Consider the following 57,671-nt stretch of genomic DNA (forward strand, 5'->3'; position numbering starts at 1 on the left):
CGCCCGTGCCGACGAGCACGACCTCGGCGTCCTCCCACGCCGCGATGCGCCGCTCGGCGAGCACGAGGGCGAGCCGCACGAGCGACTGGCCGGCGGCGCGCACGCCCGTCCGCTCGCGCACGGCCCGGGAGGTCCGCGTCGCCGTCTGGAAGACGCGCTCGAGCCGATCGGTCATGGTGCGCGCGGTGCGGGCCGCGGTGTGGGCCCGGCGCACCTGCCCGGCGATCTCCTCCTCGCCGAGCGCGGCGGACTCGAGGCCGCTCGCGACCGCGAACAGGTGCTCCGCCGCGGCGACGTCGGTCGCGATGCGCGCCGAGCCGGCGAGTTCTTCGGGGGCGAGCTCGGCCGCCGCCGCGAGCCGGGCGATCGCCGCCTCAGCGAATTCCGGGGTCTCGCGCCCGGCGTCGAGGTAGAGTTCGAAGCGGTTGCAGGTGGCCAACACGACGGAGCCGGGGCAGAACTCAGCGAACTCGGAGGTGATCTCCTCCTCGCGGCGGGCGACGGCCTCGCGGAGGGGGAGGGATGAGCCCCGGTGGTCCAGGGAAAGGCTGAGCAGCATGGGCGGCTTCCTGTTCGGCGTGCGGCGGCCCGACGGGGCCGGAAAGCATCGTAACGGACACATCTGATCTTTCACATCAGATGTGTGAGGTACGATCACGTCTGATGAACGCGCAGCCTGCCCCCGCCGAGCCGATGACCGCCCTTCCCGCCGAGCACCCGCTCGTCACGGGCCGTACCGCCGACGCACCCCTCGTGCGCGCGCTCCGCGGCGACCGCCCCGAGCGCACGCCCGTCTGGTTCATGCGCCAGGCCGGCCGCTCGCTCCCCGAGTACCGCGCGATCCGCGCGAACACCCGCATGCTCGACGCCTGCCTCGACCCCGAGCTCGCGAGCGAGATCACGCTCCAGCCGGTGCGCCGCCACGGCGTCGACGGCGCGGTGTTCTTCAGCGACATCGTCGTCCCGCTCCTCCTCGCGGGCGTCGATGTCGACCTCGTCGCCGGGCGGGGGCCGGTCTTCGCCCAGCCCGTTCGCACGGCGGCGGACGTGGCGCGCTGCCGGGCGGAGTTCACCCCCGAGCGGCTGCGCGCCGCCCTCGGCCCCGTCACCGCGGCCGTGCAGCGCACCGTCGCCGAGCTCGGCGAAACGCCGCTCATCGGCTTCGCCGGCGCCCCCTTCACGCTCGCGGCCTACCTCGTCGAGGGCGGCCCCTCGCGCGATCACCTCCGGGCCCGCACGCTGATGCACGCCGATCCCGAGACGTGGCGCGAGCTGCTCGAGTGGACGGCCGAGCTGAGCGGCGAGTTCCTCGCGGCGCAGGTCGCTGCGGGCGCGAGCGCCGTGCAGCTCTTCGACTCCTGGGCCGGCTCCCTCGGGGTGGCCGACTACCGCGCGCACGTCGCGCCCGCTTCGGCGGCGGCGCTCGCCGCCGTGCGGGGGATCAGCGACGATGCGGGGCGCCCGTTCCCGACGATCCACTTCGCGGTGGGCTCGGGGCACCTCCTGGAGGCGCTCGCGGAGCTCGGCACCTCGGCGCTCGGCGTGGACTGGCGCACGCCGCTCGACGAGGCCTCGGCCCGCCTGGGGGACCGGATCCCGCTCCAGGGCAACCTGGATCCCGCCTTCCTCGGTGCGCCGGAGCCCGTGCTGCGTGCGGCGCTCGAAGATGTGCTGCGGCGCGGCGAGCGCGCGCCCGGCCACGTGCTGAACCTCGGCCACGGCGTCCCCCCGGAGGCCGATCCCGCCGTGCTCACCCGGATCGTCGAGCTCGCACATGCGTTCTGACGGGCGCCCCGCCGGGGCCCCGCTGCGCGTCGGCGTGGTGGGCGGCGGGGTCTCCGGGCTCGTCGTCGCGCGCGAACTCGCGCGCGCGGGCGCCGAGGTGACCGTGTTCGAGGCGGCCGAGCAGCTCGGCGGCCGGATCGCCGGGACGGAGCTCGCCGGCCGGGCCGTCGACGTGGGCGCCGAGGCGTTCGCCACCCGGGGCGGCCACGTGCGCGAGCTGCTGACGGAGCTCGGGATCGCCGACGACTGCGTCGCCCCCGCCCCGCTCGGCTCGTGGCTCGTCGACGGCACCGACGGCTCGGCGGCTCCCCTCCCGCCCGCGGGCACGCTCGGGATCCCGGCGGCCCCGCTCTCGGCCGCCACGCGGCGGGTGCTCGGCCTCCGCGGGGCGCTCCGTGCCGCGGCCGAGCCGCTCCTGCCCGCGCGAGTGGGGCGGGGCAGCGAGACGATTGCCGAGCTCGTGCACGCCCGCTCGGGCCCGGCCGTGCTCGAGCAGCTGGTGCGCCCGGTCACTCTCGGCGTGTACTCGGCGCCGCCCGAGCGGCTTCCCCTCGGCGTCCTGCCCGGGCTCGAGGCCGAGGTGCGCCGCACGGGCTCGCTCCACCGCGCGGCGCGCGCGCTTCGCGGGCGGACGAGTGCCGCGGGCGGCGCCGTCGCGACGCTGCGGGGCGGGATGTCCGCGCTCGTCGGCGCGCTGAGTCGCGCGGTGCGCGAAGCCGGCGGCGAGCTGCGCACGGGCGTGCGCGTCACCGGGCTCGACACCTCGCGCGCGGCTGTGGGCGCCGGGACCGGGAACGGGATCGGGATCCTCGGAACGGTCGGCGACGCTGCGGGCAGCTCCGAGCTCGTCCGCGTGGACGCGGTGGTACTCGCGACCCCGGAATCGGCGGCGCGCGCGATCCTGGGCCTGCCCGCCGTGGCAGACGCGGAGAGCACGGTCGAGGTGGTCGTGCTCGCGCTCGATCGCGCGCACCCCGCCGTCGCTCCGCTCGTACGCGCGCCGCGCGGCACGGGTGCGCTGGTGAACGCGGCCGCGGGGACCCCGCGCATCACGGCGAAGGCGCTCACCCACATCTCGCGTAAGTGGCCGCACGCCACGCACCGGGACACCGAGCTTGTGCGGCTCTCCTACGGCCGTGACGGTGCGGCGCCCGCGACGCTCGGGCTCCCCGACGACGCGGTGCGGGAGCTCGCGCTCCGCGACGCGAGCGCGATCCTCGGCGTCCCGCTGCCGGACGACGCCGTGCAGGGACTCGCCCGCCGCACCTGGCGGATGCCGACCCGGGGCGACCGCGCCCCGATCACGCCGCCCGCCGGAGTGCTCCTCACGGGCGACTGGCGCTCGGGGGCGGGCTTCGCCGCGGTGATCCCTGCCGCCCGCCGCACGGCCCGCGAACTCCTCACCGCGCACGGCGTGTGCGCCCACGCCGCTCCTCCCGCGCCGCCGCGCGCGGCTCCCCACGATCCCACCCCGGAAAGGCACTCCGCGTGACTCCCCAGCACGATCCCCAGCTCGACCCCACGACCGAAACGACCGAGACGACCGAGACGGCCGGCACCGCCTCGGCGGTTCCGGCGACCCGGCCCCCGGCGCCGAGCGGCCGCGTCACCCGGTCCGCGGGCGCGGAGGCGGCGCGCCCCGGCCTCATCCGGATCGGCACCCGCGGCAGCCGCCTCGCGATCGCGCAGACCACCACGGTGGCGGAGGCGATCGCCGCCGCGACGGGCTGCGATGTGACCCTCGTGACGATCACCACGCACGGCGACGTGTCGCGCGAATCGCTGTCGCAGCTCGGCGGCACGGGCGTCTTCGTGAGCGCGCTCCGCGAAGCACTGCTCGCGGGGGAGTGCGACCTCGCCGTCCACTCGCTCAAGGACCTCCCCACGGGCCCGTGCGAGGGGATCGTGCTCGGCGCGATCCCGGAGCGCGCGGATGCTCGCGACGCGCTCTGCGCGCGCGACGGGCTGAGCCTCGCGGAGCTGCCCGCAGGCGCCGACGTGGGCACGGGTTCGCCGCGCCGCGCCGCCCAGTTGCTCGCCGCGCGCCCGGACCTCGCGGTGCACGACCTCCGCGGGAACGTCGACACCCGCCTCGGCCGGGTGGGCCACGACCTCGACGCCGTCGTGCTCGCGGCCGCGGGCCTCGACCGCTCCGGGCTCGCGGACGCGATCACCGAGCGCTTCCCGCTCACGACGGTGCCCACGGCGCCCGGCCAGGGCGCCCTCGCGATCGAGGCCCGCGCGGCCGACCGCGGGGTCGCGCACCTCGACGCGGCGCTCGCCGCGCTCGACGACGCCGAGGCGCGGGCGTGCGCGACGGCGGAGCGGATCCTGCTCGGCACCCTCGAGGCGGGGTGCGCCGCGCCGATCGGGGCGACCGCTGCCGTGCGCGCGGGGCGGCTCAGCCTGAGTGCGACCGTCTACCGCCTCGACGGGAGCGCGGAGCTCACCGCCCGGGCCAGCGAGGACTGGACGCCCGCGGATACAGGCGCAGCCGAGCGGCTCGGCCGCGCGGCGGCGGCCGACCTCCTCGCGCGCGGCGCCGCCGAACTCGCCCCGCTCGGATCGGCGCGATGAGCGGGGCCGAGCTCGCCGGACTGCGGATCCTGATCCCACGCAGTGCCGACGCCGCGCGGGCGACCGCGCGGGAGGTGCGCGAGCGGGGCGGGATCCCCGTCGTGCTCCCGCTCATCGGCTCGGCCCCGCCGCTCGATCCGGCCCCGCTCGGCGCGGCCCTCGACGCGTGGCACCGCGGCGCCTACGCGTGGCTCGCGGTGACGAGCGCCGCGGGGGCCTCCTCCCTCCGCGCGGCGGGCGCACGGTCCGTCCCGGGATCCCGGATCGCCGCGGTGGGGCCGGCGACGGCGCTCGCGCTCGCCGAGGCCGGGCTCACCGCCGATCTCGTGCCCGAGCAGGAGTTCACGGGTGCGGCGCTCGGCGGAGCGCTCGCGGCGGCCCTCAGCCGTGCGCCCGTGACGGAGCCCGATGCGTCCGGCCCGCGGGTGCTCCTGCCCGTCGCCGCGGGCGCGGGCACCGAGTTCGAGGCCGCGCTCGCCGCGGTCGGCGAGCGCGCCCACCGGGTCACCGCCTACCGCACGGTGCCGACCGCGCGGCACGCGGAGGCCGAGCGCGCGGCGCTCGATTCGGGCATCGACGCGATCCTCGTGACGAGCGGCTCGGTCGCCCGGGAGCTCGCGGTTCGCTGCCAGCCGCTTCCGCCGGGCGCGCGCCTCGTCGCGATCGGCGAGCCCACGGCCCGCGCGCTCGCCGAGCTGGGCCTCCGGCCTGATCTCGTCGCCGAGACCCACACCGTCGCGGGGATGCTCGACGCGCTCGCGCTCGCGCCCCCGAGCCCGGACGCTGACCCGCACCCCGCACCACCCCAGCACTCCACCCCAGCACCCGATTCCCGAGGAGCACACGCATGACCCCCGCCCCGTCGATCCGCCCCCGCCGCCTGCGGCGCACCCCGGCGCTCCGCCGCATGGTGGCCGAGACCCGGATCCATCCCGCCGAGCTCGTCCTCCCCGTCTTCGTGCGCGAGGGCATCAGCGCCCCGCAGCCGATCGCCGCGATGCCCGGCGTCGTGCAGCACACGATCGACTCCCTGCGCGGCGTCGCCGCCGAGGCCGCCGCCGCCGGACTGGGCGGCATCATGCTCTTCGGCGTCCCCGCGGAGCGCGACGCGCGCGGGAGCGCCGCCGACGATCCCGAGGGGATCCTGAACCGCGCGACCCGCGCCGTCGTCGCCGAGGCCGGGGACGCGCTCGTGGTGCAGACGGACCTCTGCCTCGACGAGTTCACCGATCACGGGCACTGCGGCGTCATCGACGCGAGTGGCGCGGTCGACAACGACGCGACGCTCGCGCGCTACGCGGACATGGCGATCGCGCAGGCCGAGGCGGGCTCCGCGCTGCTCGGGCTCTCGGGCATGATGGACGGCCAGGTGGCTGCGGTCCGCGAGGCGCTCGACCTCGCGGGGCACGAGCAGACCGCGCTCCTCGCATACTCGGCGAAGTACGCCTCGGCCTTCTACGGCCCCTTCCGCGAGGCCGTGGACTCGCAGCTCACGGGCAACCGCCGCGGCTACCAGCAGGATCCCGCGAACCGTCGCGAAGGGCTCCGCGAGGCGGAGCTCGACATCGCCGAGGGAGCCGACATCGTGATGGTGAAGCCCGCCATGAGCTCGCTCGATGTGCTCGCCGACGTCGCGGCCGTGAGCCCGGTGCCGGTGTGGGCCTACCAGGTGTCGGGCGAGGCCGCCATGATCGAGGCAGCGGGGGCGAACGGCTGGATCGATCGCGACGCCGCCGTCCGCGAGTCGCTCACGAGCATCAAGCGCGCGGGGGCCGATGCGATCCTGAGCTACTTCGCCCTCGAGGCCGCGGGGTGGGCCCGATGAGCCCGGCGCGTGAGGCCCGGCGGCACGCGGCCCCGGAGCCGACGCTCGCGCGGAGCGCGGCGCTGCAGGAGCGTGCCGCTCGCGTGATCCCGGGCGGCGTGAACTCGCCCGTGCGCGCGTACGGCTCGGTGGGCGGGACGCCGCGCTTCCTCGTCGCGGGCTCGGGCCCGTACGTGACCGACGCCGACGGCGCGGAGTACGTCGACCTCGTCGCGTCCTGGGGCCCGGCGCTCCTCGGCCACGCGCACCCCGAGGTTGTCGCCGCCGTGCAGGAGTCCGCGGCGCGGGGCCTCGGCTTCGGCGCCTCGGTTCCCGAGGAAGCCGAGCTCGCCGAGGAGATCGTGCGGCGCGTGCCGCTCGTGGAGCGCGTGCGGCTCGTCTCGACCGGCACGGAGGCGACCATGACCGCCATCCGGCTCGCGCGCGGCGCGACGGGGCGGCCGCTCATCGTGAAGTTCGCGGGGCACTACCACGGCCACTCGGACGGGCTGCTCGCCGCGGCCGGCTCGGGGCTCGCCACGCTCGCGCTGCCCGGCTCGGCCGGCGTCACCGCCGAGACCGCGGCGCAGACCCTCGTGCTCCCGTACAACGATCTCCCGGCGCTCGAGGCGGCGTTCGCGGCCCACGGCGACCGCATCGCGGGGGTGATCGCCGAGGCCGCCGCCGCGAACATGGGGATCGTGCCGCCCGCGCCCGGCTTCACGCGCGCGCTGATCGAGCTCGCGCACCGGCACGGGGCGCTCGTAATCCTCGACGAGGTGCTCACGGGGTTCCGCGCGGGCCCCGCCGGGTACTGGGGGATCGAGGAGCCGACGCTCCCCGCGGGTGTCACGCCCGATCTCTTCACCTTCGGCAAGGTGGTCGGCGGCGGGCTGCCGCTCGCCGCGCTCGGCGGCCGCGCGGAACTCATGGAGCAGCTCGCGCCGCTCGGCCCCGTGTACCAGGCGGGCACCCTGTCGGGGAACCCGCTCGCGGTCACCGCCGGGCTCACGACGCTGCGCCTCGCCGACGCGGCGGCGTACGCGCGGCTCGCCCACGCCGCGGACACGGTGGCGGGCGCCGTGGGTGGTGCGCTCGAGGCCGCCGGAGTTGCACACCGGATCACGCGCGCCGGCACGCTCTTCGGCGTCGTGTTCGGCGACTTCCCCGAGGCGCCGCGCGACTACGCGACGATGCAGCGCCAGAACATCGCGCAGCACCGCGCGTTCTTCCACGCGATGCTCGCGGGCGGGGTCAACCTGCCGCCGAGCGCGTTCGAGGCGTGGTTCGTCACGGCCGCGCACGACGGTGCGGCGCTCGAACGCGTCGCGGCAGCGCTCCCCGCGGCGGCTGCGGCGGCGGGCGCCGCGGAGGCGGGCTCGGCGGACTAGCGGTGCGGGCCGCCCGGCGCCTCGCCGGGCGGTCGCGTCTCGTCCACCAGCTGGACCGCGGTGCGCCCCGGGCCGCGCACGCACACGCGGTAGGCGAGCGCGAGGAGCGCGACCCACACCAGCCCCACGACGAGCGCGGGGCGCGTGCTCTCGACCACGCCGATCATCACGACGACGAAGAGCACGAAGGCGACCGCGGCGTACGACGCCGCGGGCCAGAGCGGCACGGGGAACTCGCTCGGCAGTCCGCCCGTCCGCGCGAGCTCGCGCTTCATGCTGATGTGCGCGAGCAGGATCATCAGCCAGACGACGACCGTGGCGAACGTGGCGAGCGCGGCGATCAGGAAGAAGATCTGCTCCTGGAACCAGACGTTGAGGAGCACGCCGACGAGGAGCGCGCCCATCATCGTCACGACCGTGAGCCACGGCACGCCGCTGCGCGTGAGCCGCGTGAACGCCCGCGGCGCGTGCCCCTGCTGCGCGAGCCCGTGGAGCATGCGGCCGGCGCCGAAGATGTCGGCGTTGATCGCGGACACGGCGGCCGTGATCACGACGGCGTTGAGCACGTGCGCCGCCCCCGTGAGGCCGAGCGAATCGAAGATGGTGACGAAGGGGCTCGCGGAGCCGTCGATCGTGTTCCACGGCTGGATCGACATGATCACGGTCAGCGTGAGCACGTAGAACAGCAGGATGCGCACGGGGACGGAGTTGATGGCGCGCGGGATCACGCGCCGGGGATCCTGCGCTTCGCCCGCGGTGATCCCGATCACCTCGATGCCCCCGAACGCGAACATCACGACCGTGAAGCACGCGAGGAAGCCGAGCAGCCCGGTGGGGAACAGGCCGCCGTGGGCGACCAGATTTCCGAGCCCCGCTGCCCCGTCGCTCGGGGTGCCGAGGCCGAACACGATGATCGCGATCCCGCCGGCGATCATGAGCACGATCGCCGTGATCTTGATGAGCGCGAACCAGAACTCCAGCTCGCCGAACACCCGGACGCTGATGAGGTTGATCGCGCCGATGAAGAGCACGAGGGCGAGGATCCAGATCCAGCGCTCGACATCGGGGAACCAGAACCCCATGTAGACGCCGAACGCGGTGACGTCGGCGAGCGCGACGACGAACATCTCGAACGCGTAGGTCCAGCCGGTGAGGAAGCCGGCGAAGGGGCCGAGGTAGCGCGACGCGTACTGCCCGAAGGAACCGGAGACAGGGTGGCGCACGGCAAGCTCGCCGAGCGCGCGCATCACCATGAACACGGCGGCGCCGCCGATCACGTACGCGAGCAGCACCGCGGGGCCGGCCGCCTGGATCGCGCCGGCTGAGCCGTAGAACAGACCGGTGCCGATCGCCGAGCCGAGCGCCATGAAGCGGATGTGCCGGGCGGTGAGCCCCCGCCGCAGCCCGGCCAGCGGCGAGCGGGCGGGCTCGGCGCCGGGGCGGGTTTCGGCCTGCGCTGGGGTCCGCGCTGCGTCGGCGTCGGAGGGGTGCATGGCGGATCCGTTCGAGACGAGGCGTTCAGCGGAGCGGCGCGGCGGGGCGCACGGCGGAGGGCCCGCCGTGTCGCCACCGGCGTCTGCGCCAGCCTCTAGTGTCCCAGACGTTGGGCGAGCCCCGCAGCGGCCTCCAGCACGAGCAGGGCAGCGAGGCGGATGGTGCGGGCGTCCGCGGCGTCCGCCGACGCGTCGACCTCGGCGATGTCGAAGCCGCGGACGCGCGGATCGGCCGCGAGCACCCGGGTGATCCGCCGCAGCTCGTGCGCCTGGAGTCCGCCCGGGATCGAGGCCGGGCAGGCGGGCGCGACGCTCCGGTCGCAGACGTCGACGTCGAGGTCGACGTGGATCGGCCCGCCACCGGCCCCCGCGATGTCGAGCGCCTCGGCGGCGATGTCGGTGAGCGGGCGGTCGACGAGTTCGTCGCGGTGGATCACGGTGATCCCGAACGCTCGGGCGCGCTCGCGGTACGCGCGGGAGTTCGCGAAGTCGGCGATCCCGATCTGCACGATCCGACGGGGATCGAGCCCCGCCTCGATGAGGCGCCGCACGGGAGAGCCGTTGCTGCGGCCGTCGCGGAGGTCGTGGTGGGCGTCGAGCGTGATGAGCCCGGCTGCGGGGAGCGCGGTGCCGGCGACGCCGAGCGCCGCCGGCACGGTGAGCGCGTTGTCGCCGCCGAGCGCGACGACGAGCCGCGCCCGCGCCGCGATCTGCGTGACCCGTGCCGCGGCCGCGCGCTCGCCCGCCTCGGTGTCCGGCTGGGCGACGTCACCGGCGTCGACGATGCGGAGCGCCTCGTCAAGGACGAACTGGGCCTCGCCTCCCCGGCTCCCGGGTGCGCCGGGAGCGACGACGTGACCCGAGTACCGCCGCAGGGCGGCGCGGATCGCGGCCGGGGTCTCGTGCGCGCGGGTGGGGGAGAGCGAGGTGGCCGAGGTCGGGATGCCGACGATCGCGAGATCGGCGTCCGCGTGCTCGTCCGCGTCGACGTCGATCGCCGGCCAGCCGCCGGTGCGGGGCCACGCGGGATCCTGGGGGAGGGCAACGGTGCTCATGCCAGAGACGGTACCAATGGCGGCCGCGCCCGGGCAGGCGATCAGGGTGCAGCTGTCTGGGATCCCGGACAGCTGCGCCCTGTTCGCGCTATTGCACCGCCCGTCCGTGCGCTGAGATCGAAGCATGGATACTCGCACCGCACCGCCCGCAGCCGAATCGGGCGCCACCACCGTCGTGCTCGGGGCAGCGCCGCTCACGATCGCCGACGTCGTCGCCGTCGCCCGCGTGGGCGCACGCGTCGAGATCGCCCCCGAGGCGCTCGCCGCAGTGGCGGCCAGCCGCACCATGATCGACGAGCTCGCCACCGACAGCCGCCCGCACTACGGCGTCTCCACGGGATTCGGCGCGCTCGCGCGCGTGCAGATCCCCGCGGAGAAGCGCCAGCAGCTGCAGCGCAGCCTCATCCGTTCGCACGCGGCGGGCACGGGCCCGGAAGTCGAGCGCGAGGTGGTGCGCGCGATCATGCTGCTCCGGCTGAACACTCTCGCCACGGGGCGCACCGGCGTCCGCCCCGTCGTCGTCGAGACCTACGCCGCGATCCTGAACGCCGACATCGCACCCGTCGTGCACGAGTACGGCTCACTCGGCTGCTCCGGCGACCTCAGCCCGCTCGCGCACTGCGCGCTCACCCTCATGGGGGAGGGCGAGGTCCGGGCGACCGCCGATCCGCACGCCGCACCCGTCCCCGCCGCGGACGCGCTCGCCGCAGCGGGGATCGCCCCGCTCGTACTCGCCGAGAAGGAGGGGCTCGCCCTCATCAACGGCACCGACGGCATGCTCGGCATGCTCTGCCTCGCGCTCCACGACCTCGGCGCGCTGCTCCGCGTCGCCGACGTCGCGGCCGCGGCGAGCGTCGAAGCGCTGACGGGCACGGACGCCGTCTTCGCGGCCGAGCTCCAGGCTCTCCGCCCCCACCCCGGCCAGGCCGCCGCGGCAGCGAACATGCGCGCCGTGCTCGCGGGATCCGGGCTCGTGCAGCGCCCCGCCGAGGGCGAGTTCACTCGCGTGCAGGACGCGTACTCCCTGCGCTGCGCCCCGCAGGTGCACGGCGCGGCCCGCGACACGGCGGAGCACGCGGCGCGGGTTGCGGGCGCGGAGCTGCGCGCGGCCGTCGACAACCCGGTCGTGCTGCCCGACGGGCGGGTCGAATCGAACGGCAACTTCCACGGCGCGCCCGTCGGCTACGTGCTCGACTTCCTCGCGATCGCGGTCGCCGACGTCGCGAGCATGTCGGAGCGCCGCACCGACCGCTTCCTCGACGTCGCGCGCAACCACGGGCTCCCGCCGTTCCTCGCCGCCGACGCGGGGCTCGACTCGGGCCTCATGATCGCGCAGTACACGGCCGCGGGGATCGTCTCCGAGCTGAAGCGGCTCGCGGCGCCCGCGAGCGTGGACTCGATCCCGTCCTCCGCGATGCAGGAGGACCACGTCTCGATGGGGTGGCACGCGGGGCGGAAGCTCCGCCGGGCGATCGACGGGCTCGCGCGCGTGCTCGGCATCGAGCTCCTCGCCTCCACCCGCGCCCTCGACTTCCGGATCGCGGCCGACGCCGGCCGTCCCGCAGCGGCCACCGCCGCCGTGCACGCGCTATTCCGCACGCGGATCGCGGCGCCCGACGTCGACGCCTTCCTGTCCCCGGATCTCACGGCGGCGTTCGAGTTCGTCGACAGCGGCGCTGTGCTCGACGCGGTCGGAGCAGCGATCCCCGAGCCGCTCGCGTGAGGCCGCGGCGCGGGCCCGCTGCGCGCGCGGGAGCGCTAGAGTTCCCCCTATGAGCGACGCGAAGGTGCCTGCGGCGGACCAGACGCTCCGGATCCTCCGCCACCTGACGACCGCGCGCGGCCCGCTGCCGGCCTCCATGATCGCCACGCAGCTCGGCCTGCCGCGGTCCACGGTGTATCACCTGCTGGGCGCACTGCAGGAGCACGGCTTCGTCATGCACCTCCCCGAGGAGCAGCGCTACGGGCTCGGGATCGCCGCGCTCGAGCTCGGCTCGGCGTACGCCAGGCAGGAGCCGCTCGCCCGCCTCGGCCGCCCCCTCATGTCGGCCCTCGTCGACCGGGTGCGCACGAGCGGCCACCTCGCCGTTCCCCACGGGCGGGACGTGCTCTACGTGATCGAGGAGCGCGTGCGGGGCGGGGCGGCGCTCGTCTCCGACGTCGACGTCCGGCTGCCCATGCACCTCACCGCGAGCGGCCGCGCGATCCTCGCAGCGCTCCCCAAAGCGCAGGTGCGGGCACTGTACCCGGACCGGGGCGCGTTCGTGCAGCGCCACGAGGACGCTGCCGAGCCCGTGATCGACCGCTCGTCGCGGCTGCGCTCGGCGCTCGACGCGACGATCACCCGCGGCTATGCGGTCGAGCGCGGGGCCGTGACCCCCGGGATCTCGTCGATCGCCGTGCCCGTGCTCGACCACCGGAGCTGGCCCGTCGCCGCGATCGCCCTCACGTTCCGCGACGAGGAGCTCGCGGAGGCCGCCTTCGACGGCCTCGCGGAGGAGCTGCGGCAGACCGCGGGCGTGCTCTCGGTCCGGCTGCACGGCCGCCCCGCGAGTGAGCCGCTCGGCGCCTGAGCGCGCTCGGCGCCTGAGCGCGCCCCGCGTCTGGGCGCTCCCGGCGCCTGAGCGCGCCCCGCGTCAGCGGATCCGCTCGCCGGCGCGCCAGACCGCCGCGGTGAGCGGCATGCCCGGCCGGTACGCCAGGTGCGTCGCGGCGGGGGCGTCGAGCAAGTGCAGGTCGGCGCGGGCGCCGGGCGCGATCACCCCGACGCGGGCGTGGGCGGTGCCCCGCGGGTCGCGCCACCCATCCTCGTGCATGCCGAGCGCGATCGCGCCGCCCCGGGTGGCCGCGTACACGGCCTCGTGCACGGTGAGGCCCATCTGCAGCACGGCGGTCGCCACGCAGAACGCCATCGAGCTCGTGTACGAGGTGCCCGGGTTCGCGTTCGAGGCGATCGCGAGCACGGCGCCCGCGTCGAGGAGCCTGCGAGCCGGGGCGAGCGGCATGCGCGTCGAGAGATCGCACGCGGGGAGCACGGTGGCGACGGTGCCGCGGGCCCCGGCCGTCCAGGATCCGGCGAGCGCGGCGACGTCCGCGTCGTCGAGGAAGCCGACGTGGTCGACGCTGAGCGCGCCGTGCGCGACGGCGAGCTGCACGCCGGGACCGTGGCCGAGCTGGTTCCCGTGCACGCGCGTGGCGAGCCCGTGCGCCCGCGCCGATGCGAGCACCTCGGCCGATGCCGCGGCGTCGAACGCACCCGCCTCGCAGAACACATCGACGGCGCTCACGTGCGGCGCGACGGCCTCGAGCATCGGTCCTGTGACGAGCGCGAGGTACGCGGCGGGGTCCGTCCCCGCCGGGACGACGTGCGCGCCGAGGAACGTGACCGCGTCGGCGCTGCGCCCCGCGATCCGCGCGGAGCGCAGCTCGTCGGCGACCGTGAGGCCGTAGCCGGTCTTCGTCTCGATCGTCGTGGTGCCGCTCCGACGCGCCTCGCCCACGAGCCGATCGAGGTTCGCGGCGAGGGCGGCGTCGGGTGCCGCGCGCGTGGCATCCACGGTGACGTTGATCCCGCCAGCCGCGTACGCCTCGCCCGCCATCCGCGCCTCGAACTCGGCGGTGCGATCGCCCGCGAACATGAGATGCGTGTGGGAGTCGACCCAGCCGGGCAGGAGCGCCCGCCCGGCGGCGTCGACGCGCTCGTCCGCGGCGGGAGCGCGGCCGGCCGGTCCGACCCAGGCGACGCGGTCGCCCTCGACGACGACCGCGGCGTCCGCGATCCGGCCCCCGATCCCGGCCCCGATCCCGGGCTCGTTGGTGGTGAGCTCGCCGATGCGGTCGATGAGCAGTGCGCGGGTCATGGTGCGGGCCTCCCGGTCGTGGACGTGCGGATCACCAGGCGGTGTCCGTGTTGCGGATCTCGGGGGACAGGGGCACGCGGACGCCGCGCTCCGCCGCCACGTCGACCGCGCGCTGGTAGCCGGCGTCCACGTGCCGGATGACGCCCATGCCCGGGTCGTTCGTGAGCACTCGTTCGAGCTTCGCGGCGGCGAGCTCGGTGCCGTCGGCCACCGACACCTGGCCGGTGTGGATCGACCGGCCGATGCCGACGCCGCCGCCGTGATGGATCGACACCCAGGTCGCGCCCGAGGAGGTCGCGGTGAGGGCGTTGAGGAGCGGCCAATCGGCGATCGCGTCGGAGCCGTCGGCCATGGCCTCGGTCTCGCGGTAGGGCGATGCGACGGAGCCCGAGTCGAGGTGGTCGCGCCCGATCACGATCGGGGCCGTGACCTTGCCCTCGGCGACGAGCCTGTTGAAGAGCAGGCCGGCCTGGTGCCGTTCGCCGGCGCCGAGCCAGCAGATGCGCGCGGGCAGGCCCTCGAACTCGACCCGCTCGGCGGCGGCGTCGAGCCAGTGGTGCAGGTGGGTGTTCTCGGGGAACAGCTCCTTGAGCGCCGCGTCGGTGACCGCGATGTCCTCGGGATCACCCGAGAGGGCGGCCCAGCGGAACGGGCCGAGGCCCTCGCAGAACAGCGGGCGGATGTACGCCGGGACGAAGCCAGGGAACTCGAATGCGCGGTCGTAGCCGCCCGTGCGCGCCTCGTCGCGGATCGAGTTGCCGTAGTCGAACACCTCGGCGCCCGCGTCCTGGAACTCGACCATGGCCCGCACGTGCGCGGCCATGGCAGCCTGCGCGTCCTTCGTGAACTGCTCGGGGTCTCGCGCTGCGCGCTCCAGGCGCTCCTCGACCGTGTAGCCGATCGGCAGGTAGGAGAGCGGGTCGTGCGCCGAGGTCTGATCGGTCACGAGGTCGATCGTGACCTCGCCGGCCCGGTGGCGGCGCAGGATCTCGGGGAACACCTCCGCGGCGTTGCCGACGAGCCCGACGGACCAGCCGCGCTGCTCGTCCTTCGCCCGCTGCACCTTGGCGAGTGCCTCGTCGATGTCCTCGACGACCTCGTCGAGGTAGCGCTTGCCCGCGCGCCGGTCGAGGCGGGTCCTGTCGACGTCGACGATGAGGCAGGCGCCGTCGTTCAGGGTGACGGCGAGCGGCTGCGCGCCGCCCATGCCGCCGCAGCCGCCGGTGAGGGTGATGGTGCCCGCGAGTGAGCCCTTGCCCGCGACGGTCTTGATGCGCTGCTGGCCCTGGAGCTTGCGGCCCGCGGCGGCGAAGGTCTCGTAGGTGCCCTGCAGGATGCCCTGGGTGCCGATGTAGATCCAGGACCCCGCGGTCATCTGGCCGTACATGGTGAGGCCCTCGGCCTCGAGCCTGCGGAACTCGGGCCAGGTCGCCCAGTCGCCCACGAGGTTCGAGTTGGCGATCAGTACGCGGGGCGCCCACGTGCTGGTGCGGAAGACGCCGACCGGCTTGCCCGACTGGACGAGCAGGGTCTCGTCGTCCTCGAGACCGCGGAGGGTCTCGGCGATCGCGTCGAAGGCCTCCCAACTGCGCGCGGCGCGGCCGGTGCCGCCGTAGACGACGAGGTCGTCGGGGCGCTCGGCGACCTCCGGGTCGAGGTTGTTCATGAGCATCCGGAGCGGGGCTTCGGTCTGCCAGCTCTTCGCGGAGAGCTCGGTGCCGCGTGGTGCGCGGACGGGGCGGGCGCCGGGGAGGGTCATCGGAGATCCTTTCGGGTGCGGCGCTGCGGCGGTGCAGCGCTCTGCTCCCATCCCACCGCGTCGCCGGCCCTCGGACAATGCGGTCGCGCCCCCTCCTGTCCGGGATCCCGGACGGGAGGGGGCGCGCGGTCCCGAGGGGCGTGCGGGGCGTGCGGGCTACGCGCGCTTCGTCCCGTCGAAGAGGAACTTGAATGCGGCGCCCGCGATCAGGCCGCCGACGATCGGGAAAACGATGAACACCCAGAGCTGGGCCAGCGCGTCGCCGCCGCCGTAGAGGGCGGTGGCGATCGAGCGCGCCGGGTTCACGGAGGTGTTCGAGACGGGAATCGAAGCGAGGTGGATCAGCGTGAGCGTCAGGCCGATCGCGAGCGGGGCAAAGCCGGCGGCCGCGCGCTGCGAGGTGACGCCGATGATCACGGTGAGGAAGACCGCCGTGAGGATCGTCTCAATGAGGACCACGGAGAGGAGGCCGAAGCCGCCCGGGGAGTGCTCGCCGTAGCCGTTGGAGGCGAAGTTGCCGAGCTCGGCGTCGGGGCGGCCCGTGGCGATGACGTAGAGCAGGCTCGTCGCGACGGCGCCCGCGACGATCTGCGCGACGAGGTAGCCGGCGACGTCGCGCCAGGCGAAGCGGCCTGCGGCGGCGAGGCCCAGCGTCACGGCGGGGTTGAAGTGACCGCCCGAGATCGGGCCGAAGGCGTAGGCGCTCACGAGTACCGAGAGGCCGAATGCCAGGGCGACGCCGAGGAAGCCGACGTTCACGGGCGAGCCGGGGTCGCCGGGGAAGCCCGCGGCGAAGAGCGCGGTGCCGATCGAGGCGAAGACGAGGATGAAGGTGCCGGCGAACTCCGCCGCGAGGCGGGCGCCGGTCGTGGGTGTCGTGCGGGTCTCGGACATGGGGTTCCCCTCAGGGTCGTGGATCGCCCGAAACGGGGCGTACGTTGAATGTACTGTGAGTTTGCCATTTGCGCAGTAGGTAATCATCCTGCGTTGATGAGTCACGTGCCTCTACGCTGGAGGGATGAAGCGTGTCGCCGTGGTCGTGCTGGAGGGCGCCAAGCCCCTCGATGTCGGAATTCCCGCCCAGGTGTTCACCCGGCGCGCGAGCATGCCGTACTCGGTGGACGTGTGCGGGGTGCACCCCGGGCTGATCGCGGGCGGCGACGGCCTCTCGTACCACGTGGAGCACGGGCTCGACGCGCTCGCGGAGGCCGAGCTGATCTTCGTGCCGGGCTACCGCCACCCAGACCGTGAGCGTCCGCCCGTCGAGCTCACCCGCGCGCTCCGCGCGGCGCACGCGCGGGGAGCGACGCTCGCCGCGATCTCGACCGGCGCGTTCGCACTCGCGGAGACGGGGCTGCTCGACGGGAAGCGGGCGACGACGCACTGGCACTACGCGCAGGCGCTCGCGGAGCGCTACCCCGAGGTGGCGGTTGACGAGCGGGTGCTGTTCGTCGACGAGGGGAGGGTGCTCACCTCGGCGGGAGCCGCATCGGGGATCGACCTCTGCCTCCACATCCTGCGCAGGGACGCCGGAATGGCCGTCGCGAACCATGCCGCGCGCCGCCTCGTCGCCGCCCCGTACCGCAGCGGCGGGCAGGTGCAGTTCGTGCCGCAGAGCGTACCCGAGTCGCACGGCGAGCGCTTCACGCGGACGCGCGAGTGGGCGCTCGAGCGCCTCGGCGAGCCGCTCGCGATCGCGCAGCTCGCCGCGCACGCCCGGGTCTCCGGGCGCACGTTCTCCCGCCGCTTCCGCGACGAGACGGGGGTGGCGCCCATGCAGTGGATCATGCGGGCCCGGCTGGATCGGGCGCGGGAACTGCTCGAGGAGACCGACCTCGGCGTCGACGAGATCGCGGTCGCGGTCGGGCTCGGCACGGCCTCGAATCTCCGGCGGTACTTCCGCCGCGTGCTCGACACGACCCCCACCGCCTACCGCGACGCATTCGCCCGCGGCGAAATGGCATGATTCGCACGAACTGTGGCAAGTGTGCCACTCGCTGCGCACTCGCGCTCCCGCCAAGCTGAAGGGGAGGGCGCCGCAGAGCGCGGCGCCGGGGAAGGAAACAGCGGACCATGACCGGTCGGGTGGCAATCAACGGCTTCGGGCGGATCGGGCGGGGCGTTCTGCGCGCGGCCCTCGAGCAGGGCAGCGAACTGGAGGTCGTGGCGATCAACGACCTCGGCGACGCGGCGACGCTCGCGCACCTGCTCGCGCGAGACAGCGTCTACGGTGCACTGCCCTGGCCCGTCTCGGTCGAGGGGGACGAGCTCATCGTGGGGGAGCGGCGGATCCGGATCCTCGCCGAGCGCGACCCCGCGCAGCTGCCCTGGGGCGAGCTCGGCATCGACGTCGTCCTCGAATCGACCGGACTGTTCACGGACGCCGAGTCCGCTGGCGCGCACCTGCGCGCGGGCGCGGGCCGCGTGCTCGTGAGCGCGCCCGCCTCGGGGGCCGACCTCACGATCGTGGTCGGCGTCAACGACGAGCGCTATGATCCTGCCGCGCACCGCATCGTGTCGAATGCCTCCTGCACCACGAACGCGCTGGCGCCGCTCGCCCAGGTGCTCGACCGCCTCGCGGGGATCGAGTACGGCGCGATGACGACGGTGCACGCCTACACCCAGGACCAGCGGCTCCAGGATGCTCCGCACAGCGACCTGCGGCGCGCCCGCGCGGCCGCGCTCAACATCATCCCCACCTCGACGGGCGCGGCCCGGGCGATCGGCCTCGTGCTGCCACAGCTGGACGGACGGCTCTCGGGCAGCGCCATCCGGGTGCCCGTGCCGGTCGGCTCGATCGTCGAACTCCACGCGACGCTCGCGCGCGAGGTCGAGCTCGACGAGGTGCTCGGCGCCTACCGCGCCGCGGCGGAATCGGGCCCCCTCGCCGGAGTGCTCGAATACTCGGAGGAGCCGCTCGTGTCGAGCGACATCGTGGGCAACCCGCACCCGTCGATCTTCGATTCGGCCCTCACTCGCGTGCACGGTCGCAACGTGACGGTGGTCGCCTGGTACGACAACGAGATGGGCTTCTCGAACCGGGCGGTCGCGGCGCTCGAGCTTCTCGCGGCCGCGTAGCGCGGCCCCGGAGCGAGTCCGCGCTCGCGCCGCCCGGCTACGCGCCGCGGCGGCGCAGGCGCGCGACGAGGAGCGCGATCGCGCGCCACCCCATCACGAACACGCCGAGCGTCACGAGGGTGACGATGACGAAGGCGAGCGCGATCCCGCCGCCCCACGCCCAGCGGAGCAGCATGCCGACGGCGACCGTGCCGAGCCAGACGGGGAGGCCGGTGCGCAGCAGGGCGAGCGGGCGCCGGGCCGCGCCGCAGAGCACCCAGCTGAGTGCGAGCGCGGCGAGGAACGGCCCCGCCGTTTCGAGCAGGCCGAGGACGCTTGCCTCGCGGGCGTGGCTGCCGCGGCCGAGGCCCGCGAAGAGCACCACGAGGGCGACGTCGATGAGGAGTGCAGGCAGCGCGCCGAGCGCTGCGCGCCAGAACGGCGGGCGGGTGTCCGCCGCGGAAGCCGGCGCGGGCGCGGTCATCGCCCGTCCTCCGCCCCGACCCGGGTGCGGTCGATGAGCTCGACGACCGCGGAGTGCAGCGCGCCGTTACTCGCGAGGGAGCTCCCGTTCCACGCGCTCTCCGCGCCGTCGATGTCCGTGAAGCGGCCGCCGGCCTCGCGCACGATCGGCACGAGCGCCGCCAGGTCGTAGGGCTTCACATCGAATTCGGCGACGATGTCGACGAGGCCCTCGGCGAGGAGCATGTAGGACCACATGTCGCCGTAGGCGCGATCCCGCCAGACGGCACGGCTCAGCGCAATGAGGGGTTCGAGGTAGCCCGCGAGGTCCCACTGCTCGATGCTCTGGAAACTGAGCGACGCGTGCTCCAGATCGCGCACCCCCGAGACGCGCAGGCGCCGCGGTGCCTCGCCCGCCTGCTGGCCCCAGGCGCCAGCGCCGCTCTCGGCCCACCAGCGCGCACCGAAGGCGGGGGCGGAGACGACGCCGACGGTCGGCTCGCCGTCGACCTCGAGGGCGATGAGCGTCGCCCAGTTCGGCACGCCGCGGAGGAAGTTGGAGGTGCCGTCGATCGGGTCGATGATCCAGCGCCGGGTGCCGCGCTCGCTGGATCCGGACTCCTCGCCGAGGAAGCTGTCGGCCGGGAGCGCGGTCTCGATCCGCTCGCGGAGTGCGCGCTCGACCGCCTGGTCGGCGTCGGTCACGAAGGTGCGGTCGGGCTTCGTCTCGACCGCGAGGTCTGCGGCCCGGAAGCGGGGCAGCGCGATCGAATCGGCCAGATCCGCGAGCTCCAGCGCGAACGCGAGATCGGCGGACGGTGCGGGGGGAGTGGTGGTCATCGTGCCCTCCATGAACGAGGCGTGAACCGGGGCCGGATACGCGGAAAGCTCGGCACCGAAGTGCCGAGCTTTCCTCTGTGTGCGCCCTCACGGGCTCGAACCGTGGACCCGCTGATTAAGAGTCAGCTGCTCTACCAACTGAGCTAAAGGCGCGTACTCGCTGCGTTCTGAACCCTGGGGCTCATTTGCAACGGGTGAAACTCTAACACGATCGCGACGCCGCGTTCAAATTCGCGTGGACATCCCGCGCGCGTCGCGATCGTGTGGCCTGCCGGACAGGCCCGGTTCACTCGCCCGTCGTGGTCTCCCGGAGACGGGGGCGGGCCCGCCGTACGAGCAGCGCGGCCGAGACCGCGACGGCGATCACCGAGCCGACCATCACCGCGAGACGGGCGGTGTCGGCGTCTCCCGGATCGGAGAAGCTGAGCTCCGTGACGAGCAGCGACACCGTGAAGCCGACGCCCGCGAGCGCGGCGACGCCGATGAGCTCGCGCCAGCGGACCGCGGGGTCGAGCTCGGCGCGCGTGAAGCGCGTGAGGAGCCAGGTGATGAGCGAGATGCCGACGGGCTTGCCCACGACGAGGCCGACCATGATGCCGAGCGCGATCGGGTCGAGGGGGAAGCGCGAGGCCCCGCCGACCGCGACGCCCGCCGCGAAGAACGCGAACACGGGCACGGCGATGCCGGTCGACAGCGGGCGGAAGCGGTGCTCGAAGGTCTCCGCGAGCTGGGTGCCGTCGCGCCCCGTCACGGGGACGAGGAAGGCGAGCACGACGCCCGCGATGGTCGCGTGGATCCCGGATGCGTGGAACAGTGCCCACGCGACGATCCCGAGCGGCAGCATGATGAGCCACGGGCCCCAGGGGGAGCGGGCGAGGCGCGCGGCGTACTTCCGGGAGATGAACCAGTACAGCGCGAGCGGAATCACAGAGAGCGCGAGCGGAAGCAACTGGATGCTCTCCGTGTAGAAGACGGCGATGATCGTGATCGCGATCAGATCGTCGACGACCGCGAGCGTGAGGAGGAACATGCGCAGCGCCGGAGGGATCCGTGGCGCGACGAGCCCGAGCACTGCGACGGCGAACGCGATGTCCGTCGCCGTGGGGATCGCCCAGCCGTGCGCGGCGGGGGTTCCCGCGGTGAATGCCACGTAGAGCAGCGCGGGCACGGCGACCCCGCCGAACGCGGCGGCGACCGGAACGATGGCCGTGGAGAACTTGCTGAGCGCTCCCGAGACGAACTCGCGCTTCAGTTCGAGCCCGACCATGAAGAAGAAGATCGCGAGCAGGCCGTCGGAGGCCCAGTGGCCAACGCTGATGTTGAGGCCGAGGGCCTCGGGGCCGATCTTCGTCTCGCGGAGCCCGAAGTAGGCGTCGGCGAGCGGGCTGTTCGCGGCGAGGAAGCCGAGCAGGGCGGCGATCATGACGATCACGCCGCCCACGACTTCGGCGCGCAGCAGGCGACTGACGCGAGCGGCCTCGCGCTTGCTCACGAGGGAGAGGATGCGGCGGCGCCGGGGGCGGGCCGCACCGGGGGTGGGGGTGGGAGAGGGACTCATCACTGGGCCTTCGTTCGGGGCATGGTCAATGGACACTGTCGACCAGACTTCCCGACTCACCGCCACACAGTGTAGCGCGCTCCTGGGGCGCTGGCGCTAGTGCTCGGCGTCGAAATCCCGATCCTTGTCCTGCATCGCGACGCTGCCGATCGCGAGGGCGAGCGTCGCGAGCCAGATCCCCCAGACGATGAAGCGGCGCCAGTCGCGCCGCATGCCGCCCGCGCGCCGCGCGGTGCCCACGGCGCCGACCGCCGCCCCGAGCACGCCGGGGTTGGTGAGGTACTTTCCGATCGACATGCGGCCTCCATTCCGTTGGCTGTCCGGATCAGCCTAACGCGGCCGGGGCTCGGGCGGCCCCCGGAGTGGGGTACTCTGGCAGGCAGGACTCCGCCGTGCGGAGCAGAGCTTTTCGCGGGATCGCCCGCGTCGAACGCAGTGAAATGGAGTGGAAGCTATGGGGTCGCAGGAGAACGGGGCACTGTTCGAGGAGAGCTCGCGGGGCGGGGTGAGCGCGATCACGGCGGTCGTGTTCGTCCTCTCGATGGTGCTCGCTTTCGGCGGTTTCGTGCTGATGAGCTATGGCTTCAACCCGACGCTCGGGATGACCACCGAGCTGTGGCTGTTCCTCGGCGGCCTGCTCTCTTCGGTGATCGGCTTCGCGCTGCCCTTCGCGATCCTGCCGGCGATCGGCAAGTAGCCCGCTGCACACGACGGCGCCGCCGCCCCTCGGGGCGGCGGCGCCGTCGTCGTTCCCGGGCCCGGGCGCGTCCTCGATCCGGCATGGGGGAGGGCATAGACTTGGGCCATGGCAGAGATTGACATGAAGCCGCGCAGCCGCGACGTGACCGACGGCATCGAGGCCACGACGAGCCGCGGCATGCTCCGCGCGGTCGGCATGGGCGACGAGGACTGGGACAAGCCGCAGATCGGCATCGCCTCCTCCTGGAACGAGATCACGCCGTGCAACCTGTCGCTCGACCGCCTCGCGCAGGGCGCCAAGGAGGGCGTCCACGCGGGCGGCGGGTACCCGCTCCAGTTCGGCACCATCTCCGTCTCCGACGGGATCTCGATGGGGCACGAGGGCATGCACTTCTCGCTCGTGTCGCGCGAGGTCATCGCGGACTCCGTCGAGACCGTCGTGATGGCCGAGCGCCTCGACGGCACGGTCGTGCTCGCGGGCTGCGACAAGTCGCTCCCCGGCATGCTCATGGCCGCTGCGCGCCTCGACCTCGCGAGCGTCTTCCTCTACGCGGGCTCGATCGCCCCCGGCTGGGTGAAGCTCTCCGACGGCACCGAGAAGACCGTCACGATCATCGATTCCTTCGAGGCGGTCGGCGCGTGCAAGGCGGGCACCATGTCCGAGGAGGATCTCAAGCGCATCGAGTGCGCGATCGCTCCCGGCGAGGGCGCCTGCGGCGGCATGTACACCGCGAACACGATGGCCTGCGTCGCCGAGGCGCTCGGCATGAGCCTCCCCGGCTCGGCCGCGCCGCCGTCGGCCGACCGCCGCCGTGACTACTACGCGCACCGCTCGGGCGAGGCCGTGGTGAACCTGCTCCGGACGGGCATCACGACCCGCGACATCCTCACCAAGAAAGCCTTCGAGAACGCGATCACCGTCGCCATGGTGCTCGGCGGCTCGACGAACGCGGTGCTCCACCTGCTCGCGATCGCCCGCGAGGCCGAGGTCGAGCTCACGCTCGACGACTTCACCCGGATCGGGCAGCGCTCCCCGCACCTCGCCGATGTGAAGCCGTTCGGCCAGTTCGTCGCTCAGGACTTCGACCGCGTGGGCGGCATGCCCGTCGTGATGCAGGCGCTCCTCGACGCCGGCCTGCTCCACGGCGACGCCCTCACGGTGACGGGCAAGACCGTTGCCGAGAACCTCGCCGAGCTGCGCCCCCAGCCCCTCGACGGCACGGTGATCCGCCAGCTCGACAACCCGATCCACGCCACGGGCGGCCTCACGATCCTGGAGGGCAGTCTCGCCCCCGAGGGCGCCGTCGTGAAGACCGCGGGCTTCGACGCCGAGGTCTTCGAGGGGCCGGCGCGCGTCTTCGAGCGCGAGCGGGCCGCGATGGACGCCCTCACCGAGGGCAAGATCGGCGCGGGCGACATCGTCGTGATCCGCTACGAAGGCCCGAAGGGCGGCCCGGGCATGCGCGAGATGCTCGCGATCACCGCGGCCATCAAGGGCGCGGGGCTCGGAAAAGATGTACTACTATTGACGGACGGACGATTCTCAGGCGGCACAACCGGCCTGTGCATCGGCCACATTGCACCAGAGGCGACGGACGGTGGTCCGATCGCACTGGTCCGCGACGGTGACCTGATTCGGGTCGATATCGCCGCACGAACGCTCGATCTGCTGGTAGACCCCGCTGAGCTTGAGGCCCGCCGAGCCACCTGGGCCCCGCTTCCCCCGCGATACACGCGCGGCGTACTCGCGAAGTACTCCAAGCTCGTCCGCTCCGCCTCCGAAGGCGCCGTCACCGGCTGAGTCGCGGTCACGACGACCGCGCGCCCTCACCGGCGCAGCCCGTCGCCCGCGCGTGTGCCGCGTCCACCTTACGATCACGAAAGCAAGCAATGACCTCGGAATCGAGTGCTACACCACCCGCAATGCCCGGCTCCGGCCGGGGTGAGCAGATGACCGGCGCGCAGGCGGTCCTCCGCAGCCTGGAGGCTCTGGGCGTCTCGGACGTCTTCGGCCTGCCCGGCGGCGCGGTCCTCCCGCTGTACGACACGATCATGGACGCGGAGAAGATCCGCCACATCCTCGTCCGCCACGAGCAGGGCGGCGGCCACGCCGCCGAGGGCTACGCCGCCGCGAGCGGCGAGGTCGGCGTGTGCATCGCGACTTCCGGCCCCGGCGCGACGAACCTCGTCACCGCGATCGCCGACGCGTACATGGACTCCGTGCCGCTCCTCGCGATCACGGGCCAGGTGTTCTCGCACCTCATGGGCACGGATGCGTTCCAGGAGGCCGACATCGTGGGTATCACGATGCCGATCACGAAGCACTCGTTCCTCGTCACGACGGCCGCCGAGGTGCCCGCGGCGATCGCCGCGGCGTATCACCTCGCCTCGACCGGCCGCCCCGGTCCCGTGCTCGTGGACATCACGAAGGACGCGCAGGAGGGTCTCCTTGACTTCGTCTGGGACCCGCAGGTCGACCTCGCAGGCTACCGCCCGATCACGAAGGCGAACAGCAAGCAGATCCAGGCCGCGGCCGATCTCATCGCCGCGGCGGAGCGCCCCGTCTTCTACGTGGGCGGCGGCGTGGGCCGCGCCGGGGCTTCGGCTGAGCTCATCCAGCTCGCCGAGCTTGTCGGTGCCCCCGTCGTGACGACGCTCATGGCGCGCGGCGTGTTCCCCGACTCGCACCCGCAGCACCTCGGCATGCCGGGCATGCACGGCACGGTGCCCGCGGTGCTCGCGCTGCAGGAAGCCGATCTGCTGATCACGCTTGGTGCGCGCTTCGACGACCGCGTGACGGGCAAGGCGGCACTCTTCGCCCCCGAGGCGAAGGTGATCCACGCCGACATCGATCCCGCGGAGATCGGCAAGATCCGCGCGGCCGACGTGCCGATCGTGGGCGATGCCGCCGAGGTGATCGCCGACCTCACTGCCGCGGTCTCCTCCGCGAAGATGAGCCAGACCTTCGCCGACCAGGGGCCCTGGTGGGCGCGACTGCACGAGCTGCAGGAGAAGTTCCCGCTCGGCTACCAGGAGACGAGCGACGGGCTGCTCTCGCCCCAGCACGTGATCCAGCGCATCGGCGAGCTCACCGGACCCGAGGGCGTCTTCGCCGCGGGTGTCGGCCAGCACCAGATGTGGGCCGCGCAGTTCATCAAGTACGAGCGCCCGAACTCGTGGCTGAACTCGGGCGGCGCCGGCACCATGGGCTACTCGGTGCCCGCCGCGATGGGTGCGAAGGTCGCCGAGCCGGAGCGCGTCGTCTGGGCGATCGACGGCGACGGCTGCTTCCAGATGACGAACCAGGAGCTCGCGACCTGCGTCGTGAACAACATCCCGATCAAGGTCGCGGTGATCAACAACTCCTCGCTCGGCATGGTGCGCCAGTGGCAGACCCTCATCTATGACGGCCGCTACTCGAACACCGAGCTCAACACGGGCCACGGCTCCCCTCGGGTACCCGACTTCGTGAAGCTCGGGGAGGCCTACGGCTGCCTCGCGATCCGCGTGGAGCGGGAGGACCAGGTCGACGAGGCGATCAAGCTCGCGCTCGAGACGAACGACCGCCCCGTGGTGATCGACTTCGTCGTGAGCGCCGACGCCATGGTGTGGCCGATGGTCCGCCAGGGCACCTCGAACAGCGATATCCAGTACGCACTTGATCACGCCCCCGAGTGGGAGGGAGAGTAACCATGAGCCGTCACGTTCTCAGCCTCCTCGTCGAGGACAAGCCGGGTCTGCTGACCCGAGTCGCGGGGCTCTTCGCCCGCCGCGGCTTCAACATCGAATCGCTCGCCGTCGGACCGACGGAGATGCGCGGACTCTCGCGCATCACCGTCGTGGTCGACGAGGACGAGACCCTGCTCGAGCAGGTCACGAAGCAGCTCAACAAGCTCGTCAACGTGATCAAGATCGTCGAACTCGACGAGGCGAGCTCGGTGCAGCGCGAGCACGTCCTGATCAAGGTGCGCGCGGACAACCAGAACCGTTCGCACGTGCTCGAGGCGGTGGGGCTCTTCCGGGCCCGCGTCGTCGACGTCGTCCCGGACGCGCTCACCATCGAGGTGACGGGCGACTCGGGCAAGATCGACGCCTTCCTGAAGGTGCTCGAGCCGTACGGGATCAAGGAGATCGCGCAGTCCGGCCTCATCGCCATGGGGCGCGGATCCAAGTCGATCACCGAGCGGGTCTTCAAAAACTAACCGCGTGCCGCAGCATCGCGGCAGGCATGGCGTGCGCGTTCCGCGCAGAACCGAACCAACAACTAAAGGAGAAATCCAGTGGCTGAGATGTACTACGACGCAGATGCCGATCTGTCGATCATCCAGGGCAAGAAGGTGGCCGTCGTCGGCTACGGCTCCCAGGGGCACGCCCACGCGATGAACCTTCGCGACTCGGGCGTCGAGGTGGTCATCGCCCTCAAGGAGGGCTCGAAGTCGATCGCCAAGGCCGAGGAGGCCGGCTTCGAGGTGAAGACCGTCGACGCCGCAGCCGAGTGGGCCGATCTCATCATGATCCTCGCACCGGATCAGCACCAGCGCGCGATCTACAACGAGCAGATCAAGCAGCACATGACCGAGGGCAAGACCCTCGCGTTCGCGCACGGCTTCAACATCCGCTTCGGCTACATCGAGGCGCCCGCGGGCGTCGACGTGATCCTCGTTGCCCCGAAGGCTCCCGGCCACACCGTGCGCCGCGAGTTCGAGGCCGGCCGTGGCATCCCCGACATCATCGCCGTCGAGGTCGACGCCTCGGGCACCGCGTGGGAGACCGCGAAGTCGTACGCGAAGGCGATCGGCGGGACGCGCGCCGGCGTCATCAAGACGACCTTCACCGAGGAGACCGAGACGGATCTCTTCGGCGAGCAGGCCGTGCTCTGCGGCGGCACCTCGCAGCTCGTGCAGTACGGCTTCGAGACCCTCACCGAGGCGGGCTACCAGCCCGAGATCGCCTACTTCGAGGTGCTCCACGAGCTGAAGCTCATCGTCGACCTCATGTGGGAGGGCGGCATCGCCAAGCAGCGCTGGTCGGTCTCCGACACCGCTGAGTACGGCGACTACGTCTCCGGCCCCCGCGTCATCACCCCCGAGGTGAAGGAGAACATGAAGGCCGTGCTCGCGGACATCCAGTCGGGTGCCTTCGCCGAGCGCTTCATCGCCGACCAGGACAACGGCGGCGCCGAGTTCCTCGAGCTCCGCGCCAAGGGCGAGCAGCACCCGATCGAGACGACGGGCCGCGAGCTGCGGAAGCTCTTCGCCTGGAAGTCGACCGACGAGGACTACGTCGACGGCAGCGTCGCGCGCTAGCGCCCGCGCCGTGCCGGTGCCGCTCGAGGAACCGGCGCGCGGCTGAACGAAGGCCCCGGGGGAGTGATCCCCCGGGGCCTTTGTCATGCCCGCTCCGGCGGGCGCTGCGCTCGCAGGGGTAGTCTCCCCACGAGGGGGCAGGCAATTACCCGGAGATGCCTACCCCGGGGAGACGACGCTGCCCGTTGGACAATAATCTCCCCTCAGGCAAGGGAGCATCGCGTGCGGGGGCGCAGTGCAGGAACGATTGAGGGCACGGAAGCGAGTATCCGCCCCGGCATCGGCGAAGTCATTCCGAACTCCGCGGGTCTGGGCTCACGCTCCCTCAGATGAGTGAGTGATGCCGCCAGCGCCCTCAGTACACTCCCCGGAAGAGCGTTGCTGCTCCGAACCGAATGGGAGACATTGGATGCACTGGAAGAGGAAGATCTCGGCGTTAGGTGTGATCATCGGACTGATTCTGTGTGGGGCGTCTGCTGCACACGGTATCGGGCTAGGAGTCCCGAACTACCGGCAAGAACAGACTCAGTGGTGCTGGGCCGCGTCTTCGCAGATGGTGATCACCTACACGTCTGGGGTCAAGCCTTCACAATGCAACATAGTCAAGAAGGGTAAGAGATCGTCGAAATGCGCGAATAGTCCAGGATCCTTCACTTCAGACGTACAACGGGCCCTCGAAGCCTACAAAGTCAGGACAGGGACGGTGCTCGCTTACGCCGGATCGGAACGAACCGTGCGGGGAGAGCTCGGACAGAGCCGACCTGTCATGGTGCGGTACGGGTACAAGCCACGGAAGACGACCGGTCACATGGTTGTCCTCAAAGGGTATGAATGGAATGCACAGTCAAGGAACTATCGCTACTCCTGGCAAGACCCTGCGACGGGAACCACGCGCGCGGGCACGCATGCATATCTCACGGACAACAGTATCTGGAGCTGGACCCACACCCGGATTGGAATCACGAAGCGATGACCGCACTGAAGTATGTCGTAGTAAGCGCTTTGGTGGGTCTTGGACCCATCACTCTCGCTCCAGTCTACTCGGAGGCGAGCCGAGTGCCAGATGAAGTTGCGAACTGGTTCCGCACCGCAGCCAGGAGCGCCCTGACGAGCGACGGAGAATCCGGTGGCGATCCACTCTCAGTGTCGCTTGGGCTCACCGACCCCGAGATCGGTGAGCCCATTCAGGTTTTCTCAGTCGATGACATGGGAAATTTCGTCGGTCTTGAGGAATGGACGGCACCGCTGTCCTCTGGCGGGACGCTCGTAGGTACTATCACTGCTTGGCGGGATCCGTCGACCGGGGTGATCGACCTGGCGGTCTATGACGATGCCGTGAGTGTTGCATGGGCTGTAGACGAAATCGTCGAAAGCGAGACTCAGGTCTTACTCATGGATCCGTTTGGTGAGGGCAGAGCTTTGCTCGATCCTCTCGAAGATAGGGTTGTCCCGCTGGAAGGGCTTGCCGAGGACATGGGCGAACTGACTATTGACGAATATCAGTCAGGAGTCGAGGAAGCGGGTGTGGTGGCTGACCAGATTCTCGCAGATGGGAACAGCGATCTCGCAGGGGGAGCGAGCGGCGGATTCTCGCTCGCTCACTCGGTGCGAGACCACACGCGCAGCGACCCGCTTCTCGCGGTGGGAAGTGCCATTCTCAGTATCTCGGGTCTCGCCCTGCTGCGAGACACCGTCCGCCGGAGGCGAGACGCCCGTGCTGAATAGGAAGCGAGTGCGCTGGAGCACGCTCGGTGTTGCGTTCGGGATTGTGATCGCCACCGCGAGCTGTAGCGACGATACGGTCGGCAACACTCCATTGGGAACGGACGGCTTCTCAGCGATGGAGCGTGAGCTTCAAGAGGTCATCGGGGAGGTCGTCGACCCTGGCGACGGGTGCTTCGCGCTTGACACCGGATCGGAGTCGATGCCGTGGATTGTGTGGCCCGAGGGGACGACGCGCCCGGACTCAGATCCGAGCGCGGTGAGACTCCCAAACGGCGAAATAGTGAGCCCGGGTGACAAGATCTGGCTCACCGGGCAAGAGACGTCCAGAGCTGCACTCCCCGACGGTGAGAACAACGGAAGCATGTGGGGGAGCCTCGCCAGTTTCTGTCTCGGGAGCACTCCGACTGATGCAGAACTTCTCATTCTGCAGGAGGCGCACCGGCGATCGGAGTGATTCCAGAGTGCCGCGCGCGACGCGCTGGTGCGTCGTCATGCCCGCTCCGGCGGGCGCTGCGCACGTTTCGTTCGGGCCGTTGCCTCCGCGGTCCACGGATCCTCCGGCCAGGGATGCTTCGGATACCGTCCGCGCATCTCCTTGCGCACCTCCTGGTACGGGCCGTTCCAGAACGACGAGAGATCATCGGTCACTGCGAGGGGGCGGCGCGCGGGGGAGAGGAGATGGAAGAGCACGGGCACGCGGCCCCCGACGAGGCGGGGCGTCTCCGCGAGGCCGAAGAGCTCCTGGAGCTTCACCGAGACGACGGGGCGGCCGCCCTCCGCGTCGGGAGCCGGGTAGTCGATCCGTGCGGAGGCACCCGACGGCACCGAGAGTCGTTCGGGCGCGAGCTCGTCGAAGCGCGCGGCCTCGGGCCACGGGAGCAGGCGCCGCAGCGCCCCGGACACATCGATGCCGCGCAGTGACGCGCGCGGGTTCAACCGCTCCAGATCGGGCTCGAGCCAGGCATCGAGCCGCGCGAGGAGAGCCTCATCGTCGACCGCGGGCCACGGGGCTCCGAGCTCGCGGTGCAGCAGCCCGAGTCGCCCGCGGAGCGCGACGGCGGAGGGGGTCCAATCGAGCGCCTCGAGCCCGAGCTCGCGCACGTGCGCCGCAAGTGCGGGGCCCGTGTCCTCGGGACGTGCGGGCACGGCCTGCGCGGTGAGCAGGATCGCGCCCAGTCGGCGCTCCTCGCGCACCCGCACGCGGCCCTCGGCGACCTCGGCGCGGCGCACCGCGGTGCGCAGGGGAGCCCCGATTCGGAGCGCCTCCGCTTCCGGCAGCGCTGCGGCGAGCCGGATCACTGCGCCTGTGCCGTCCGCCGCGCGCCCCTCGGCGCGCTGCACCTCGCGCACGGCGAGCCACTCCGCCGCGAGGAGTGCACTGCCCTCCGGGAGCGCGGCGCGCGTGCCGCTCGCGAGCAGGTAGCTGCGGCTGTGCGGCGCGGTGCGGCGGGCGAGCCACTCGGGCCGGGCGAGCGCCGTGACGACCCCGGCTGCCTCGCCGCTCCGGTCCGCGGGGAGCTGCCCCGACTCCGTGCTCGGCGACGTCGCGTCCACGCGCCCATCCGTCGGAATGAGCGCCGCGAGGCGCCGCGCCTCCCGCCGCCAGCGCTCGGCGCCCGGCGCGCGTCCGGAGCGCAGCCCGCGGAGCAGCGCCCCGAGGTCGGCCCCGGGATCGCGGTGATCATCCGAGAGCGCGGCGACGACCTCGGCAGCGCGGGAGGCGCTGCCGAGCTCCTCGGCGCCCTCGAGGAGCGCGCGGGCCTCGCGGACGCCGACGGGCAGCCCGGCGACGCGCGTGCCGAGCGGTGTCGGGCGGCCGTCGGCGCGGATGAGGCCGAGGGCCGTGAGCGTGTCGAGCGCGCGCGCCATCGCCGCGGCGGGCGGGGCGGTGGGGAGGCGTAGCCCCGCGCCGCCCGGCGTGCCCCAGGCCGCGAGGAGGAGGGCCGCGTCCGTCAGGTCGGCCGAGAGGATCTCCGGGGTGATCGCCGCGGGCATCCGGGCGAGCTCGGCCTCCGAGTATGCGCGAACGGCCCGACCCGGGCCCTGCCGGGCGGCTCGGCCCGCGCGCTGCTCGACGCTCGCGCGCGATGCGCTCACCGTGACGAGGCCCGTCATGTCGCGGCCCTGGTCGCGGCGGAGCTCGCGCGTGAGCCCCGCGTCGATGACGAGCCGCACGCCGGGCACAGTGAGGGAGCTCTCGGCGAGCGCGGTGCTCACCACGATGCGCGGCGGATCGTCCGGACCGCGTCCCGAGACGGCGCGGTCCTGCTCCCGCGCGGGGAGCCTGCCGTGGAGGGGGAGCACCTCGACGCCGTTCTCCGTTCCGGGGGCGGGCACCCGATCGCGGATGAGGCCCACGACGGTGTCCACCTCGCGGGCGCCGGGGAGGAAGACGAGCGCATCGGCGCCCGCGCTGGCCTGCTCGCGGGCCGCGAGTCCCGCGATGTGCGACAGGAAGTCGCGCGTCACCCCGCGCTCATCGAGCCGCGAGCCGGGACCGGGCTCGTGAGCGATCTCGAGCGGGTGGAGCGCGCCGGGCACCTCGACGGGGGTCGCGTCGAGCAGCACCGCGAGCCCCGCCGCGTCGAGCGTGGCAGACATGGCCACAAGGATGAGTTCGGGCCGCAGCTCGCGGAGCTCCGCGAGCATGCCGACGAGCAGATCGCCGTCGAGCGCACGCTCATGGACCTCGTCGAGCACGACCGCGTCGACGCCGTCGAGCCCCGGGTCGGCGAGCAGGCGCCGGAGAAGCACCCCGGGGGTGAGCGCCTCGACGCGCGTGCTCCGGCCCACCACGCGCTCGCCGCGCACGGTGAAGCCGACGGATTCGCCGAGCGCCGAGCCGTCGAGTGCCGCGAGCCGCCGCGCGGCCGCGCGCACGGCGACGCGGCGCGGCTGGGTCACGAGCACGCGACCGGGGGCGGCGCCCGCGCCCGCGCGCTCCGCGCAGAGGTTCGCGATCAGCGCGGGCACGAGCGTCGTCTTGCCCGTGCCCGGCGGTGCCGTGATGACGGCTGCCCCGGTCGCGGCGGCCAGGCGGATCTCTGCCGCGGCGGCGGTGACGGGGAGGCCGGCGCCGATCGCGGCGAGGTCGAAGAGGGGGGAGCTCACCCACACATCCTAGGAGGCCCCATGCGCCGCGGCGGGCGTGTCCACGCAGCAGCGGGGCCGCCCGGGTCTCCCCGCGCGGCCCCGCTGCGCTGTCCTGCGATGGGTCCCCGGTGCTGCGGGGACCGGATTACTCGGCGGGGGTCTCCGCCGGCGCCTCCGTCGACTGCTCGGTCGCGGGCGCCTCGCTCGGGTCGGCGGCGGGCAGCTCGAGCCCTGCCTTCACCGCGTCGACCTGCTCCTGGGTGTAGCCGCAGTGCTTCGTCGCCTCGCTCTCCCACTTCTGCGTGAGCCGGTCCTTGCCCGCGGCGTGCGCGTCGGCGACTGTGCCCGTGTAGATCGTGCCGTCCTTCGACTGCTTGTTCACGTCGGGGACGGCCTCGCAGACATGGAAGACGCTGCCGCTCTTCGTCCAGTACACCTCATCGGCGCCCGTGAGCTGCTCGATGATGTTCGTCTCGGCGGCGTACTGCTCCTGGGAGGGCGACTGGTAGCTGATCCCGAAGGCCGCGGCGATGAGCAGCACGACCACGCCGATCCCGCCCGCGAGCGCCTTCTGCTTGCCCGACATGTTCTTGTTCAGGAAGATCAGGATGATGAGCGGCAGGAACGAGACGATCGCCATGATCGCGCCGAGCTGGTTCTGGACGAAGAACTTCACGGGCTCGCGCTCGGAGGCGGGATCGAGCCGGTTCGCCTGCTTCCAGCACAGCGAGCCGATCACCGAGAGCACGCCGGTGACGACGATCGCCCCAATCAGGAGCCACATGTTGACGGGGACCTGCTTGAGGATCCAGAAGATCGCGAAGAGCTGGAGGCCGATTGCGAGCGCCCACAGCACCCACGCGATGATGCGGCGCTGGGTTGCCTGCGACTTCGCCTCCGGGGTGGGCGTCCACGCCGGTGTGCGGTCCTCGCCGCGGGCTCCGCCGCGGCCCTCCGTAGTCGAGGCGGAGGGCTCGGCGCGCTCGACTCGAACGACCTTCTTCTTCGGGGGAGTATCGGTCATGACTGCTCTCTCTCGCATCGACGGTACGTCAAAATATACCGGGAACGCCCGGCTCCCGGGTGTCTCCGAGCTTCCGATCGTTACGCTGGCCGAATGGCTAAGAAGACGGTCCGGGCGGCTCGCGAGAGCGCGCTCGCGAGCGGGTGGACGGTAGAGGGCGACCCCGCCCCGCAGATCGAGGACGCCGCAGGCGCCGCCGCAGTGGCTGATCCGGGGGCGGTTTCGGCCGACGCCGCGGAGCATGCGGCGGCGGATGCGGCGGCGGATGCGCCGGGCGCGGCGGGTGGCGCGGCGAGCGACGCCCTGGCCGAGGCACCGCGCGAGCAGGTCTCGAACGGCGCGCTCGTGGCGCTCGGCGTGTTCGGCGGGCTCTACCTGCTCTACACGCTTGGCTGGGCGAACGTCGCGCAGGCCTACGCGACCGTCAACGCGCTGACCGCCGCGGGCAGCGGCTCGCTCGGCGGGATCCTGCAGCAGATCGTCTTCTGGGCGGCCCCCATCGCCCCCGCGATGTGGTTCTTCACGGCGCTCGTGCTCGCGCGCGGCAAGGGGACGGCGCGGCTCACGATCCTGCTCGCGGTGGGCGCCGTCGTGCTCCTGCCGCTCCCGATGCTGATCGCCCGAGGAGGCTAATCGTGGTGTCCCGTATCGCCGCCTGGGTGGGCGGCCTGCTCATCGCCGTGCTCTACGTGCACGCGACCACGACCGGTGTCGGCAATCTCCTCGGCATGCTCGGCATGGCTGGCGCCCTCGGCATGGGGCTCAGCGTCTCGGGCTGGGTCTGGCTCGTGTTCGGGATCGCGATGCCCCCGCTCGTCTTCGCCGGTGCGCTGCTGCTCGGCCGCGGCCGCCGCGGTGGCGCACGGATTCTCCTGCTCGCGGCAGGGATCACCCTCGTCGCGGTCGTGCAGCTCGACGTCATGCACCTCATCCCCGAGTCGACATATTTCGCATAGCGCGCGGAACGCGCCCGGGACGCCGGTAGACTGAGGGATCTGCGTGTGTGTTCACGCAGATTCCCTGTCGCTGACCCGAAGGATTCGCTTGATGTCTGCGCCGGTCGTGCTGATCGCCGAACAACTCTCGCCCGCCACCATTGCCGCGCTCGGCCCCGACTTCGAGGTGGTGCACGTCGACGGGACCGACCGCGACGCGCTCCGCTCGGCGCTCGCGACCGCTGACGCAGTGCTCGTGCGCTCCGCCACGCAGATCGATGCGGAGGCGCTCGGCTGGGCGCCTCGGCTGAAGGTCGTCGCGCGCGCCGGTGTGGGCCTCGACAACGTCGACATCAAGGCGGCCACGCAGGCCGGCGTGATGGTCGTGAACGCCCCCACCTCGAACGTGATCAGCGCGGCTGAGCTCACGGTCGCCCACATCCTCGGCCTCGCGCGCCACCTGCAGCGCGCCCACGCCTCGCTCTCCGCGGGGCAGTGGAAGCGCTCGTCGTTCACGGGCACCGAGCTCTACGAGAAGACGATCGGCATCATCGGCCTCGGCCGGATCGGCGCGCTCGTGGCCGAGCGCCTCCGCGGCTTCGGCGTCGAGCTCGTCGCGTACGACCCCTACGTCACGGCCACCCGCGCCCAGCAGCTCGGCGTGCAGCTCGTCTCGCTCGAGGAGCTCGTGGAGCGCGCCGACTTCCTGACGATCCACATGCCCCGCACCCCCGAGACCCTCGGGATGATCGGTGCGGAGCAGCTCAAGGCCATGAAGCGCACCGCGTACGTCGTGAACGTCGCGCGCGGTGGCCTGATCGACGAGGCCGCCCTGGCCGAGGCCCTTGCGGCCGGCGAGATCGCGGGCGCGGCGCTCGACGTGTTCGTGCAGGAGCCGCCCGCCGACGCGAGCCTCACCGGGCTCGACTCGGTCAACGTGACCCCGCACCTCGGCGCCTCCACGGAGGAGGCGCAGGAGAAGGCCGGCGTCTCGGTCGCGAAGTCGGTGCGCCTCGCGCTCGCCGGCGATCTCGTGCCCGACGCGGTGAACGTGGCCGGCGGCGTGATCAACGAGGTCGTGCGCCCCGGGCTGCCCCTCACCGAGAAGCTCGGCCAGATCTTCGCGGGGCTCGCGGCGGGCCCGCTCGGCTCGCTCGACATCGAGGTGCACGGCGAGCTCGCCGATCACAACGTCGAGGCGCTCCGTCTCGCCGCGCTTAAGGGCATCTTCTCGAAGGTCGTGAGCGACCCGGTCTCGTACGTCAACGCGCCGCTCCTCGCCGAGCAGCGCAACGTTGAGGTGCGGTTCTCGGTGGACGCGCTCTCGGAGAGCTACCGTAACGTCATCACGATCCGCGGCGCGCTCACGGACGGCACCCCGCTGTCCGTCTCGGGCACGCTCACGGGGCCGAAGCAGATTGAGAAGATCGTCGAGGTCAACGGCTACGAGGTCGAGCTGCCGATCCCCGAGCACCTGATCGTCTTCAGCTACACCGACCGCCCCGGCATCGTCGCGGCGTACGGCGGGCTGCTCGGCGAGGCCGGCGTGAACATCGCGGGGCTGCAGATCGCCCGCGACGAGAAGCGCGGTACCGCGCTCTCGGTGCTTTCGGTGGACGCTCCCGTTGCGGATGAGCTCGTCGAGTCGCTCCGCGCAGCGATCGGCGCGGACACGCTCCACACGATCGACGTCGACGCGCTCTAGGCGCGCCTGCCGCGCGGCGCCCGCCGCGTGCCCAGCACCCCCGGTCCTCGGACCGGGGGTGCTTTTTTCGTGGCGAACTTGTCGTCCGGGCCCGAGAGGAGTACTGTAAGCGAGTCCTACAAGTAAGGTGCGCCTTACCATCATCACATCAGGCCGCGCGGCGCTCCACGCCTCGGCCCCGCCACGAAGAGGCAGCATGCTCGGAACGTTCCTGATCGGCCTGCGCGAGGGGCTCGAAGCCGCCCTCGTCGTCGGGATCCTCCTCGCCTACGTGCAGCGGATCGGCCGTCCCGACGTCGCGCGCCGCATCTGGGCGGGCGTCGCGCTCGCGGTGCTGGCCTCGCTCGTGACGGGTGCGGTGCTCACCTTCGGCGCCTACGGGCTGTCGTTCCAGGCGCAGGAGATCATCGGCGGCACGCTCTCGCTCGTCGCGGTGGGTCTCGTGACGTGGATGGTGTTCTGGATGCTCCGCACCGCACGCGGCATGCGCGCCGAGCTCGAGGGGCAGCTGGGCGCTGCGATCGCGGGCTCGGGCTGGGGCATCGTCGCCGTCGGCTTCCTCTCGGTCGGCCGCGAGGGGCTCGAGACGGCGCTCTTCATCTGGGCGACCACGCGCTCCGCGGGGGAGAGCCCGCTCGTCGGGCTCGCGGCTGCCGTTGCGGGCATCCTGCTCGCGTGCGCGCTCGGCTGGCTCATCTACCGCGGCATGCTCCGCGTGAACCTCGCCCGCTTCTTCACCTGGACGGGTGCGCTCCTCATCGTCTTCGCCGCGGGCGTCGTCGCCTACGCGATCCACGACCTGCAGGAGGCCGCCGTGCTGCCCGGCCCGTTCGCCGTCGCCCCCGAGGGCGCTGGCGCCTTCGTGCAGTCCTGGTACGGGGAGCAGGCCTGGGCCTTCCGCATCCCGCACGTCATCGCGCCCGACGGGCTGCTCGGCAGCCTCCTCAAGGGGACCGTGGGTTTCACCCCCGAGATGACGAAGCTCGAGCTGCTCGCCTACGCGCTGTACCTGATCCCCACCCTGCTCATCTTCCTGAGCCGCGCGCTCCGTCCCGCCCCGCAGCGGGCTCCCGGCGCCGCCCCCGTTCCGTCCCCCGCACCCACCAGCTAGGAGCTCTCGTGCAGACCCGATCCACTCTGACTCTCGCCGCCCTCGTCGCGACCGGCGCGCTCACCCTCACCGGGTGCGTGCCGAACGCCGGCACCGGCGCCGCGACCGCGCTCACCGTCGACTCCTCGGCCGACGCATGTGCAGTGAGCGCGGACACCGCAGCCAGCGGCCCCATCACCTTCTCGGTGACGAACTCGGGCGAGCAGGTCACCGAGTTCTACGTCCTCGCGGAGAACGAGCTCTCGATCGTCGGCGAGGTCGAGAACATCGCCCCCGGCGCGAGCCGCGACCTCACGCTCGTCGCGCAGCCCGGCACCTACTACACCGTGTGCAAGCCGGGCATGGTGGGCGCAGGCATCGGGAAGACGGCCTTCACCGTGACGGGCGAGACGGTCGAAGCGACGGCGGACGAGGCGGAGGCCGAAGCGGCCGCCGTGACGAGCTACACCGCGTACGTGAAGAGCCAGGCCGCCGAGCTCGTGCCCCAGGTGCAGGCCTTCGTCGACGCCTACGCCGCGGGCGATGACGCCGAGGCCCGCCGCCTCTTCCCGCTCGCTCGCGTGAGCTACGAGCGGATCGAGCCGACCGCCGAGCAGTTCGGTGATCTCGACCCCGCGATCGACTACCGCAAGCCTGGCGCCGAGGCCGAGGGGATCCCCTTCACGGGCTTCCACCGCATCGAGATGGACCTCTGGCTCGACGCCGCGAAGCAGAACTACCCCGGTGAGGACCTCGTGGCGCTCACCCCGGCGGAGCGCGCCGAGATGGGCGACCAGCTCGTCGCCGACGTGACCTCGCTCTACGACCTCGTCCACTCCGACGACTTCTCGCTCACGCTGAGCGACATCACGAACGGCGCGATCGGTCTCCTCGACGAGATCGCGGCGCCCGACGGCAAGCTCCCCGGCGAGGAGAACGAGTTCGCCCACACCGACCTCTACGACTTCCGCGCGAACGTCGAGGGCGCCCAGGTGGCGTACGAGTCGGTGCGCGACATCGCGGAGTCGAAGGGGGCCGACGGCGCCGAGCTCACGAAGACGCTCGACGCGCAGTTCGTCGGCATGCTTGACCTGCTCGCGAGCTACGGCGACTACGAGTCCGGCTTCGTCGACTACTCCACGGTCGACCAGCGCGCCCGCGGTGAGCTCGGCGCGCAGCTGAACGCGCTCAGCGAGCCGATGTCGCGGCTCACGCACACGGTGCTCGGGATCAGTGCCGAATAGCGAGCGTCGCCTCAGCCGCCGCGGCCTGCTCGGGCTGCTCGGCGCAGGCACCGCCGGCCTCGCGGTCGGCGGTGCCGGCGGCGCCGCGCTCGCGCAGGCCGCGGCGAGCGGCGCGCTCGGCGCGGGCGCTGCGGGAACCGGCGACCGCGTGATCCCCTTCCACGGGGAGCACCAGGCCGGCATCGTCACCCCGGCGCAGGACCGGCTCCACTTCGCGAGCTTCGAACTGCTGCGTGGCGTCGACCGGGAGCGGCTCATCGGGCTGCTGCGCGATTGGACCGACGCGGCCGTGCGGCTCACGCGCGGCGAGGACGTGAGCGCCGAAGGCGCCGTCGGCGGTCCGCCGCTCGCCCCGCCGGACGACACGGGCGAGGCGCTCGGTCTCGGTGCCTCCGGGCTCACGATCACCTTCGGCTTCGGCGCCTCGCTGTTCGCGGACGAGGAGGGGCGCGACCGCTTCGGGATCGCGGACCGCCGCCCCGCGGAGTTCGAGGAACTGCCCGCGTTCGCGTTCGACCTCCTCGACCCCGGGACCACGGGCGGCGACCTCTGCGTGCAGGCCTGCGCCGACGACCCGCAGGTCGCGGTGCACGCGATCCGCAACCTCAGCCGGATCGCGATGGGCACGGCGCGCATCCTCTGGAGCCAGCTCGGCTTCGGGCGCACGTCCTCGACCTCGGTGAACCAGGACACGCCGCGCAACCTCTTCGGCTTCAAGGACGGTACCGCGAACGTGATGGCCGAGGAGCGGGACGCCCTTGCCGAGTACGTCTGGGCGCCCGCGGACCACCCGCAGGCGTGGATGCGCGGCGGCAGCTACCTCGTCGCGCGCAAGATCGCGATGACCATCGAGACCTGGGACCGCGCGTCGCTCGCCGAACAGGAGCGCATCGTCGGCAGGACGAAGGGGGAGGGCGGCCCGCTCTCCGGCGGCGCCGAGTTCGACGCGCCCGATTTCTCGGCGAGCTCGACTGCGGGCGGCCCGGCGATCGCCGCCGACGCGCACGTACGCCTGGCGCACCCCGAGCAGAACGGCGGGCTCCGCATGCTGCGCCGCGGATACAACTACGTCGACGGCTCGAACCCGCTCGGCCAGCTCGGCGCCGGACTGTTCTTCATGAGCTACCAGCGCACGCCGGAGACGTTCGTGCGCGTGCAGCGGAACCTGAAGAGCGACTCCATGAACGAGTACCTCCGGCACGTCGGCTCGGGGCTGTGGGCGATCCCCGGTGGGATCCGGCCAGGGGAGTACGTGGGCGAGGCCCTCTTCACGGAGACTGCGTAGCCGCGAGGCGCTGCGCCTCGCGGCGGCGCACGCGCCGCCCGCGGATCCACATGGCGAGCGCGATCACCCCGCAGCTCAGCATGAGGACCGCCGCGATCGCGCCGTCGCTCACGCCGAGGAACCACGAGATCGCGGGGTGCTCCGCCGCGGACTCCGGGCTCGCCGCCCACCAGCGGTTCGAACCGCGGACCGACGAGCCGCGGCGGATCTCCTCGGCGTCGATGAGCGTCGAGAGCCACGGCCGCACGATCGCATTCAGGAGCACACCGACGCCGAGCGGCGACAGGATGATCGCGGTATCGAACCGGGCCTTCCGGCGGACCGCGGGATCCACGTCAGCTGCCATGCGCAGGCCTCCGTTCCGTGCTCGAGGGGTGTGCCCAGCAGTCTAGGGGTCGCCCGGGTTTCCACCCGCCGTGGAGGGGCGCGGTGCTATCCTGAGAAGCGCGGGCGTCTGCCCGCACCAACGATGAACCGAGCACACGGTGGCTGGTCTTCGGTGGTGGATCCCTCCCGGCCCGTGCGCGGGAATCCGGGGGTGGCCCTCCACTGTTGATCAGCACTCGCGAACGCCCCGGCGTCGGCGAGCGGTTGCCGCGTGCCCACCACAAGCAAAGGAGAGCCCGTGGAGGGTCCCGAGATCAAGTTCGCCGAGGCAGTCCTCGACAACGGCAAGTTCGGAAAGCGGACGATCCGCTTCGAGACCGGCCGACTCGCGCAGCAGGCCCAGGGCGCGGTCGCCGCGTACCTGGACGAGGAGACCATGCTCCTCTCCGCCACCAGCGCATCGAAGCAGCCGAAGGATCACTTCGACTTCTTCCCCCTGACGATCGACGTCGAGGAGCGCTCGTACGCCGCGGGCAAGATCCCCGGCTCGTTCTTCCGTCGCGAGGGCCGTCCCTCGACCGAGGCGATCCTCGTCTGCCGCCTCATCGACCGCCCCCTGCGCCCCTCCTTCGTGAGCGGTCTGCGCAACGAGGTCCAGGTCGTCATCACCGTCCTCTCGATCGCACCCGGCGAGTTCTACGACGCCCTCGCGATCAACGCGGCGTCCGCGTCGACCCAGATCTCGGGCCTGCCCTTCTCGGGCCCGATCGCCGGCGTGCGCCTCGCGCTCATCGGTGACCAGTGGGTCGCGTTCCCGAACGTCGAGCAGCTCAAGGAGGCCGTCTTCGACATCGTCGTCGCCGGCCGCGTCGTCACCGACAAGAACGGCAACGACGACGTCGCGATCATGATGGTCGAGGCCGAGGCAACCGAGCACAGCTGGGAGCTCATCCGCGGCGGTGCGACCAAGCCCAACGAGGCCGTCGTCGCCGAGGGCCTCGACGCCGCGAAGCCCTTCATCGCGCAGCTCTGCAAGGCGCAGTCCGAGCTCGCCGCGCAGTCGGCCAAGGAGGTCGCGGACTACCCCGTCTTCCTGCCCTACTCCGACGAGGTGCTCGCTGCGGTCGACGCGCTCGCCCGCGAGGAGCTCGCGCCGATCTACCAGATCGCCGACAAGCTCGAGCGCCAGGACGCCGATGACGCGCTGAAGGCGCGCGTCAAGGAGCAGATCGCCGCCAAGGTCGACGCCGGGGAGCTCCCCGAGTCCGCGAACGCCGAGGTCTCGGCCGCGTACAAGTCGGTCACCAAGGACATCGTACGCAGCCGCGTGCTCGCCGAGGGCGTCCGCATGGACGGCCGCGGCACGAGCGACATCCGCGCGCTCGACGCCGAGGTGCAGGTCATCCCGCGCGTGCACGGCTCCGCGATCTTCCAGCGCGGCGAGACCCAGATCCTGGGCGTCACCACGCTGAACATGCTCAAGATGGAGCAGCAGATCGACTCGCTGTCGCCCGTCACGAGCAAGCGCTACATGCACCACTACAACTTCCCGCCGTACTCGACCGGTGAGACCGGTCGCGTCGGCTCGCCCAAGCGCCGCGAGATCGGGCACGGCTTCCTGGCCGAGCGCGCCCTCGTTCCCGTGCTGCCGAGCCGCGAGGAGTTCCCCTACGCGATCCGTCAGGTGTCCGAGGCGCTCGGCTCCAACGGCTCGACGTCCATGGGCTCGGTGTGCGCATCGACCCTGTCGCTGCTGAACGCCGGTGTGCCGCTGCGCGCCCCCGTCGCGGGCATCGCGATGGGCCTCGTGTCCGATCAGGTCGACGGTGAGACCCGCTACGCGGCGCTCACCGACATCCTGGGCGCCGAGGATGCCCTCGGCGACATGGACTTCAAGGTCGCGGGCACCGCGGACTTCATCACCGCGATCCAGCTCGACACGAAGCTCGACGGCCTGCCGGCCGACGTGCTGAAGGGCGCGCTGACGCAGGCTCACGAGGCTCGCCTCACGATCCTCAGCGTGCTGAACCAGGCGATCGACGCGCCCGACGAGATGGCCCCGACCGCGCCCCGCGTGATCACGGTCAACATCCCGGTCGACAAGATCGGTGAGCTGATCGGCCCGAAGGGCAAGACGATCAACGGCATCCAGGACGAGACCGGCGCGGACATCTCGATCGACGACGACGGCACCGTCTACATCGGCGCCACCGACGGCCCCGCGGCCGAGGCTGCGCGCGCGCAGGTCAACGCGATCGCGAACCCGCAGAACCCCGAGGTGGGCGAGCAGTACCTGGGCACGGTCGTGAAGAACGCCGCCTTCGGCGCCTTCGTCTCCCTGCTCCCGGGCAAGGACGGCCTGCTGCACATCTCCGAGGTGCGCAAGCTCGCCGGCGGCAAGCGCATCGAGAGCGTGGACGACGTGCTCTCGGTCGGCCAGAAGATCCTCGTGAAGATCACGAAGGTCGACGATCGCGGCAAGCTCTCGCTCGAGCCCGTCCTCGAGGAGGCGGCTGCCGAGGCCCCCGCCGCCGAGGCCCCCGCAGCGGAGTAATCCGCCGAGCGCGGAGCGGTGCCTGCGGCCCGCACCGCGCGCACGACGCCCGCCGTCCCGGTTCGCCGGGGCGGCGGGCGTTCTGCGTTCCCGCGCCGGCGGCCCGGGCCGCCGGAGCTGCGGGGGCTCCCGGGATTCCGGATGCCCGGCGGGCCGAGCATCCGAGGCAGTCTCGGCAGCCTCGGATCCGGGCCGGTGGTTCCGGGGAGCCCGCGCGCCTGCCAGACTGGACGCATGGCGGATACTCAGAACGGCCGGGTCGCGGTCTACCTCGACTTCGACAACATCGTGCTCTCCTGGTACGACCGGGTGCACGGACGGAACTCGTTCGCGCGCGATCGGCAGAAGATCGCGGAGGATCCCACCGCCCCGGACGTCGCCGAGCGGCTGCGCGCCGCACTCGTCGATGTGGGCGCGATCATCGACTACGCCTCCTCCTTCGGCACGCTCGTGCTCACGCGCGCGTACGCCGACTGGTCGGCGTTCGTGAACGCCGAGTACCGCTCGCAGCTCGTAGCCCGCGCGGTCGACCTCGTGCAGCTCTTCCCGGCTGCGGCCTACGCGAAGAACGGCGCGGACATCCGCCTCGCCGTCGACGCGGTCGAGGACATGTTCCGCCTCGACGACCTCACGCACGTCGTGATCGTCGCGGGCGACTCCGACTACGTGCCCCTCGCGCAGCGCTGCAAGCGACTCGGCCGGTACGTCGTCGGCATCGGCGTCGCGGGCTCCACCGCGAAGTCGCTGAAGGCGGCCTGCGACGAGTTCGCGAGCTACGACGCCCTGCCCGGTGTCGAGGCACCCGCGCGCGAGCCAGCGCCAGTGGCCCGCGGGCGGCGCGGGCGCGGTGGCTCGGGCGGCAGCTCGGCGGGCGAGGCTCCCCGTACCGCGGCGACCGAGACCGGGGAGACCAGCGCGGAAAGCGCCGGAGCAAGCGCTGCCGCGGGCACCGAGGCGGCCGACGCCGCGCCCGCGACGGACGAGCGCGCCGGGTCGAGCGATGAGCAGGCGACGGCCTCGGCATCGAACGCCGGGTCCGGCAGGGCCTCGGGCTCCGGTTCGCGCAGCCGCGGGCGGCGGGGGAGCGGCCGGGGCGGCGAGCGGGCCGAGCAGTCGGAGACCGAGCAGTCCGAGACCGAGCAGCCCGAGACCGAGTTCCCCGAGCTGCTCGACGCACTGGACGCGCTCGAGGACGAGCACGATCACGATGAGGAGCAGGAGGATCCGGATCTCGACGCGACGGGCCTCCTCATCCGCGCGCTCTGGCTCAGCCAGGACAAGGACGACTCGGGGTGGCTCTACAGCTCCGCCGTGAAGCAGCAGATGCGACGCATGGACCCCTCCTTCTCGGAGCGCGCGCTCGGCTTCCGCTCGTTCTCGGACTTCCTCAAGTCGCGCTCGGAGATCGCCGAGCTCGAGGAGACCGGCCACGAGCGGCTCGTCCGACTGCGGGACCAGAGCCGCTAGGCGATCGTCCAGCGCTCGGGCCGCTCGGCGTGCGCCCGGCAGCGGCGACTAGGCTGGTGGGATGCGTGATCCGATCCTCCTTCCCCTCGACCAGGCCGAGCTCACCGTCGATCTGAGCGGCAGCCTCATGCGCCGCACGGTGCACCCGAGCGGGCTCCGCGTGCTGACCGAGCTCATGCCGAGCGCGCGCAGCGCGTCGATCGGCTTCTGGGTGGGCGTTGGCTCGCGCGACGAGCAGTCGGAGCGCGACGACGCTCCCGGCAGCCTCGGCTCGACGCACTTCCTCGAGCACCTGCTCTTCAAGGGCACGCCGACCCGCGACGCGTACGAGATCGCGACGAGCTTCGACCGCATCGGCGCCGAGCACAACGCGCTCACCGCCAAGGAGTACACCTGCTACTACGCGAAGGTGCGCGACGCCGACCTCACGGACGCCGTGACCGTGCTCGCCGACATGGTGACGAACTCGGTGCTCGACCCGGAGGAGTTCGAGACGGAGCGCGGCGTCATCCTCGAGGAGCTCGCGATGGCGGCCGACGACCTCGCCGATGTGGCGAGCGAGCAGCTCTTCGAGGAGGTGCTCCGAGATCACCCGCTCGGCCGCCCCATCGGCGGCCTGCCCGAGACGATCCGCGGCGCGCGCCGCGATGATGTGGAGCGGCACTACCGCGACCGCTACGACCCCTCGACGCTCGTCGTGACGGCGGCCGGCGCGGTCGACCACGATGCGCTCGTCGCGCAGGTGCTCGCCGCGCTCAACGCCTCGCCCGAGGAGCGGTGGCACACCGACCGGGCGGCCGCCCCCGTGCGCCGCGCGCAGGGAAGCGACGCTCCGACGGCGGCGAGCTCCGGCGCGCCCTCCACAGGGGCCACCGCCGCCCTGAGCGAGCCCCGGGTCTGCGTCACCGCGCGCCCGAGCGAGCAGATCAACCTGATGATCGGCGCCGACGGGATCCGCTCCGGCGACCCCCGCCGCTTCGCATTCGGGATCATGAACTCCGTGCTGGGCGGCGGGATGTCGAGCCGCCTGTTCCAGGAGATTCGCGAGAAGCGCGGCCTCGCCTACACGGCGTACTCCTTCGGCGCGAGCTACTCGGACGCCGGCCTCTTCGGCATCTACGCCGGGACCGCGCCCGAAAAGGCCGCCGACGTGCTCGAGCTCAGCCGGCTCGAACTGCAGCGCATCGCCGACGCCGGGATCACGGAGGAGGAGCACGAGCGGGCGCTCGGCCAGATCGCCGGATCCTCGGCGCTCGCGCTCGAGGACTCGGACACCCGCATGGGCCGGCTGGCCCGCGCAGAGCTCGGCGCGGGGGAGCTCTACGATCTCGATAGCTCGCTCGAGCGCTTCACGGCGGTGACCTCCGAGGAGATCACGAGCATCGCGGCGGAGATCGCCGCGCGCCCGCTCAGCGTGGTCGCGGTGGGGGACGTCTCCCGTTCGACGCTGCGCGCCTCGGAGTAGTCGAGACGCAGAACGCCGCCGCCGTGGTGCACCACGGCGGCGGCGTTCTGCAATTCTGGGCGGTGGGCCGCTAGGCGCTGCGGCGCGACAGCTCGCGGAGCTTCCGCACGCCCGCGCGCCAGTACACCTGCGGCAGCGGCACGGTCTTGCCGCGGTAGAGCGACTGGACGGCGGGGATGAGGCGCTTCGTGCGCGGCGTGAGCGCGTAGTGCGCTTCCTGCGAGCGGGTGCGCGTCACGAGCATGCCGATGTCGAGGCCGCGGCCGCGCACCTCGCCCTCGCCCACCGCGCGCATCCAGAACACCTCGTCGGGGTCGGAGAGCGCCTGCCAATCGAGATCCGGCGCGATGAACTCGAGCCGTGCACCGTCGTCGAGCACGCGGTAGCGGCCGGTGCGCGGGGCCTCCAGCACACGATCGACGCCGGGGCCGGGGTACTGGATCACGAGCGTGCTCCACGTCTCCCCGTCGAGCGCTGCAGCGCGCTGCTCCTGGATGCGGGCGAGATCGAGCGCGAAGTCGACGTCCGAGTACTGCAGCACGTGGTAGGCGAAGAGCGGCAGCGTGGTATCGCCCGGCGTGAGGTTCGAGTGCGAGGAGGAGCCGCTGATGCGCGGGTTCAGCTCGCCGAGGTACACCTCGTCGGTGTCCGTGTCGAGCAGCACGCTCACCTCGAGGATGCCGCGGTAACCTTCGCTCGCGAGCCGGGCGCAGAACCGCTCGACCAAGGCGAGGGTGCGGGCCCGCGCGTCGTCCGAGAGGAGCGCGGGGTAGAGCTCGCTGCCCGCCCAGCCGCCCTGGTACGCCGTGAGCTCGGGGTGGCCCGTGATCTCGCGCAGCACGGGGCCCGTGACCGTCGCCTGCTCGGTGATCACGGCCTCGACGGCGAGGGGGAGATGGTTGATGCGGCGCATCACCTTGATCTGCGGTCCGGTGATCTCGCTCGCGACCCGGTCGAAGTCCTCCCGCGAGGCGACGAAGTACGTCGTGCGGCCGGAGTCGCCGTAGGGCAGCTGCACCACCAGGCTGTCGCCGAGCCCCGCGGCCTCGGCCTGGGCGCGCAGATCCTCCCACCCGGTGATCGTGGTGAGCACGTTCGGCACGCTCGGGGCGCCGGCCTCGTTGCCGAGGCGCGTCGTCATGATCTTCGAGTCGAGCGACTTGCGGAGGGCCACCCGGGGCATGGCGAGCTCGTAGCCGAGCGAGGCGCAGAGCGCCTCGGTCTCCTCGTCGAACATGGCGATGACGAGCTTCGGCCGCAGCCCCGCGGGCGTGTGCGCGGCGATGTACTGCTGCACCTGCTCGTTGCCGAGCAGCCAGTTCACGATGTTGATGTTGCCGCGCGGCTCGAGCGCGGGCACGTTCGTCGGGGCGAAGGCCCGGGGGTGGGCGCCGTCCCAGCTGTCGCGCAGCGTGATGTAGTGGAACGCGCCGACCCAGCGGTCGAGGCCCAGCAGGTTGGTTGCGGAGCGGCTCACGTAGAAGAACGGCTGCGGCGAATCTCGCAGGTGCTCCGTGATCTGCTCGAGGGAGGTCAGTCGCGCGCGCTGGGGGGCCGAGCCCGAGGAGGTCGTCATGGTTCGAGGGTACCCCAGCCCGATTCGGGCGGCGGGGGATCCGCAGAGCCTCGCGCGTCCCCCTGCCCCGCCGCCGGGAGCGCTGGGCGCGCGGCGCCGCGTACCGCGGCCGGTATTCTTGAGCCATGTCTGTACGAGTTGCGGTGTCCGGTGCGTCCGGCCGGCTGGGATCCCTGGTGTGCGAAGTGGTGGAGCAGACGGCGGGCTTCGAGCTCGATGCGCGGCTCTCCTCCGCGTCCTCCCCGGAGGACGGTGCGGGCGCGGAGGTGCTCGTCGATGTGAGCCACCCGGAGGCCTCGCCCGAGATCGTGGAGCGCGCGCTCGCCCGCGGCCAGCGGGTCATCGTGGGGACGAGCGGCTGGTCGGCTGAGCGCCTGGCCGGCCTGGAGACGCGGCTCGCCGAGCACGGCGGGGCCGTCCTCGTGGTGCCGAACTTCTCGCTCGGCTCCGTGCTGGGCACGGCGCTCGCGCGCATCGCCGGCCCGTTCTTCGACGCGGTCGAGATCGTGGAGGCGCACCACCCGCACAAGGTCGATTCGCCCTCGGGCACGGCGGTCCGCACCGCGGAGCTGATCGCCGAAGCGCGCGACGGCCGTGCCGTCGATGCGCCGTTCGCCGAGCAGCCCGCGCGCGGCGAGCTCGTCGCGGGCATCCCCGTACACAGCCTCCGGCTCGCCGGAGTGGTGGCGAAGCAGGAGGTCCGCTTCGGCGGGCCGGGGGAGGTGCTCACCGTGACCCACGACACGCACTCGAACGACGCCTATCGTGCGGGGATCGCCGCGGCGCTCCGTTTCATCCCCGAGGCGACGGGGCTCACCGTCGGCCTCGACGGCGTGCTCGGCCTCGACCGCGTGCTCGGCGGCGCCGCGTGAGCGCCCGGGTGCGCGCCATCATCGGCGTCGCGATCATGAGCGTGCTGCTCGTGCTCTACTTCGTGTTCGCGGGGATCCGCGCGATCGGCTTGCTCAATTCGGGCACGCTGATCCCGGTCCTCATGGGGATCGCGATGCTCGTGCTGCCGCTGCTCGGCGTCTGGGCGCTCGCGCGCGAGCTGCTGTTCGGGCGCCAGGCGACGCGCCTCGCCGACCGGCTCGCGGAGACCGGGAGGATGCCGGAGGAGCCGGTCGCCACGCGCCCCTCGGGCCGCCCGGAGCGGGCCGATGCCGACGCCGCGTTCCCGCGCTACCGTGCGGAGGTCGAGGCGGACCCCGGCTCCTGGGAAAGCTGGATGCGACTCGGCATCGTGTACGACGCATGCGGTGACCGAAAGCGGGCGAGAGGGGCGATTCGCGAAGCAATCGCGCTCGAAAAGAACGAAATCCGTGGGAAATCTTCGAACGATTAGGGAAAACAGCATCCCCTGCATAGACTCGATGCCCGAAAGGCAGGGATCGGGGCCCAGATGACCCCGCGCGGATTCCATCGACGGAATCTCCTGTAGCTGACGATGCGCACCATCACGCGCCAGAAAGCACGGTTGTCATGGCCAAGTATGACCTCAACGCCTCCGAGCCACGAACTCGAACGCTTGACTCGGTCACCGGTATCAGCAAGAAGGGTCTCCCCTCGGGCACCGTAGGGGTCATGGGCGCCCTCGTCATCGGTCTCTCGGTGTGCGCCCCCGCCTACACGCTCACGGCCGCCGTCGGCCCTGCAGCGAGCGAGGTGGGGTACCAGACTCCCGCGATCTTCCTCATGGGCTTCATTCCCATGCTGCTCGTCGCGCTCGGCTACCGCGCGCTCAACACCGCGATGCCCGACTCGGGTACCTCGTTCACCTGGGCGGCGCGAGCGTTCGGCCCGTGGGTGGGCTGGATGGCCGGCTGGGGCCTCATCGCCGCGACCGTGCTCGTGCTCTCGAACCTCGCTGGCATCGCCGTGGAGTTCCTCTTCCAGTCGATCAGCATCATCGCGGATGACCCCTCGATCGCCGAGATCTCGAGCAACAAGCTCATCAATATCCTCGTGTGCCTGTGCTTCATGGCCATCGCGACCTTCATCTCCTACCGCGGGATGACCTCGACCAAGATCTTCCAGTACATCACCGTGATCTTCCAGATGGCGATCATGATCTGGTTCATCGTCGCGATGTTCATCGGCGCCGCCGATCCCGCCAACGAGGCGGGCCGCGTGCCCGAGCTCTCCTGGTTCAACCCGCTCGAGGTCGACAGCTTCAGCGCCTTCGCCGCCGGCATCGCCGTGTCGATCTTCGTCTACTGGGGCTGGGACACCGTCCTCACCATGGGCGAGGAGACCAAGCCGTCGAAGGGCCGCCTCTCGACCGAGAGCAAGGCCGCGATGATCCTCGTGCTCATCCTCGTCGTGCTCTACGTCAGCACCGCCGCCGCGACCGTCGCGTACGCCGGCCTCGGCGACACCGGCACGGGCCTCAACAACCCGAAGATCGCGGAGAACGTGTTCGCCGCGCTCGCGCACCCCGTGATGGGCCCGGCCGCGATCCTCCTCTCGCTCGCGATCCTCGTGAGCGCGATGGCCTCGATCAACTCGACGGCGATCTCGCCCGCTCGCACGCTGCTCGCGATGTCGCACTACGGTGCGCTGCCGCCCGCCATCAAGAAGATCCACCCGAAGTACAAGTCGCCGTACGTGGCGCTCATGCTCTCCTCGATCGTCGCCTCGGTGTTCTACGCGATCATGCGCTTCCTCAGCGAGGACGTGCTCTGGGACACGATCACCGCCCTCGGCATGATGGTCTGCTTCTACTACGGCATCACGGCGCTCGCGAGCCCGTGGTACTTCCGGAAGACCGCGGGCAAGGAAGGCCTCGGCTCGGTCATCTCGAAGATGGTGCTCCCGGGCCTCGGCGGCATCCTGCTCCTTATCGTGTTCGTGCAGACCACGATCGACAGCATGGACCCCGCGTTCGGCTCGGGCAGCAACATCGGCGGCATCGGCCTCGTCGGCATCATCGGCGTCGTCGTGCTGGGCCTCGGCGTCGTGCTCATGTTCGTCCAGGCGAAGGCCTCGCCCGCGTTCTTCCGCGGACAGGTGCTCGCGAAGGCCGACGCCTCCTCGGACACCTCCGCGATGCCGGTCTTCGACGACGGGCTCGGCTCCTAGCAGGGGCTCCGGCAGCACCGGCGCCAGCGCCGCTCGCAGCGGGCCGCGGATCCTTTCGGACCGCGGCCCGCTGTGTTGTATTCGTGCGGGCGATGCGGCGCCTCGACACAGGGTCGCGAGGGTCCTGCGGCCGACGTGGGGCTCCCGGGCACGGCTCGCTAGACTCGACCCACTGGGGAGTGGCGCTCCGTCGGCGACGGGGCGGGATCGGGGAGTCGGCATGCGGGTCAAGCAATCGGAGATGTCGATCGCCGCGGCCGCGTTCCTCCTCTCGGGCACCGGCCTCGCGCTCCTCAACGCCACCGCGTTCCGGGCGGGCAGCGGGCCTCGGCCCGACCTCGTCGCGACGGCGCTCGCTGCGCTCATCGCGAGCGTCGCGATCCTGGTCGCGGGTCGGCGCTTCTCCCGCGCCGCGGCGGGCACCCTCATGGTGCTCGTGCTCGTCGTCGTGGTCCCCTCCGTGACCCGGGTGCCCTCCGAGCTCCGCGCCGTCAACCTCGGGCTCCTCTTCCTCCCGTTCTTCCTGTTCCTCGTCTGGTTCCTGCCGATGTGGTTCGCGCGGCTCCTCGGCTACGTCTGGATCGGCCTGTACGCCGTGATCATGCTCGGTCGCTTCGGGATCGAGATCTCGACCGTCGTGCTGACGATCGGGGTCACGGGCGTGGTGATCGGCGAACTCGTCGGCCGATTCAAAGGGCGGCTCGAGCGCACCTCGCTCACCGACCCGCTCTGCGACGTCTGGAACAAGCGGGGCTTCGAGCGCGTCCTCGGCTCGACCGTCACCGCGGCCGAGCGCGGCGGACAGCCGCTTGCGCTCCTCGTGATCGACCTCGACGGCTTCAAACGGGTGAACGACGAGCTCGGGCACGGTGCGGGCGACGCGCTGCTGCGGGGCTTCGCGCGGCAAATGGCGGGGCGCACCCGGCCCGAGGACGTGTTCGCGCGATTCGGCGGCGACGAGTTCGCGCTGCTCCTCATCGGCGTCGACCAGCACGAGGCGGTGCGCACCGCGGAGCGGCTGCAGCGTGAGATCACGGATCCCGCCTGGTCGTACGGCGTGGCCGAGTGGGCGCCCGGGGAGACCCCCGCGGCCTTCGTCGAGCGGGCCGATCTGCTCATGCTGCGCGCGAAGCGCGACGGCCGCGGCGAGCGCGGCGCCCGGGTGCGGCCTGCGGAGCGGGACCCGGGCACAGCGGAGCGGGACTCGGGCACAGTGGAGCGCGCCGCGGGTACACTGGACGGGTGAGCGCGAACGAGATCCCGACCCCCTACGAAGACCTCCTGCGCGAGGTGTACGAGCACGGCGATCCGAAGTCGGATCGCACGGGAACGGGCACGCGCAGCCTGTTCGGGCGGCAGATCCGCTACGACCTCTCGGAGTCGTTCCCGCTGCTCACCACGAAGCGCGTCCACTTCAAGTCGGTCGCGATCGAGCTGCTCTGGTTCCTCCGCGGGGAGGGGAACACGAAGTTCCTCACCGACAACGGCGTGACGATCTGGGACGAGTGGGCCGACGAGCACGGCGACCTCGGCCCGGTCTACGGCGTGCAGTGGCGCTCCTGGCCCACCCCCTCGGGTGAGCACATCGACCAGATCGAGCGGGTGATCGAGCAGATCCGCGAGACCCCGGATTCGCGCCGCATCATCGTCTCGGCGTGGAACGTGGCCGACCTCGACGAGATGGCGCTCGCGCCCTGCCACGCGTTCTTCCAGTTCTACGTGGCCGACGGCAAGCTCTCGTGCCAGCTCTACCAGCGCTCGGCCGACATGTTCCTCGGCGTCCCCTTCAACATCGCCTCGTACGCGCTCCTCACCCTCATGGTGGCGCAGCAGACGGGCCTCGAGCCTGGCGAGTTCGTGTGGACGGGCGGCGACTGCCACATCTACGACAACCACGTCGAGCAGGTGGAGCGGCAGCTGAGCCGCGAGGCGCTCCCGTACCCGCGGATCGCGATCCGCAAGGCGGCGTCGATCTCGGACTACACGCTCGACGACTTCGAGGTGCTCGACTACCAGCACCACCCGGGGATCGCCGCGCCGGTGGCGGTCTAGCCGTGGCCGCGGCGCGCCCCCGGATCGGGATGATCTGGGCCCAGGCCCGCGACGGGGCGATCGGCCGCGCGGGCGATATGCCCTGGCACCTGCCCGAAGACCTCGCCCACTTCAAGCGCAGCACGCTCGGCGCGCCCGTGATCATGGGGCGCCGCACCTGGGAGTCCCTCCCGGAGCGCGTGCGCCCGCTGCCCGGCCGCACGAACCTCGTGGTGACGCGGGATCCCGCCTACGACGCGCCGGGCGCCGTCGTCGTCGGCTCGCTCGACGGCGCGCTCGCAGCGCTCGCCGATCCCGCCCAGACCGAGGGGTCCGCGCGGCCCGCGGATCCCGAGCCCGCCCCCGTTGACGCGTGGATCATGGGCGGCGGTGAGCTCTACCGCACGGCGATGCCGATCGCGGAGGAGCTGCTCGTCACCCGGATCGCCCTCGATGTGCCCGACGCGGACACCGCGGCGCCCGAGATCGGACCCGAGTGGACGCTCGTCGATCCGGGGGAGGAGCGCGTCTCCTCGACCGGGCTCGGCTACCGATTCGAACGCTGGGTGCGCGCTGCGAACTAGGGAATGCGCGCTCGCGGTGAGCGCGGGCCCGCGGCGTCCGGTAGCCTAGGGTGGTGGCAAATCAGGAGAATCCCTTCGGACAGGTACTCGTCGCGCTCGTCACGCCCTTCCAGGCGGACGGCGAAGTCGATTGGCCTGCCGTGGAGAAGCACATCGACGATTGCATCGTCAGCGGCGCCGACGGCATCGTCGTCACGGGCACCACTGGCGAGACCAGCACGCTGACGGACCCTGAGAAGCTCAAACTCGTCGAGGTCGCCAAGTCGGTCTCCGGCGGGCGCGCGAAGATCATCACGGGCGGCGGCTCCAACGAGACCGCGCACGCGATCGAGCTCTACCGCGCAAGCGAGAAGGCCGGCGCCGATGGCGTGATGATCGTCACGCCGTACTACAACAAGCCGACCCAGGCGGGGCTGCTCACGCACTTCCGCATGGTGGCCGACGCGACCGACCTCCCCGTGATCCTCTACGACATCCCGGGGCGTACCGGCGTACCGATCACGTACGAGACGATCCTCCGTCTCGCGAAGCACCCCAATATCCTCGCGGTGAAGGACGCCAAGGGCGACTTCAGCGAGGTGAGCCGGGTGCTCAACCAGACTGACCTCATGTACTTCTCCGGCGACGACGCGAACGTGCTTCCGCACCTCTCGATCGGCGCGACGGGGCTCATCGGCGTGACGGCGAACATCGCCGCAGCGCCCTACCGCGCCATCATCGACGCGGTGAACGCGGGCGACCTGCACACGGCACGCGACGCGCACCAGGGCCTCGAGCCCCTCGTGCGGGCCGTCATGACCCACGTGCCCGGCACGGTCGCAGCGAAGTACATCCTCCACGGGCTCGGCCGCATCGGCAGCCCGCGCGTCCGGCTCCCGCTCGTGGGGCCGGAGGAGTGGGAGGCCGCACTCATTGAGGACGAGCTCGCGCTCGTCACCGACGTCCCGGGCGTCGACCTTTCGAACTTCAGGCCGGACCGCAATGCGGCTGCCGGCGGTGCCCTGCCCAAGATCGCAGGCACCACCCGCTAACAAACAGGAGGCTTTGTGCCCAACCCCCCTTACGCACCCCCCGCACTCGAGCAGGGGACCCTGCGCATCACGCCGCTCGGCGGCCTCGGCGAGGTCGGCCGGAACATGACGGTCTACGAAATCAACGGCAAGCTGCTCGTCGTGGACTGCGGCGTGCTCTTCCCCGAGGTGCAGCACCCCGGTGTTGACCTCATCCTGCCCGACATCACGAAGATCGAGGACCGCCTCGGCGACATCGTCGCGGTCGTGCTCACGCACGGTCACGAGGACCACATCGGCGGTGTGCCCTACCTGCTGAAGAAGCGCGAGGACATCCCGCTCGTCGGCTCGAAGCTCACCCTCGCGTTCGTCGAGGCGAAGCTCAAGGAGCACCGCATCCGCCCGGTCACGCAGGTGGTCGCGGAGGACGAGCGTGTGACGTTCGGCCCGTTCGATCTCGAGTTCATCGCGGTGAACCACTCGATCCCCGACGCGCTCGCGGTCGCGATCCGCACCGAGGCCGGTACGGTCATCGGCACGGGCGACTTCAAGATGGACCAGCTGCCCCTCGACGGCCGCATCACCGACCTGCGCGCCTTCGCGCGGCTCGGCGAGGAGGGCGTCGACCTCTTCATGACCGACTCGACGAACGCCGACGTGCCGGGCTTCACCTCGCCCGAGAAGAACATCGGGCCCGTGATCGAGCAGGTCATCGCGAAGACGCCGGGCAAGGTCGTCGTCGCGAGCTTCTCGAGCCACGTGCACCGCGTGCAGCAGGTGCTCGACGCCGCGCAGGCGAACGGCCGCCGCGTCGTGCTGCTCGGCCGCTCGATGGTGCGCAACATGAAGATCGCCGCGGACCTCGGCTACCTCGACGTCCCCGAGGGCGTGCTCGTCGACCTCAAGAAGAGCGGCGACATCCCCGATCACCGCATCGTGTACATGTCCACGGGATCGCAGGGCGAGCCCATGGCCGTGCTGAGCCGCATGGTGAACCGCGAGCACCAGGTCGAGGTGGGCGAGGGTGACACCGTCATCCTCGCGTCGAGCCTCATCCCGGGCAACGAGACCTCCGTGTACCGCGTCATCGACGGGCTCATCAAGCTCGGCGCGAACGTCGTCCACAAGGGCAACGCGAAGGTGCACGTCTCGGGCCACGCGTCCGCGGGCGAGCTGCTCTACTGCTACAACATCGTGCGCCCGAAGAACGTGATGCCGATCCACGGCGAGCACCGCATGCTCGTCGCGAACGCGGCGCTCGCGATCGAGACCGGCGTGCCGCAGAACCGCACCGTCATCGCCGAGAACGGCACGGTCGTCGACCTCGTCGACGGCGTCGCGCGCCCCGTCGGCCAGCTCGACATCGAGTTCATCTACGTCGACGGCAAGAGCGTCGGCCGCGTGACCGAGGACGATCTGCGGGACCGCCGCACGCTCGCGGAGGAGGGCTTCATCTCGGTCATCACCGTCGTGGAGACCACGCTCGGCCAGATCGTCTCCGGCCCCGACATCCACGCGAAGGGCGTCGCCGAGGAGAAGCACGTCTTCGAGAAGATCAAGCCCCAGGTGGCGAAGGCGCTCGAGGATGCCATGAAGGACGGGATCACCGATCACCACCAGCTCCAGCAGATCACGCGCCGCACCGTCGGCCGCTGGGTCGGCACGAAGCTGCGCCGCAAGGCGATGATCGTCCCGGTCGTCGTGGTGGTGTAGGGAGCATGGCGAACTTTTTCCAGACCGAACGCTGGTGGCAGTTCCAGGAGGAGCTCGGTGAGCGGGTCGTCTCGGGCTCCGGCCCGGGCTGGCACTACTTCGGTCGCATCGTGCGCGATTCGATCGGGCCGTACCTGTACCTCCCGTACGGCCCGGTCGTCGCGGATGAGCGCGGCCTCGACGCCGCGATCGCCCACGCGCGGGCGCAGGCGAAGCAGCTCGGCTGCTACCGCCTGATCATCGAGCCGTCGCTCCCGATCACCCCCGAGCAGGCGGGCGCGCGCGGCAAGCGCATGCTCACCGGCTTCCAGCCGAGCCGCACCCACGTGGTCGACCTCACGCAGAGCGAGGACGACATCATCCGCGGGATGAACACGACTCGGCGCAAGCAGTTCCGCGGGGCGGCGAAGCGGGGCTACAGCTTCGCGGAGCTCACCGACGACGCGGACTACGAACTCGGCATCGAGCTGCTCCGGCAGACGGGGGAGACTCGCTCCTTCGAGGTGCGCGACTCCGAGTACTTCACGCACTTCCGCGGCCTCGTCGACGAGGGCATCGCCCGCGTCTTCACGGCGAAGCAGGACGGCGAGACGAAGGTCGTTGGCTATGTGGTTGACGACGAGGACACGCGCTACTACCTCTACGTGGGGCGCGACACCTCGAACGTCAGCATGCACATCTCGGGCCCGTTCATCGCGTTCCTGATGCTCGACGCGAAGGAACGCGGGCTCACCACGTTCGACTTCTACGGCATCTCGGCGCGCGATGACGTCCCTGACGAGTGGACGGGCTTCACCACGTTCAAGCGGACCTTCGGCGGCCACGCTGTGCAGTTCTCGGGCGCCTGGGAGATCCCGGTGCTCCCCGCGAAGTATGCGCTCCGGCGCACGCTCGACGGCCTCCACGCGCTGCGCGCGAAGCTCGCGTCGCGGAAGACCGACGCTCCGGCCGCGGCGTCGGACGCAGCACCGAAGGAGTAGCACGGTGGGTCTCCTGCGCGCGAGCGCCGTGATGGCGACGGGTACGATCCTCTCGCGGGTCCTCGGACTCGCGAAGGTCATCGTGCTCGCCGCCGCGATCGGTCAGACGAGCTCGATCTCGGCCGACGCGTTCGCGAACGGCAACATGCTGCCGAACACGGTCTACACGATCCTGCTCGGCGGCATGCTGAACGCGGTGCTCGTGCCGCAGATCGTGAAGGCCGCGCGCAACCCCGACGGCGGCGTGGGCTACATCAACAAGGTGCTCACCTTCGTGATCGTCGCCCTGTCGATCATCACCGCGCTCGCGATGCTCGCGGCCCCGCTCCTCGTGTGGCTGTTCCAGCTCTCGTGGGGACCGGATCAGCTCGCGCTCTCCGCCGCGTTCGCGTACTGGTGCCTCCCGCAGATCCTGTTCTACGGCATCTACACCGTGATGGGTGAGGTGCTGAACGCCCGCAGCGTGTTCGGGCCGTACACCTGGGCGCCCGTGCTGAACAACGTGATCAGCATCGCCGGCATCGTGGCCTTCATGGCCTGGTACGGCGCGGACCCCGCGGGCGACCGGACGGCCGCCGACTGGACCGTCCCCGGCATCGCCCTGCTCGCCGGGAGCGCCACGCTCGGCGTTGTCGCGCAGGCCCTGATCCTGTTCGTCTCCTGGCGCAAGGCCGGACTTCAGTACCGGCCCGACTTCGTCTGGCGGGGGATGGGGCTCGGCGCGACCGCGAAGATCGCGAGCTGGAGCCTCGCCATGATCGTCGTGATCCAGATCGGCGGGTGGGTCACCTCGAACGTGGTCGGCACCGCCTCGGGATCCGGCCCCTCGTCGGCTGCGCTCGGCAACGCCTGGCTCGTGCTCATGATGCCGCACTCCGTGCTCGCCGTGTCGCTCGCGACGGCGTACTTCACCCGCTTCGCCGAGGCGGGCCGAGACGGACGCATGGCCGACTTCCGCTCCGACTTCTCGGCCTCCGTGCGGCAGGTGTCGCTCGTGATGGTGTTCGCCGCGGGCGCGATCTTCGCCGCCGCGACGTTCCTCAGCCCGCTCATCGAGCGCGGCACGCCGCTGCAGGTCGAGCAGTTCGCCCTCGTGCTCCGCACCTACGTGCTGTGCCTCGCGCCCTTCAGCTTCC

Annotated in this window: 50 protein-coding genes, 1 tRNA gene and 1 pseudogene (1 of these 52 running past the window's edge); 37 read left to right on the forward strand and 15 right to left on the reverse strand. The window is 71.9% G+C overall.

The features are described from left to right. Positions 1–559 (reverse strand): annotated as a pseudogene (locus U874_RS15485) (glutamyl-tRNA reductase); the annotation flags it as partial. A gap of 134 nt (positions 560–693) precedes the next feature. Here U874_RS15485 and hemE point away from each other — a divergent pair. The 6 genes from hemE (at position 694) to U874_RS0103680 (ending at position 7,557) form a co-directional block, all read left to right on the forward strand. Further along, complete coding sequence (hemE, locus tag U874_RS0103655; RefSeq protein WP_025133191.1) at positions 694–1,785, forward strand: uroporphyrinogen decarboxylase; 1,092 nt, start codon at positions 694–696, stop codon at positions 1,783–1,785. Beyond that, a complete protein-coding gene (locus U874_RS0103660; protein WP_025133192.1) occupies positions 1,775–3,277 on the forward strand; it encodes an NAD(P)/FAD-dependent oxidoreductase in 1,503 nt (500 codons plus the stop codon). The genes hemE and U874_RS0103660 overlap by 11 nt, the downstream gene beginning before the upstream one ends. A 155-nt stretch (positions 3,278–3,432) precedes the next feature. After that, a complete protein-coding gene (hemC, locus tag U874_RS0103665; protein WP_029987578.1) occupies positions 3,433–4,362 on the forward strand; it encodes a hydroxymethylbilane synthase in 930 nt (309 codons plus the stop codon). Continuing rightward, positions 4,359–5,213 (forward strand): uroporphyrinogen-III synthase, encoded by an 855-nt coding sequence (locus U874_RS14650; protein ID WP_025133194.1) that lies wholly within the window; start codon positions 4,359–4,361, stop codon positions 5,211–5,213. The genes hemC and U874_RS14650 overlap by 4 nt, the downstream gene beginning before the upstream one ends. Beyond that, positions 5,210–6,187 carry a porphobilinogen synthase gene (gene hemB, locus U874_RS0103675; RefSeq protein WP_025133195.1) on the forward strand — a complete coding sequence of 326 codons (978 nt, stop codon included), beginning with the start codon at positions 5,210–5,212 and terminating at the stop codon, positions 6,185–6,187. Before U874_RS14650 ends, hemB begins: the two co-directional genes overlap by 4 nt. Next, entirely contained in the window at positions 6,184–7,557 is a 1,374-nt protein-coding gene (locus U874_RS0103680; RefSeq protein ID WP_081809888.1) for a glutamate-1-semialdehyde 2,1-aminomutase, read from the forward strand. The genes hemB and U874_RS0103680 overlap by 4 nt, the downstream gene beginning before the upstream one ends. On the opposite strand, the gene U874_RS0103685 is transcribed toward U874_RS0103680, so the two are convergent. Together U874_RS0103685 and U874_RS0103690 are read right to left on the reverse strand one after the other, a co-directional pair. After that, entirely contained in the window at positions 7,554–9,050 is a 1,497-nt protein-coding gene (locus tag U874_RS0103685) for an amino acid permease (RefSeq protein ID WP_025133197.1), read from the reverse strand. The two genes, U874_RS0103680 and U874_RS0103685, sit on opposite strands and share 4 nt — an antisense overlap. Before the next feature lie 95 nt (positions 9,051–9,145). Next, the gene (locus U874_RS0103690) at positions 9,146–10,105 is read right to left on the reverse strand and encodes an arginase family protein (protein WP_025133198.1); all 960 of its coding nucleotides are present in this window, start codon (positions 10,103–10,105) and stop codon (positions 9,146–9,148) included. A 124-nt stretch (positions 10,106–10,229) separates the two neighbouring features. On the opposite strand from U874_RS0103690, the gene hutH reads away from it, so the two are divergent. Continuing rightward, a complete protein-coding gene (gene hutH / locus U874_RS0103700) occupies positions 10,230–11,828 on the forward strand; it encodes a histidine ammonia-lyase (protein WP_025133199.1) in 1,599 nt (532 codons plus the stop codon). A 49-nt stretch (positions 11,829–11,877) separates the two neighbouring features. Next, positions 11,878–12,678: an IclR family transcriptional regulator gene (locus tag U874_RS0103705; protein ID WP_025133200.1), complete on the forward strand. Its 801-nt coding sequence runs from the start codon at positions 11,878–11,880 to the stop codon at positions 12,676–12,678. 63 nt (positions 12,679–12,741) lie between these two features. Here U874_RS0103705 and U874_RS0103710 read toward each other — a convergent pair whose 3' ends face one another. The 3 genes from U874_RS0103710 to aqpZ form a co-directional block, all read right to left on the reverse strand. Beyond that, entirely contained in the window at positions 12,742–13,965 is a 1,224-nt protein-coding gene (locus tag U874_RS0103710) for an amidohydrolase family protein (RefSeq protein ID WP_025133201.1), read from the reverse strand. Positions 13,966–13,996: 31 nt separating this feature from the next. After that, complete coding sequence (gene hutU, locus U874_RS0103715) at positions 13,997–15,724, reverse strand: urocanate hydratase (RefSeq protein ID WP_025133202.1); 1,728 nt, start codon at positions 15,722–15,724, stop codon at positions 13,997–13,999. Between the two features lie 156 nt (positions 15,725–15,880). Continuing rightward, positions 15,881–16,618, reverse strand: coding sequence for an aquaporin Z (gene aqpZ, locus U874_RS0103720; RefSeq protein WP_025133203.1), 738 nt, complete (start codon positions 16,616–16,618; stop codon positions 15,881–15,883). 124 nt (positions 16,619–16,742) lie between these two features. On the opposite strand from aqpZ, the gene U874_RS0103725 reads away from it, so the two are divergent. Both U874_RS0103725 and gap read left to right on the forward strand, forming a co-directional pair. Next, positions 16,743–17,690: a GlxA family transcriptional regulator gene (locus U874_RS0103725; protein WP_025133204.1), complete on the forward strand. Its 948-nt coding sequence runs from the start codon at positions 16,743–16,745 to the stop codon at positions 17,688–17,690. Positions 17,691–17,797: 107 nt separating this feature from the next. Next, entirely contained in the window at positions 17,798–18,802 is a 1,005-nt protein-coding gene (gene gap / locus U874_RS0103730) for a type I glyceraldehyde-3-phosphate dehydrogenase (protein WP_025133205.1), read from the forward strand. A gap of 37 nt (positions 18,803–18,839) precedes the next feature. Here the strand turns inward: gap and U874_RS0103735 are convergent, their stop codons facing one another. The 5 genes from U874_RS0103735 to U874_RS0103755 form a co-directional block, all read right to left on the reverse strand. Further along, entirely contained in the window at positions 18,840–19,265 is a 426-nt protein-coding gene (locus tag U874_RS0103735) for a DUF3054 domain-containing protein (protein ID WP_025133206.1), read from the reverse strand. Next, positions 19,262–20,083 (reverse strand): inositol monophosphatase family protein, encoded by an 822-nt coding sequence (locus tag U874_RS0103740; protein WP_025133207.1) that lies wholly within the window; start codon positions 20,081–20,083, stop codon positions 19,262–19,264. Before U874_RS0103740 ends, U874_RS0103735 begins: the two co-directional genes overlap by 4 nt. A gap of 80 nt (positions 20,084–20,163) precedes the next feature. Beyond that, positions 20,164–20,236: transfer RNA gene (locus U874_RS0103745), tRNA-Lys, on the reverse strand. Positions 20,237–20,369: 133 nt separating this feature from the next. After that, a complete protein-coding gene (nhaA, locus tag U874_RS0103750; protein WP_036057758.1) occupies positions 20,370–21,641 on the reverse strand; it encodes a Na+/H+ antiporter NhaA in 1,272 nt (423 codons plus the stop codon). 96 nt (positions 21,642–21,737) lie between these two features. After that, positions 21,738–21,938, reverse strand: a complete 201-nt coding sequence (locus U874_RS0103755) for a hypothetical protein (protein WP_025133209.1) — start codon at positions 21,936–21,938, stop codon at positions 21,738–21,740. A 157-nt stretch (positions 21,939–22,095) separates the two neighbouring features. Here U874_RS0103755 and U874_RS0103760 point away from each other — a divergent pair, with 157 nt between their 5' ends. From U874_RS0103760 to U874_RS0103790, 8 genes are all read left to right on the forward strand, one after another. Continuing rightward, the gene (locus tag U874_RS0103760; protein WP_025133210.1) at positions 22,096–22,338 is read left to right on the forward strand and encodes a hypothetical protein; all 243 of its coding nucleotides are present in this window, start codon (positions 22,096–22,098) and stop codon (positions 22,336–22,338) included. A gap of 108 nt (positions 22,339–22,446) precedes the next feature. Next, complete coding sequence (gene ilvD, locus U874_RS0103765; RefSeq protein ID WP_025133211.1) at positions 22,447–24,141, forward strand: dihydroxy-acid dehydratase; 1,695 nt, start codon at positions 22,447–22,449, stop codon at positions 24,139–24,141. An 89-nt stretch (positions 24,142–24,230) separates the two neighbouring features. Then, a complete protein-coding gene (locus tag U874_RS0103770) occupies positions 24,231–26,030 on the forward strand; it encodes an acetolactate synthase large subunit (protein ID WP_036057751.1) in 1,800 nt (599 codons plus the stop codon). Between the two features lie 2 nt (positions 26,031–26,032). Next, the gene (gene ilvN, locus U874_RS0103775) at positions 26,033–26,542 is read left to right on the forward strand and encodes an acetolactate synthase small subunit (RefSeq protein WP_025133213.1); all 510 of its coding nucleotides are present in this window, start codon (positions 26,033–26,035) and stop codon (positions 26,540–26,542) included. Between the two features lie 87 nt (positions 26,543–26,629). Beyond that, a complete protein-coding gene (ilvC, locus tag U874_RS0103780; protein ID WP_369802347.1) occupies positions 26,630–27,646 on the forward strand; it encodes a ketol-acid reductoisomerase in 1,017 nt (338 codons plus the stop codon). A gap of 409 nt (positions 27,647–28,055) precedes the next feature. Then, complete coding sequence (locus tag U874_RS15905) at positions 28,056–28,619, forward strand: papain-like cysteine protease family protein (protein ID WP_157834202.1); 564 nt, start codon at positions 28,056–28,058, stop codon at positions 28,617–28,619. Between the two features lie 83 nt (positions 28,620–28,702). After that, complete coding sequence (locus U874_RS0103785) at positions 28,703–29,371, forward strand: hypothetical protein (RefSeq protein WP_157834203.1); 669 nt, start codon at positions 28,703–28,705, stop codon at positions 29,369–29,371. Further along, positions 29,361–29,825, forward strand: coding sequence for a hypothetical protein (locus U874_RS0103790; RefSeq protein ID WP_157834204.1), 465 nt, complete (start codon positions 29,361–29,363; stop codon positions 29,823–29,825). The genes U874_RS0103785 and U874_RS0103790 overlap by 11 nt, the downstream gene beginning before the upstream one ends. Before the next feature lie 35 nt (positions 29,826–29,860). Here U874_RS0103790 and hrpB read toward each other — a convergent pair whose 3' ends face one another. After that, a complete protein-coding gene (hrpB, locus tag U874_RS0103795; protein WP_025133217.1) occupies positions 29,861–32,482 on the reverse strand; it encodes an ATP-dependent helicase HrpB in 2,622 nt (873 codons plus the stop codon). A gap of 127 nt (positions 32,483–32,609) precedes the next feature. Beyond that, positions 32,610–33,488 carry a hypothetical protein gene (locus U874_RS0103800; protein WP_025133218.1) on the reverse strand — a complete coding sequence of 293 codons (879 nt, stop codon included), beginning with the start codon at positions 33,486–33,488 and terminating at the stop codon, positions 32,610–32,612. A gap of 93 nt (positions 33,489–33,581) precedes the next feature. Here U874_RS0103800 and U874_RS0103805 point away from each other — a divergent pair, with 93 nt between their 5' ends. From U874_RS0103805 to efeB, 6 genes are all read left to right on the forward strand, one after another. Then, on the forward strand, positions 33,582–34,121 hold the full coding sequence (locus U874_RS0103805) for a hypothetical protein (RefSeq protein ID WP_025133219.1): 540 nt from the start codon (positions 33,582–33,584) through the stop codon (positions 34,119–34,121). 2 nt (positions 34,122–34,123) lie between these two features. Further along, a complete protein-coding gene (locus tag U874_RS0103810; protein ID WP_025133220.1) occupies positions 34,124–34,444 on the forward strand; it encodes a hypothetical protein in 321 nt (106 codons plus the stop codon). Between the two features lie 91 nt (positions 34,445–34,535). Further along, positions 34,536–36,128 (forward strand): phosphoglycerate dehydrogenase, encoded by a 1,593-nt coding sequence (gene serA, locus U874_RS0103815; protein WP_025133221.1) that lies wholly within the window; start codon positions 34,536–34,538, stop codon positions 36,126–36,128. Positions 36,129–36,324: 196 nt separating this feature from the next. Beyond that, on the forward strand, positions 36,325–37,239 hold the full coding sequence (gene efeU, locus U874_RS0103820) for an iron uptake transporter permease EfeU (protein ID WP_025133222.1): 915 nt from the start codon (positions 36,325–36,327) through the stop codon (positions 37,237–37,239). An 8-nt stretch (positions 37,240–37,247) separates the two neighbouring features. Beyond that, positions 37,248–38,462: an iron uptake system protein EfeO gene (gene efeO / locus U874_RS0103825; protein WP_025133223.1), complete on the forward strand. Its 1,215-nt coding sequence runs from the start codon at positions 37,248–37,250 to the stop codon at positions 38,460–38,462. Continuing rightward, complete coding sequence (gene efeB / locus U874_RS0103830; protein WP_025133224.1) at positions 38,452–39,747, forward strand: iron uptake transporter deferrochelatase/peroxidase subunit; 1,296 nt, start codon at positions 38,452–38,454, stop codon at positions 39,745–39,747. Before efeO ends, efeB begins: the two co-directional genes overlap by 11 nt. Here efeB and U874_RS0103835 read toward each other — a convergent pair. Further along, positions 39,731–40,093 carry a hypothetical protein gene (locus U874_RS0103835; protein WP_025133225.1) on the reverse strand — a complete coding sequence of 121 codons (363 nt, stop codon included), beginning with the start codon at positions 40,091–40,093 and terminating at the stop codon, positions 39,731–39,733. The two genes, efeB and U874_RS0103835, sit on opposite strands and share 17 nt — an antisense overlap. Positions 40,094–40,372: 279 nt before the next feature. Between U874_RS0103835 and U874_RS0103840 the strand changes: the two genes are divergently transcribed. The 3 genes from U874_RS0103840 to U874_RS0103850 all read left to right on the forward strand — a co-directional run bounded on the left by U874_RS0103840 (position 40,373) and on the right by U874_RS0103850 (position 45,560). Continuing rightward, on the forward strand, positions 40,373–42,628 hold the full coding sequence (locus U874_RS0103840) for a polyribonucleotide nucleotidyltransferase (RefSeq protein ID WP_025133226.1): 2,256 nt from the start codon (positions 40,373–40,375) through the stop codon (positions 42,626–42,628). A 234-nt stretch (positions 42,629–42,862) separates the two neighbouring features. Further along, positions 42,863–44,095 carry an NYN domain-containing protein gene (locus U874_RS15910; RefSeq protein ID WP_025133227.1) on the forward strand — a complete coding sequence of 411 codons (1,233 nt, stop codon included), beginning with the start codon at positions 42,863–42,865 and terminating at the stop codon, positions 44,093–44,095. A 61-nt stretch (positions 44,096–44,156) separates the two neighbouring features. After that, a complete protein-coding gene (locus U874_RS0103850; RefSeq protein WP_025133228.1) occupies positions 44,157–45,560 on the forward strand; it encodes a pitrilysin family protein in 1,404 nt (467 codons plus the stop codon). Positions 45,561–45,630: 70 nt separating this feature from the next. Here the strand turns inward: U874_RS0103850 and U874_RS0103855 are convergent, their stop codons facing one another. Next, the gene (locus U874_RS0103855; RefSeq protein WP_025133229.1) at positions 45,631–47,136 is read right to left on the reverse strand and encodes a hypothetical protein; all 1,506 of its coding nucleotides are present in this window, start codon (positions 47,134–47,136) and stop codon (positions 45,631–45,633) included. Between the two features lie 125 nt (positions 47,137–47,261). Here U874_RS0103855 and dapB point away from each other — a divergent pair, with 125 nt between their 5' ends. From dapB to murJ, 10 genes are all read left to right on the forward strand, one after another. After that, entirely contained in the window at positions 47,262–48,008 is a 747-nt protein-coding gene (gene dapB, locus U874_RS0103860; RefSeq protein WP_025133230.1) for a 4-hydroxy-tetrahydrodipicolinate reductase, read from the forward strand. Beyond that, positions 48,005–48,481, forward strand: coding sequence for a hypothetical protein (locus U874_RS0103865; protein WP_232755863.1), 477 nt, complete (start codon positions 48,005–48,007; stop codon positions 48,479–48,481). Before dapB ends, U874_RS0103865 begins: the two co-directional genes overlap by 4 nt. 137 nt (positions 48,482–48,618) lie before the next feature. Next, entirely contained in the window at positions 48,619–50,217 is a 1,599-nt protein-coding gene (locus tag U874_RS0103870; protein ID WP_025133232.1) for an APC family permease, read from the forward strand. A gap of 220 nt (positions 50,218–50,437) precedes the next feature. After that, the gene (locus U874_RS14655; protein ID WP_025133233.1) at positions 50,438–51,463 is read left to right on the forward strand and encodes a GGDEF domain-containing protein; all 1,026 of its coding nucleotides are present in this window, start codon (positions 50,438–50,440) and stop codon (positions 51,461–51,463) included. Continuing rightward, complete coding sequence (locus U874_RS0103880; protein ID WP_029987599.1) at positions 51,460–52,269, forward strand: thymidylate synthase; 810 nt, start codon at positions 51,460–51,462, stop codon at positions 52,267–52,269. Before U874_RS14655 ends, U874_RS0103880 begins: the two co-directional genes overlap by 4 nt. A gap of 29 nt (positions 52,270–52,298) precedes the next feature. Further along, complete coding sequence (locus tag U874_RS0103885; protein WP_025133235.1) at positions 52,299–52,832, forward strand: dihydrofolate reductase; 534 nt, start codon at positions 52,299–52,301, stop codon at positions 52,830–52,832. Positions 52,833–52,885: 53 nt separating this feature from the next. Then, positions 52,886–53,863 carry a 4-hydroxy-tetrahydrodipicolinate synthase gene (gene dapA / locus U874_RS0103890; protein WP_025133236.1) on the forward strand — a complete coding sequence of 326 codons (978 nt, stop codon included), beginning with the start codon at positions 52,886–52,888 and terminating at the stop codon, positions 53,861–53,863. Positions 53,864–53,878: 15 nt separating this feature from the next. Then, positions 53,879–55,555: a ribonuclease J gene (locus U874_RS0103895; RefSeq protein ID WP_025133237.1), complete on the forward strand. Its 1,677-nt coding sequence runs from the start codon at positions 53,879–53,881 to the stop codon at positions 55,553–55,555. Positions 55,556–55,560: 5 nt separating this feature from the next. Then, complete coding sequence (locus tag U874_RS0103900) at positions 55,561–56,535, forward strand: peptidoglycan bridge formation glycyltransferase FemA/FemB family protein (protein WP_025133238.1); 975 nt, start codon at positions 55,561–55,563, stop codon at positions 56,533–56,535. A gap of 4 nt (positions 56,536–56,539) precedes the next feature. Beyond that, positions 56,540–57,671, forward strand: partial view of a murein biosynthesis integral membrane protein MurJ gene (murJ, locus tag U874_RS0103905; RefSeq protein ID WP_025133239.1) — the 5' portion only. It continues 470 nt past the right edge of the window; the window shows 1,132 of its 1,602 coding nt (coding positions 1–1,132); it begins with the start codon at positions 56,540–56,542; the stop codon falls past the right edge of the window.

The organism is Leucobacter sp. PH1c (assembly GCF_000633415.1).
Lineage (GTDB): Bacteria > Actinomycetota > Actinomycetes > Actinomycetales > Microbacteriaceae > Leucobacter.

Excerpts from the sequence above, each read along its gene's own strand:
- hemE (WP_025133191.1), top strand. The coding sequence starts at position 694 with ATGACCGCCCTTCCCGCCGAGCACCCGCTCGTCACGGGCCGTACCGCC.
- U874_RS0103660 (WP_025133192.1), top strand. The coding sequence starts at position 1,775 with ATGCGTTCTGACGGGCGCCCCGCCGGGGCCCCGCTGCGCGTCGGCGTG.
- U874_RS14650 (WP_025133194.1), top strand. The coding sequence starts at position 4,359 with ATGAGCGGGGCCGAGCTCGCCGGACTGCGGATCCTGATCCCACGCAGT.
- hemB (WP_025133195.1), top strand. The coding sequence starts at position 5,210 with ATGACCCCCGCCCCGTCGATCCGCCCCCGCCGCCTGCGGCGCACCCCG.
- U874_RS0103680 (WP_081809888.1), top strand. The coding sequence starts at position 6,184 with ATGAGCCCGGCGCGTGAGGCCCGGCGGCACGCGGCCCCGGAGCCGACG.
- U874_RS0103685 (WP_025133197.1), bottom strand. The coding sequence starts at position 9,050 with ATGCACCCCTCCGACGCCGACGCAGCGCGGACCCCAGCGCAGGCCGAA.
- U874_RS0103690 (WP_025133198.1), bottom strand. The coding sequence starts at position 10,105 with ATGAGCACCGTTGCCCTCCCCCAGGATCCCGCGTGGCCCCGCACCGGC.
- hutH (WP_025133199.1), top strand. The coding sequence starts at position 10,230 with ATGGATACTCGCACCGCACCGCCCGCAGCCGAATCGGGCGCCACCACC.
- U874_RS0103705 (WP_025133200.1), top strand. The coding sequence starts at position 11,878 with ATGAGCGACGCGAAGGTGCCTGCGGCGGACCAGACGCTCCGGATCCTC.
- U874_RS0103710 (WP_025133201.1), bottom strand. The coding sequence starts at position 13,965 with ATGACCCGCGCACTGCTCATCGACCGCATCGGCGAGCTCACCACCAAC.
- hutU (WP_025133202.1), bottom strand. The coding sequence starts at position 15,724 with ATGACCCTCCCCGGCGCCCGCCCCGTCCGCGCACCACGCGGCACCGAG.
- aqpZ (WP_025133203.1), bottom strand. The coding sequence starts at position 16,618 with ATGTCCGAGACCCGCACGACACCCACGACCGGCGCCCGCCTCGCGGCG.
- U874_RS0103725 (WP_025133204.1), top strand. The coding sequence starts at position 16,743 with ATGAAGCGTGTCGCCGTGGTCGTGCTGGAGGGCGCCAAGCCCCTCGAT.
- gap (WP_025133205.1), top strand. The coding sequence starts at position 17,798 with ATGACCGGTCGGGTGGCAATCAACGGCTTCGGGCGGATCGGGCGGGGC.
- U874_RS0103735 (WP_025133206.1), bottom strand. The coding sequence starts at position 19,265 with ATGACCGCGCCCGCGCCGGCTTCCGCGGCGGACACCCGCCCGCCGTTC.
- U874_RS0103740 (WP_025133207.1), bottom strand. The coding sequence starts at position 20,083 with ATGACCACCACTCCCCCCGCACCGTCCGCCGATCTCGCGTTCGCGCTG.
- nhaA (WP_036057758.1), bottom strand. The coding sequence starts at position 21,641 with ATGAGTCCCTCTCCCACCCCCACCCCCGGTGCGGCCCGCCCCCGGCGC.
- U874_RS0103755 (WP_025133209.1), bottom strand. The coding sequence starts at position 21,938 with ATGTCGATCGGAAAGTACCTCACCAACCCCGGCGTGCTCGGGGCGGCG.
- U874_RS0103760 (WP_025133210.1), top strand. The coding sequence starts at position 22,096 with ATGGGGTCGCAGGAGAACGGGGCACTGTTCGAGGAGAGCTCGCGGGGC.
- ilvD (WP_025133211.1), top strand. The coding sequence starts at position 22,447 with ATGGCAGAGATTGACATGAAGCCGCGCAGCCGCGACGTGACCGACGGC.
- U874_RS0103770 (WP_036057751.1), top strand. The coding sequence starts at position 24,231 with ATGACCTCGGAATCGAGTGCTACACCACCCGCAATGCCCGGCTCCGGC.
- ilvN (WP_025133213.1), top strand. The coding sequence starts at position 26,033 with ATGAGCCGTCACGTTCTCAGCCTCCTCGTCGAGGACAAGCCGGGTCTG.
- ilvC (WP_369802347.1), top strand. The coding sequence starts at position 26,630 with ATGTACTACGACGCAGATGCCGATCTGTCGATCATCCAGGGCAAGAAG.
- U874_RS15905 (WP_157834202.1), top strand. The coding sequence starts at position 28,056 with ATGCACTGGAAGAGGAAGATCTCGGCGTTAGGTGTGATCATCGGACTG.
- U874_RS0103800 (WP_025133218.1), bottom strand. The coding sequence starts at position 33,488 with ATGACCGATACTCCCCCGAAGAAGAAGGTCGTTCGAGTCGAGCGCGCC.
- U874_RS0103805 (WP_025133219.1), top strand. The coding sequence starts at position 33,582 with ATGGCTAAGAAGACGGTCCGGGCGGCTCGCGAGAGCGCGCTCGCGAGC.
- serA (WP_025133221.1), top strand. The coding sequence starts at position 34,536 with ATGTCTGCGCCGGTCGTGCTGATCGCCGAACAACTCTCGCCCGCCACC.
- efeU (WP_025133222.1), top strand. The coding sequence starts at position 36,325 with ATGCTCGGAACGTTCCTGATCGGCCTGCGCGAGGGGCTCGAAGCCGCC.
- U874_RS0103835 (WP_025133225.1), bottom strand. The coding sequence starts at position 40,093 with ATGGCAGCTGACGTGGATCCCGCGGTCCGCCGGAAGGCCCGGTTCGAT.
- U874_RS15910 (WP_025133227.1), top strand. The coding sequence starts at position 42,863 with ATGGCGGATACTCAGAACGGCCGGGTCGCGGTCTACCTCGACTTCGAC.
- U874_RS0103850 (WP_025133228.1), top strand. The coding sequence starts at position 44,157 with ATGCGTGATCCGATCCTCCTTCCCCTCGACCAGGCCGAGCTCACCGTC.
- U874_RS0103855 (WP_025133229.1), bottom strand. The coding sequence starts at position 47,136 with ATGACGACCTCCTCGGGCTCGGCCCCCCAGCGCGCGCGACTGACCTCC.
- dapB (WP_025133230.1), top strand. The coding sequence starts at position 47,262 with ATGTCTGTACGAGTTGCGGTGTCCGGTGCGTCCGGCCGGCTGGGATCC.
- U874_RS0103870 (WP_025133232.1), top strand. The coding sequence starts at position 48,619 with ATGGCCAAGTATGACCTCAACGCCTCCGAGCCACGAACTCGAACGCTT.
- U874_RS14655 (WP_025133233.1), top strand. The coding sequence starts at position 50,438 with ATGCGGGTCAAGCAATCGGAGATGTCGATCGCCGCGGCCGCGTTCCTC.
- U874_RS0103885 (WP_025133235.1), top strand. The coding sequence starts at position 52,299 with ATGATCTGGGCCCAGGCCCGCGACGGGGCGATCGGCCGCGCGGGCGAT.
- U874_RS0103900 (WP_025133238.1), top strand. The coding sequence starts at position 55,561 with ATGGCGAACTTTTTCCAGACCGAACGCTGGTGGCAGTTCCAGGAGGAG.